The following is a 57,671-nucleotide window of genomic DNA, read 5'->3' as shown; positions in this document are numbered from 1 at the left end:
CTCCAACCGTTACAAAGAAAAAGTGAAAAGTTTACAATTAGGCAGTACAACATTTATTAACTTTTATTCGCAATTTTCTAAAATTAGCGCACCACGAATTGGAGCACGCATTTTAAAATATGGTGCTGTAACTCTCGATTATAAAAACGGGTGGTTTTATTTTAAACCTTACAAACCAAACCAAAATATTGAACCATTTAAAACATTTGGATTTGATGTTGCCATACAAAATAGGTGTTACAAAGTAAAGTGGGTGCTGGATAACTCAGAAGCATATCATTTAGGAATGCGCTCTGGCGATAAAATTTTATCAATTAATAATGTTTCTACCAACAACATTAACGAAGACTGTTTTGGCTATTTGAATGGGTACAGTTTTAAAAACAAACAGAGAATAACGGTTGTATTTTTAAACAATCAAAGTGTTAAAAAGTCTATTGAATTAGAGAAGATAGTTTTCGAATAGCTAAAAAAACCAAACACATCATCATTGTGAGGGGTGAGCGATATGGTAATCTGTTAATGCTTACTTCAGAGCAATATTAATAGCTCTTCAATTTTTAAAAAGGATGAGTTTACCCTGAACTTGTCGAAGGGCATCAATCCTTAACACGGAAAAATAATATCCAAATTTTCTTTTTGAAATTCTTTAACATATCTTAGTTGCGAAATAACTAATATAAATTTGGAATCAGAAAACGAAGAAAAAAAAGAGCTATCTACATCATTAGTTGACACTATTTCAAAAACTGAATTAAAAGAAATTGGAGCGGATGTATTAGAAATGGGAATTGATAAAATCTTATCAGATGGAATCTTAAAAGAAATCCCAATTATAAATGTTGCAACAGGATTTTGGAAAGCGGGCATAGCTATCAGAGATTATAGATTTCTTAATTAATTATTGCATTTCTTAAATGAATCTGCAAAATTATCTGCTAAACAAAGAGAGAATTTAATTAAGAATCTTCAAGATGATGAGTATCAAAAAGATGCTGGTGAAAAGTTAATTTCCATAATTGACAACTTAGAAACAAAATCCAAAGCACAATTAGTTGGTAAGGCAATCTATCTATTTGGAAATGATTTAATTTCAAAAGACGAATTTTGGAGAACTACATTTATTATTGAAAAATTGCCAATGAGCGATATCAATGCAATTATATATTGGAGAGAAACTGACTTAAACAAAATTGAGCACATAAGAAAGCAGTTATATTTATCTGTTGGGTTAGGCTGGTTTGGTCTTGATGCTTCGTCTACAGGCTTTGTATGGTCAGAAAGACTTTGTGAAATCATCTCTGACTACCTACTTGTTATTTAAAAAAGCACAACTTAATTACTATAATTTTTCAAACCTAAAAACCCGTCCATTTTGCTCCACATTGAAAAACTTACAATTGGAATAATGCACAAATTGGTACGCTGAGTTGCAATCAAAAGCCCTGTCTTCAACTTTAAAAACGGCGTCGCAGTCGATATGCCCATAAGGTGAAATACGCCTAAAACGATATTCGGTTTTACTTCCCAAATCATGCAGCTCAAACCACGCCCCGGCAGCAATTCCGGAAAGCCATTGCGCTTTTTCATGTAAACCATCAACAGGTTTTGGTATTTGGGTGCCAACTAAATTGACTTTATGGTCTTTCAATTTGTCTAAAAAGCAGCGTACATTTTCGCTTTGTTGCGAGCCTTTAAATTTTGAGATATTACCAGTTTCCGATACCTCAAAAACCTGATTTTCAGTATCAGCTAACAACACATTGCCCACCGTACTTGGTGTAAACCACTTCGAGTTTTTTAGTGTCTTTTTAATTTTAGAATCCGTTATCGAAGCAATCAAGGTGTCGGTTACAAAACGTGCGCAATTACAACCATTTTTAATAAATGCCGCATATTTAATAAAATGTTGGTTTTGCATTTCGGTAATATGGGTTCGTGCCTTTTGGTAATCGATGGCATTACAAACCGAAGCGATCATTTTACCATCACCATGTGTTAATTTGGGGTGTGTGCCCAAAAACTCCAATATTGCATCTAAATTTGTAATGCTATCCTCACCAATCTCGGCTTTTAATGGAAAATGCAATTCGTTATCGGTATCGTTTCCGCGCACGCGTCCGTTGGGTTCGGGCGTAATATAGCGTCCGAAATCGTGGTATTCCAAAACACCCGTTTCTTTGTTAATCAACACCAAAGCGGCATGTCCTGCGCGCAAATAATTCTTTTTACCAACCCCAATAAAGCGTAGATATGGCGAGAACCACTCTTCAGAAATCATAACAACGGTTTCTGGATAAGCGAGGGTTAAAATAATACCGGAATTACTCATTAACGGTTTGTGGGATATGAAATGTTTTTGATGAAACGCTATGGTTTAAAAGATTTACGTAGTGCATTTTTACAGTGTTGTTCAGCTTTTCAATTTGTGTGATGCTGGTAGTTTTTACAAATCCACGATCCATAATAACACCATAATCATCATTATTTTTTCCAGCTGTTGTATGAAAGATTAACAATGATTCTTTATCCAAATCATGCTCCGCCTTAAAACCTTCAAACCACTGTACACGTTCGGTTTTCATAGCTTCGGAATACAACGATGACGACGACCAAATTTGAGGCTCTAAAGGCAATGTTTTAAAATGTTTATCGGTGCCATCCCAAACCAACTCGTAAAATTTCAAACCCTTACTCCAATCTACAATTATCATGGTAAACGGTTCAATGGCTACAAAACTATAGGTATTAACGGTATCATATAAATCGTCGGCTACCATAATGTGGTTAGCAACTACGCCTCTGCTCAACCTGTACGGTGCTTTTCGTTCGTGGTAAGTAAATCCGCCATTAAGCACACAAACCACCCTGTTTTTTTCGCTCGCACCAATCCATGTGCCTCCAGATAATTCATCTTTTGGAAACAACAGCTTGGTATTGCTAACAGTATAAAAATCAGGTTTTAAGGACACTCTATTCGGTGCTTCATCTCGATTTGAAGTGAGCACAAAATTATTTTCACCTTTAGGAATTAAAGTTACTGTACACATAAAAGCTGTAGTCTTAAAACGGTTTGGCAACTTACAAAAAATAAATAAATATTAACTTCAATTTAATACCGATGCTATTTAAAAATGCCTATAAAATTCGTAAATTTGCAGCTCAATTTTTTGACAATCCAATAAAAACACACAATAATGGGAAAAGGATTTTTTAACGTACCAGTTGCTATAAATGAACCAGTTAAAAGCTATGCACCGGGAACGCCCGAGCGCGACGCTGTTTTAAAAGCATACAAAGACATGTTTAACAGTCAAGTTGATGTACCTATGTACATTAACGGAAAAGATGTAACCACGGGCAACACCAGGACCATGTCGCCTCCGCACGACCATAAACACATCGTTGGAACTTATCATTTAGCAGAAAAGAAACACGTTGACGAAGCCATTGCAACCGCGCTTGAAGCCAGAAAAAGCTGGAGCCAAATGCCATGGGAACAACGTGCTGGTATATTTTTAAAAGCAGCCGAATTGATTGCTGGCCCTTACCGTGCCAAAATAAATGCGGCGACCATGATTGGGCAATCTAAAAATATTTATCAAGCGGAAATTGATGCGGCGTGCGAGCTCATTGACTTTTTACGTTTTAACGTGCAATTTATGACCGATATTTACCTCGATCAGCCAGAAAGCACAAGCGATGCTTGGAACCGTATTGAATACCGTCCACTTGAAGGATTTACCTATGCGGTTACGCCTTTTAACTTTACGGCCATTGCTGGAAACTTACCGGCGTGTATGGCGCTAATGGGGAATGTTGTGGTGTGGAAACCAAGTAACAATCAAATATATTCGGCTAAAGTGATTATGGATGTTTTTAAAGAAGCTGGCGTTCCTGCCGGTGTTATCAATGTGGTTTTTGGTAACCCAGGTATGATTACCGATACGGTTATGGCGAGTCCACATTTTTCTGGATTGCACTACACGGGCTCCACCCCTGTTTTTCAAAACTTATGGAAACAAATAGGAAATAACATTGAAAACTATAAAACCTACCCAAGAATAGTGGGCGAAACTGGTGGAAAGGATTTTATTATCGCACATAAATCTGCCGTTGCAAAACAAGTAGCTACGGCTATTTCCAGAGGTGCTTTCGAGTTTCAAGGTCAAAAATGTAGTGCCGCTTCAAGAGCTTATATTCCTTCTAATTTATGGGACGATGTTAAAAAATTCGTGCTTGAAGATGTGAAGTCTTTCAAAATGGGATCGCCAGAAGATATGGGCAACTTTATCACAGCCGTTATTAACGAAGGGTCTTTTGATAAATTAGCCTCTTATATCGACGCTGCCAAAAATGATGCGGATGCCGAAATTATTGCAGGTGGAAACTACGATAAGAGCAAAGGCTACTTTATTGAGCCAACCGTTATTGTTACCACAAACCCCAAGTACGAAACCATGTGTACTGAGTTATTTGGCCCGATTATAACTATTTATGTGTATGATGAAAACAAATATTCTGAAACCTTAAAATTAGTTGACGAAACTAGCGAATACGCTTTAACGGGCGCTGTTCTTTCAACCGACAGATATGCGATTATCGAGGCTACGGAAGCGTTGCAAAACGCCGCCGGAAATTTTTATATTAACGACAAACCAACGGGTGCCGTAGTTGGGCAACAACCGTTTGGTGGGGCACGTGCATCTGGGACAAACGATAAAGCAGGTAGCGCCCAAAACTTATTGCGTTGGGTATCGCCTAGAATGATTAAAGAAACCTTTGTTACGCCTGTGGATTATCGCTATCCGTTTTTGGGTGAGTAACAAATTCCTGCGGACGCAGGAATCTCATAATAGAGAAACCTAAATTATTTAAAAAAAGAGGTTGTCTAAACTTATTAGACAATCTCTTTTTTGTTATATGAGGTTTTGTATTTAGGGTATTTAAATTTGTCAGAAATATTAGCTAAATTCGTTTAGTAACCCATATTATTCACTTGTGTTGTCTCAAAAGCTGTCAGGTTTATTTCATTAATGAAACAGAATTTTATCTTTGCATTGTATGCCTTATAAAACGAAAAAGTGAAATTAAAACGAAGAAGAAAATTAGTAACGTATTTAAATATTTTAGACCAACCGGTTCGATTTAATCCTTTCGTTTTCAGTCGGACTTTTTTATTATGGGCTCTACTTGGATTAGTAGGTGGGATAACAGCAGGCGCTTATTGGGTTGGGCTTGAATTTTTGACTCACCAACTAACCTTTTTTAGTGGTTGGCAAGTAATTCCTGTAATGGCAATTTGTGGTTTTTTAGCAGGCTTAATAATTCACTTTATTGGTGACCCAGGAGAAATAAATTTAATTGTAAACAACATTAGATTTAACAAGGGCAAACTTGACCCCAAAAACAATCCTTCAATGGTACTTTCATCCTTATTGTGTGTTACGTCGGGTGGAAGTCTCGGGCCAGAAGCACCCTTGGTACAAGTAACAGGTTCGATAGGCACCTGGTTAGGTAAATTATTCCGACTTAAAGGTGAAGAGTTAAGGTCTTTAAGTATAGCAGGAATGGCTTCAGGGTTTACTGCATTATTTGGAGCTCCTTTGGGCGGTAGTTTATTTTCTTTAGAAATACTACACCACAAACACGCGGTTGAATACTACAAAGCCATAATTCCTGCATTTGTTGCTAGTTGCTTTAGTTATTTGGTATTCGCTTTGATTATTCATTTGGGTCTTGGCCCAATATGGGATTTATCTGCTTATGAATATTCCGGGATATTCGATTTTGGCTACGCCGTTCTTTTTGCAATAATAGGAGCAACCTTTGGATGGGCTTTTATTTTTTGTGCAAAATTTTTCAAATCTATTTTTGAAATAAATCCAATACCTATTTATATCAAAACACTAATTGGTGGTATTTTGCTTGGTATCATAGCATTTTATATCCCAATAACCCGATACTTCGGACATCACGAAATTAACGACCTGCTTTTAGGAAATTACTCTTTAACTTTGCTGTTTGTAATATTGGTTTTTAAAATAGTGGCTATTTCAATAACCGTGACATCAGGTTGGAGGGGTGGATTTATTATTCCACTTTTTTTTGTTGGAGCAACTTTAGGACTAATAATCCATCAATTATTTCCAACTATTAACCTGACGTTAGCAATTGTTAGTTGTATGGCGGCAATTAATGCTTGCGTTACTCGAACTCCAATGAGTACTACAATTTTACTCGCTACTTTAACAGGATTTGGACATTTCATCCCTATATTATTTGCGAGTTTGACAGGATACTTTTTAGCCCCTAGAATACCTTTTATAAGTTCACAAATGGAAAAAGAACAAGAAAGCACGCCTAACCCAAGAAACTGAGTTAAAAAAAAAGATAATTTTCAATCCGTTTTTTTCCGCGTTAAGGATTGCAGCGGCATCCTTTTTAAAATGTGGAAGGTATTGATTTTGCTTGGGAACTAATATTTAATAGATTGCCACGTCGTTACCTCCTCGCGATGACGGTTTAAAAAGACATAGCCTTTCGAATTCGCTCAAGATAAACTTCAAGCCTGACGCACTTTTGCCATTAAAAGCAAAAGTGGGTAACGCCCAACTTCTTGAAATAATCGTCAAGCCCGATAACACTATCTTTATAAAAGGAGATTCCTTTTTTCAAAGGAATTTTAATAAATTTGAAAATGCTGTCCCCTTTTCCAATCTAGCAAACGTCTTAACTATATAAACTTTAAAATATATAATTATGAAAGAATTTATGATGATTTTTATTGGGGCAGATTACACCGAATTGGGGCTTTCGCCAGAAGATTTACAAAGCAGAATGGGCCAATGGTTTGCATGGCACGATAAAATGACGCAGGCTGGAATTGTGAGCCATGGCAACGCATTAACGCCGCAAATACGTCGTGTGGTTGGTAAAAACAGGACGGTTACCGATTTAACTTCGGCCGAGGTTAAGGAGATTGTTGGCGGCTATTACATTGTTAAGGCTAAAGATTTTGATGCGGTTGAAAAAATTGCCGAGGATTATCCGGATTACGATTTGGGCGGCACGGTTGAAATTCGTGAAATTATGGTTTTTGACCAATAATGGAACCCAAACTTATAGACCATCTTTTTCGCCACCACAGCGGAAAGATGGTTTCTGTTTTAACACGAATTTTTGGTATTAAACATCTGGAAATTATTGAAGATGCCGTGCAAGACACCTTTATAAAAGCCAGCATTAGTTGGCGGAACAAACAGCCGGAGTACCCCGAAGCGTGGTTAACCCAAGCGGCCAAAAACAGGGTATTGGATATTTTTAGAAAACTAAAAACGGAGCGCAAACACCTGCCGAACATCAATCTTGGAACAGACGCTATTGCCATAAACGAGCTCTTTTTAGATTCGGAAATTGAAGATGCACAACTGCGCATGATTTTTACGGCTTGCCACCCCAAATTGGATGCGAGAGACCGCATATCGTTCGCCTTAAAAACCGTTTCCGGGTTTAGCATCAAGGAAATTTCATCGGCATTGCTCACCAAAGAAGACACTATTAAAAAACGCTTGTTGCGAGCACGGAAAGCGATTGAGCAATCGCAATTAAAATTTCAAATTCCGCAAGGCAAAGCCTTACCGCAGCGTTTAGAAAGTGTTATGGAAGTATTGTATCTTATATTTAACGAAGGGTTTCACTCCAACAATCGCAACATACTTATCCGCAAAGAATTGTGCGGTGAAGCCATGCGTTTAACCCAAATGCTTTTAAAAAATGAATTGACCCGAACGCCTGAAGTTTACGCTTTGTGCGCGTTGATGTGTTTTCATTCGGCACGTTTGGAAACCAAAACCAATGCCGGAAACGAACTTTTGGATTTAAAAAACCAGGACAGAGCAGAATGGTATATTCCACTTATAAAAATGGGCAATTCCATGATGAATAAAGCGGTGGTTGATCAAACGGGGTTTTCGTGTTACCATTACGAAGCCGCCATTGCTGCCGAACATTTGCGCGCCAAAACCTTTGAGACTACCGATTGGGGAAAAATCCACTATTGGTATCAATGCCTAAATGCTTTACAACCTATGCCAATTCATGTGCTAAACATGGCTGTGGTGTGCATACAAAATCAAGATTTAGAAATTGCAAAAGCCTATTTAGACGATATTAAACCTGAAGATTTTGAACAACGCGCTTATCTGTTTTATGGTGCTAAAGCAGAATATTTTTTGGCCGTTAATAAATGTAACGATGCCATTAAGTATCTCGATTTGGCTTTAAATACGGTAAATAACCAGTTGGAAAAGGACTATTTACAGAAAAAGAAATTAAAACTACCCAACCATAAATAAAACGCTATTCAATAATAATTTTTTTATTGATTGTTCCTTTATCAGTGTTTAACTGCACAATATAAGCACCGGTATTTACATGTACTTGTTTTGATGTTTTATTGGATGTATAATCTATAAACTTTATTTCTTGACCAATAATATTAAATAATGTAATGCTTAAAAGCTCGCTATCATTCAATCCTCTTACTTTTAATTCCGATATTGATTTATCAAAGTAAACAGACACATTATCGGCTATTTCAACATCTTCAGTTGTTAAGGATTGCGACTGAAACACTAATGAAAACCTATCTTGATAAGTTCCGGCGTCTAAAAACATTTCAAACGGTTTGTTGTTTATTAATACCGTTTCATTGGTTACATTGTCTTTTATATACAGTGTTTTGGCTGTCTCTAAATTTTCAACAGCTTCCAATTTAATCTTAACTATTCCAGAATTTTTAACGATTAACCCCAGTGGAAATTCATTGGTATAATCAAAATTATCAACTCCTTGAATTACAAATTTGCGTTGTGCAATATCCCAATACACATCCTCCTCATTGACATCAATCATAAAAGCATCGTATCCTAAATCAAACCCTTTTGACGCATTGGTATTTGTACCTAACAATAATTGCCTATGATAGCCTTTTGGGGAACTATACATTAATCTAATTGAAGACGATTTTGTAAGATTACTTGTTTTATTTTGTGGGTCGCCTGTCGTTTTACTTTTATTAGAATCTCGCAAAAAGATAGATGAGGCTGCCTGTTCGGTAGCAAAAACGCGCTGGCTGTTTTTAAACACAATATCGCCGCCATCTACTACTGAGATTACGGCGCCATTATCGTCTGTAAAACCATCTATGGCCGTCGATACAAAAAACCCTTGGTTTACTGGGATGTATTGCCCTGGTATTTTTGAACCCGAAGACATATCATTATTAATCCTAACATCATTGGAAATTGCCGCGGCTCCTCCTGTTAAATTATAGGTTGCATAACCACCAACGTAGCCTTTTAAGACGTGGGTGTTTTGTTCACCAAAATGATCCCAAAAATATAAGGCGCCATTAAATATGGTTCCGCTTGCATTGTTTCCGCCATTAGCAATGCTCATGTTGTCTAAAATAAACTCTGTGGCATCAATGGCCGAGGGATATGGGTTACCTATCAATCGGTCTACATCACCAGAACTTTTATCAAGAGGCAATGTAATATCGCCATTATTTGGCAATCCTGTAAACACATAGTTTTGCTGATCTGTAATCGCAACAGCTCCTAAAGTCCCTTTCATGGTAAAGCCTTCTCCGGCTTGTAGACTTGTGTTTTGATCTATGCTTTCCCAAGAAAAATAATTATCTTCTGGACCATAGAACTTATACAACCAATACGAGCTTATTTCCTTTGCTGAACCCGGTGGCGGCGGTGGGCCACTTCCGGTATTTTGGTTCGTGATAAAATCTATGCCTAGGTAAAGATCTGTGTCTGTTCCGTCATTTAAAACACCATCTATAGTATGGTTATTGTTTAAATAAGAAACCCCTGTGCCTCTCGTGACTGTACTACCTGTTATTGGGCCTACCGAAGATGACCAATAATTATAATTAAATCCATTGGCGGTACCTTGTTGGTCGCGTTCTATAAAACCTCCACTATCGGCATCTAAAACACTGCCTTCTGTTTGAATGAATTGCGATTCGCCAACCAAATCGATTATCCCGTCTATTTCCAAATAATTGGTTACGGTTAACGCTTGGCCAGAATTAGTTTCATCCTGAGGGTCTACGGGGTCTGCTATGGTAAGTTTTCCTGCGGTTTGCTTTAATCCCAACAGGGCAATATCTCTATCTCCGGAAGTAATGTCGTGTCCTATTTCTACAATATTCCAATTAACCATTGTAACCCCATCTAAACTTAAAGAATTTGGCAAAACTTGATCAGCATTATTTCTCCAAGTTGCAGGCATATCCCAAGCACCATTTGCTACAGAAACATAAGGCACTGGTATTGTTTGTGCATCAACCAACTCCTTATCTTTATCTAAATATTTTAGTCGCAAAAAATACCTTACATCTGCTCTACCTTCAACTGTCGAGCCATAAAATGAATTAAAATCGTAATACGTCCTTAAGTCACCCCAAGGAATAGTCGTAACCTCATTGCTTGATGAGGCTTGAGGTAATACTTCTCCGTTAACATAATCTGTACCGCTAATATCAAATCGTTCAACTTCTTGATTCATAAGGTAACGCACTTGGTCTTGTGTAAGCCCTTGATCCCATATATACACTTCGTCAATCTCGCCTAAAAACGGATTGATAATATTGTTTTTATCTATATATACAGCACCTACGGAAAATCTATTAAAGTTAGGTGTTGGTGGTTCAACGTCCTGTTCCGATTTATCTAAAACACCATCGACATATAAAAAGATAGAACCACTTTTATACACAAAGGTTACTTGATGCCATTTTCCATCATTTAAAACCATTGTGGATGTAAACCTTGGTGTTACATCATCATCAAGCATCACTTCAATTTGATCAGAAGGGTTTAACCTTAATTGCAATTTGCTTCCTTTAGCCATAATTGTTCTGGTGTTGGCACTAGAAGCACTTTTAACCCATGCCGAAATTGTAAAGGCATCAATATTTAAATTAATTGCATATTCTCCTATCAAATAGCCATCTGCATCAATACTTACCGAGTGATTTCCAGAAAATTTAGACACTTTTGCGAACGTAAAATATTTTGTTCCATCAAAATCGTACCATGTTTGTAAATTCCCAGCACCATCGGACACTAAAGGAACAACATCAATAATATCTCCATTTGCAAAATTATCATTATCAGCTACAACAAGTGCATATTCTTCATCGGCTCCAAGAGTAAAACTACTAAATACCGCAGAAGGTATAGAAACAAACACGTTTTCTACATCGCCACCTGCATCTTCAATGGATTCAACAATTTTCCATTGTCTTAAAATTCTTGTCAAAGAGGTTGTTATTCCAGTGGCAACAGTTACTGTATTCGAGCCACTAGCTGTATACGCTGCATCATTACTACCCCAAACCAAGAAATCGCCATCTTTTTTAAATTCATTTGTATTAGCACTATTCGTAGCGAAAATTCCGTTTAAACCAATAGTTACTTCATTTGCTATATTTAATGTTTTTGATTGCTTTTGGTTTAAATCCGATATAGAATCTCTACCAATTCCAGCCACATGGTAATTATAGCCGGTGTTTGCAGAAATATCCCAAATGGAAGTATTAAATGAATTGATATAGTCTTTTTCAACCTGGGTTGAAGTTCCCAAAGTAATGCCGTATTTGATGGCTAAATAAGATTCTATTTTTTGTCTATCAGCATCCGCTACGCGCTCAGCAAATGTAAAAATCTCAGCCACACGACCATTTAAACTACCAACGACATCAAAATTTCTACCAATCCAATACTCTGTACCTAAAACAGTTGGCGGCCCCGGGTCTCCAACATTTGCATATGGAATATCATCAACAGATGTTGCTGTTAATACAGATGAATTATATAAAATTTCTTGCCCACCCAGTACTATATCGGAATCATTTCTTACATTAATAATTCCAGCATTAGAGTAAGATGTACCACTTTCTGCAACACCATTATAGCTTCCTCCTCCAGGTATATTTTGGTTATATGATAAGGTTTCATTAGGAAATGCAGATGAATAATCACCAAATCCTACACCAGTTATATCTCCTGCATTACCTGAAGACACCCCAGAAAAAATAGTGTTTCTAGGAGACGCACTTGTCATAGTAGCATCAGGAATCATAACAATAAACATATCCTGACTATAAAAGCCATTTGTAGCATTATACATGTATTGCTCTATACCTGCGCCATCATTTTCAAATTTAATCACCGGATTAAAATTGATATTCTCTGCTGCGGTATCCATATATGTTGGCTCTTTTCCTGGGTCTGTTGTGGCATCTTTCCCATTTGTTCCTAAATCTATCCAATCCGTTATATTAGATCCCGATTTAACTATCCCTCTAGTTGATTTTAACCAAAGTCGAAAATCCGCTGTAATACCTCCAGGTCCAGGAATATTAAAATTGAACATTTCGGCGCTAACATTAAATGTATAAGTAGTGTTATCAGTGTTTGAAATACTTATAGTTGAGGTAAGTGTTCCAGAACCCCCAACTGGTCCAATAAATGAAACCCTAAAAATGGCATAGTCTCCAGGATCAATGCTAGCTGTATATGGCAAAGGTGTTAGAGTTGGAGAGAACAGAAACCCATCTAATACAAAATCCGATAATGAAGATGTTATAGAAGAAATTTCAAGTGGACAACTTCCCGTATTAGTAATGAAAAAATTTCTAATCACAACAGCACCTTCTTCTACCACTCCAAAATACGTTCCATTTACATCCGATGTTGTAGTATCTCCGTGCATTACATCGGCAGGAGGGCTACCCCCAACTATAGACATAATAGGTGAGGAATTTACTTCTAAAAAAAACTAAAATCTGGTTGATTTCTAATTTCTATAACAACCTCCGTAATCGCAGTTGTACAAGTTGGGCTTAGGTTTTCAACCTCAAAATAAAGATCGTGATCCCCTCTACAGCCGGCTGGTTTTATCCTATCCCTTGGATTATTTGGCGATATATCAAAATCGGTAGTATTGGTAATATCTATATCCTGAATTCTCAAATTACCACAATTGCCAGTTTCAATATTTGTAATTCTGAAATCCAAACTATTACCAGCATTAATCGTTATAGTAGAACCTTGGGTAACCACAGCTCCTCCTACGATTTCAACTTGAATTATCTGGGCGTTACCAACAAAATTTATTAGTAAAAACAAAATTAAATATAGGGCAGGTTTAATGCCAAATGAAGGTAGGTTTCTTTTCATATTTTTGGGGCTATAGTTTTATAAACTAAACATACAAAGCTAGTTATAATTCGTATGAAATGCAAAAAAACTTCGACAAAATACATTATATTCGATTTTTTTCTTCTAAAAGAAAAACCTATTTATACACAAAATATTACTAACTTTATTGATTGTAATGAACTGTAATTTCACATTTTTCAACTGTTTTATAAAATGAAAAAAATCGCCATACTACTACTAGCAATCTTCCCCCTATTAAGCTCTGGACAAGCAAAAAAGCTATATAGACAAGCCTATAGAGCAACAGACGACAAACAGAAAATAGAGTTGCTTACCCAAGTAATTGCCTTAGAACCAAAGCATTTTGACGCCTATTTTTATAGAGGTATCGCCAAAAATAATTTGGGTGACTATTATGGCGCCATATTGGACTACACGAAAATAATTATTTATAAACCAGATGCCGATTCTTATTACAACAGAGGCAATTCAAAATACAATTTACAGGATTATTTAGGCGCAAAAAACGATTACGAAAATGCATTAAAACTCGATCCGCAATTTATTGATGCACAATACAATTTGGCAAATACCAAATACTACTTAGAAGATTATATTGGCGCTATTACAGATTTAAGTGAAATTATTGAAGTTGCACCTACGGAATATAAATTTTATACCCAACGCGCCAATGCGCTTTTAATGCTTGAAAAACACAAACTCGCCCTAAAGGATTTTTCGTTAGCTGTTTTAATCGCCCCAAACACAGAGACCTATTACAACCGAGGTGTAGCACATTTAAACATAAATTACTACAAACAAGCAAAAATAGATTTTGATAAATCCTTAGATTTTGACAAGAACAATGCGTCGTCTTATTTTTTTAGAGGGGCATCGCATTTACTTTTGGGAGAATATATTGAAGCGATTTCCGATTTTAAAACTACCCTAAAATACAACCCTTCTGATTACGAGGCTCTTTTGGGATTGGCTTTAACCTATTACAAAGTAAACGACTTAAAAAACGCGAAATTAAACCTTAAAAAGGCTGAAAACCTTTTGTATGTGGACACAGACAAACCCCTTACATTTGAATCCTTTGCCAATACATATTGGTATAAAAATCAGTTTTATTTCTTTAAGCAAAATTTTAACGAACTTAATGAAATTTGATATTAGCCTCTAAACTTCAAAGGCAAATGCACCAGTTTTTTAGTTTCGAAAAAATCCTCGGTATAATAATCACTTAAATTATAAACGGTTGCCGTTTTGTAGGTTTTAAGTTCTTCGGTTAAATCGCCTCCTTTTAAATATAAAATGCCATTTTTTAAATCGTTATTCTGCTGCTTTGCAATCTTGCCTTTTACCCAATGCACAAAGGTTGGCATTGCAGCAACGGCACGACTTATTATAAAATCGTAAGTATCGTTAATCGCTTCAACCCTTGAGTGCGTTGTTTTTACATTGGTTAATTCCAATCCTGCAACAACCTCATCGACTACTTTTAACTTTTTGGCGATGCTATCCACCAAATGAAAAGAGCATTCCGGAAATAAAATTGCCAACGGAATTCCAGGGAAACCACCACCTGTGCCCACATCTAAAAGCTTAGAGCCATCTTTAAACTGTATCAATTTAGCAATGGCCAAAGCGTGCAGTACATGGCGCAAATAAAGCTCATCGATATCTTTTCGAGATACCACATTAATCTTTAAATTCCAGTCTTTATAAAGCGATTCTAACCTTGAAAACTTTTCAATTTGGTCGTCGCTAAGGTTTGGGAAATATTTTAAAATCAGATCCATTTATGTTAAATTTTCAACAAAAATATACTTTTTATGTGCATATTTTTATAAAAAAACGTTATTACTTAAGTTGGTTTATACCTATCTTTGCCGCAGGTATGATCGAGAATTTTTATTATTAATCATATTAAAATTAATAGCATGACAAAACAAACCCTTTCTTTTTCAAGAAAAGACTCAACGAAATTTTTTAAAACGCTAAACAAACGTGTTAACGATTATTTTAAGGAGAACAACATAAAACGCACAGGAAACTGGAAATTATATTTAAAAGCAATTGTAATGTTTGCTTTATTGATTGTTCCCGTAGTTTTAATATTAACCATAGATTTACCTGGTTGGGTACAGATTATTTTAATGATGATAGTTGGCGTTGGTATGGCTGGTGTTGGCATGAACGTTATGCACGATGCCAATCACGGTTCTTTTTCTAGCAAAAAATGGGTTAACAAATTAATGGGAAGCAGTATTTATATTTTAGCCGGAAACGACTACAATTGGAAAGTACAGCACAACGTACTGCACCATACATATACCAATATACAAGGGCACGATGAAGATATTGATGCCGGACGAATCATCCGTTTTTCAAAACATGCGAAATGGTTTAGAATTCATAAATATCAAAAATATTACGCTTTCTTCTTATATGGATTGCTAACGGTAAATTGGGCCATTACTACCGATTTTATTCAAACTTATCAATATTTAAAAAGAAAATTGGCATACGGTAAAATGCCTCATCCGGCAACCCAATGGACAAAGCTCATTATCGGTAAAATAATTTATTATGCAATTTGGATCGTTTTACCCATATCGTTAGGCTTTGCATGGTGGCAAGTTTTAATTGGCTTTTTGGTGATGCATTACACGGCCGGAGTTATTTTAAGTGTTATTTTTCAATTGGCACACGTTATGCCCAATACAGAAATGCCTTTACCGGACGACGATGGCAACATGAAAAACACTTGGGCCATTCACCAATTGTTTACAACATCTAATTTCTCACCTAAAAGTTGGTTGGTTGGATTTTATACCGGTGGATTAAACAGACAAGTCGAGCATCATTTATTTGCCAACATAAGTCATATTCACTACGGAAAAATAGCCAAAATTGTTAAAGAAACTGCTAAGGAATTTAGCTTACCGTACAACGAATACAATACGTTTTGGAAAGCCATAGCCGAACATTACAACCAATTAAAAGTACTGGGACAAAAACCCAATTTAGCCTAAATTTATACTTACCAATTATATGCAATTATTATCCGACAGAATTTTAAACATGGCTACGTCTGCAACCTTGGAAATGGCTGCAAAAGCAAGGGAATTAAGAGGTGAAGGAAAAGATATTATTGGCTTAAGCCTTGGTGAACCCGATTTTAACACACCCGATTATATTAAAGAGGCCGCCATACAAGCCATAAACGATAATTACAATTCGTATACCCCGGTTGACGGTTATGTTGAGCTTAAAGAGGCCATCATCACTAAATTTAAACGCGACAACAACCTTACGTATACCCTACCACAAATTGTAGTATCTACAGGTGCAAAACAATGTTTGGCAAATGTAGCGGCGGTTATGCTAAATGCTGGCGACGAAGTTATTTTACCATGCCCATATTGGGTAAGTTATGCTGATATTGTTAAGTTAAATGATGGTATTCCGGTGGAAGTTAAAACCACTATCAATACCGATTTTAAAATGACACCGGCGCAACTTGAAGCGGCTATTACCCCAAAAACAAAAATGATTTGGTTTAGTTCGCCTTGTAACCCAAGCGGCTCTATTTACAGTAAAGACGAATTAAGGGCTTTAGCCGATGTGTTGGTTAAACACCCAAATATTTATGTGGTTTCAGATGAAATTTACGAACATATAAACTACGTTGGTGGCCATGCGAGTATGGCGCAGTTTGAAGATATGTACGACCGCACGATTACCGTAAACGGTGTTTCAAAAGCATTTGCGATGACGGGTTGGCGTATAGGTTATATTGGTGCGCCTCAAAAAATTGCGCGTGCCTGCAACAAAATGCAAGGGCAAATTACAAGCGGTACCAACTGTATTGCACAACGTGCCGTAATTACGGCTTTAAACGAGCCGCCTTCGCGTGTGCAATTTATGATTGACGAGTTTAAAGTGCGTCGCGATTTAATATTAAATTTAATAAATGATATTGAAGGCTTTAAAACCAATACACCAGAAGGCGCATTTTATGTATTCCCTAATGTATCGTATTACTTCGGAAAAACACTTCGAGGCAAAACCATAAACAACGCTACCGATTTTTCATTGTATTTATTGGAAGAAGCACTTGTGGCAACCGTAACCGGTGAAGCATTTGGAAATCCTGATTGTATCCGTATTTCGTATGCAGCGTCACAAGAGCAAATTATTGAGGCTATAAAACGTATAAAGGAAGTGGTTAGTTAAAACCTTTGCTTTAAGATAATTCAAAAAAAAAAGTCACTATAATTTAGTGACTTTTTTAGTTTATTAAATAATAAATAAAGGACAGGAATACCAGCATGAATATTGCAAATATTATTAACTGCTTTATTCTAGCTTGCTTATTTTCATTTCTAATTTTTTTCTCAATTTCTAGTAATTGTTGCGGAGTTGCTTCTGGAAACTCAGCCATTTCCAAATTACCATAGCTTCCCGCTAAAGAACTTTTCCTTTTCTTTTTTAAAAGATTTCTGTTATTCTTTAAAGAATTATTAGCTGCTGCCATAGACCCTTCTCCACCCATGATTTCTAAAATTGAAAAGTGAAACAATAGTTTAAAGTCTGGCAAATATATTGCCACCGAACAAACCAATCGTATTAAATTTTCAAGAACCAATGTGCCGCAAAATTAAATCTCGACCTTTTTAAACACCTCACTGCTATTTGAATGTTTTAAAAACAAAAAAGATTCACCTTAATCCAATTTCTCTTTTCTTTTGTATTCATAAACCGATAGAAGACCGGCTATTATAAAAAGAATGGTGGCTTTAATATAATCATCAATAATGATTACGCGGTCTATATTAACAAGTAATATAACCACAACAACCGACGTAAATGCAACTAGTTTTTTCAAAGCATTAATTTTTTAGGTTAAGTATTTTTTTGATTCTTATATGTATCAATATTTATACCAAAATTAACCCACCATAAAGAATGATGCATTTGGCCATTACACCGATAGGGGTAATAAAATCACTACAATAATAGTAATAATTATCTAATACATAAACGTAATCCTACAAAATAAATTGTTAAAAATTCAAAAAAAACTTACCTGTTTCGCCAAAAGAAAGGCGTAAATAAGATAAGCACCGTAAAGAGTTCCAAACGCCCAATAAGCATTAAAAAACTACACCACCATTTACCTATACTTGGTAAATTGGCAAAATTGTTTACAGGCCCGAAATCGCCTAAGGCGGGACCTACGTTCCCTAAACTTGAGGCTGCCAAACCAACGGAAGATTTAAAATCTATTTCCATCATCGAAAACCCTAAGGCACCAACTATAAACGATAACATATATAGAATAAAAAAAGCGAGTATATTAAAAACAATATCGCCAGAAATAGATTTTGTGTTGTAGCGCACCGGTATTATGGCATTTGGGTGTAATGTGCGCTTAAATTCCAAAAAACCGTTTTTTATCAATATCAAGTGCCGCACCACTTTTACCCCACCAGAGGTACTACCCGAGGATCCGCCCAAAAACATGAGCCCGAAAAAGAACACGACCAAAAACGGCGTCCACATGGTGAAATCTGCAGTAACAAACCCCGTAGTTGTTATCACCGATATAACCTGAAACAATCCGTGCCTAAAGGCACTTTCGGCTTCGCCCCAAACCATGGGATGCGCAATAGACGATGCCGATATATCTGCCCTGAAATATATAATAAGTGATGCAATAATCGTAAAAACAGCTATAAATTTAAAATAGAGTTTAAACTCTTCGTCGTTAATTATTTTCTGGACTTTTCCTTTAAATGCAAAATAGCTCAGCACAAAATTTGTACCGGCCAAAAACATAAAAACAATGATGATGTATTGAATAACAGGTTGATCGTTCCAATAAGCTACACTGGCGTTTTTAGTTGAAAACCCACCCGTGGACAAGGTACACAACGCATGATTAATGGCATCAAAAAAAGACATGCCCGCAACTTGTAATAATATGGTTTCGGCGGCGGTATATCCAAAATAAATAAGCCACAAACGTTTGGCGGTATCGGTAATTCTTGGGTGTAGTTTATCGGTACTGGGTCCTGGAGCTTCGGCAGCAAACAGCTGCATACCGCCAATTCCCAGTAGTGGTAAAATGGCAATGGCCAACACAATTATACCCATGCCACCAATCCAATGTGTTAAACTGCGCCAAAATAAAACGCCTTTGGGAACCGCTTCAATGTCGTTTAAAATACTGGCTCCCGTAGTTGTAAAACCAGACATCGTCTCGAAAAAAGCATTGGTAAAACTGGGAATACTTCCCGTAAAAATATAAGGCAATGTGCCTACAAGCGCCATAATAATCCAGCCAAAGGTTACTACAATATAACCTTCGCGTTTGTTCATTTCTTTTTTATGGTGCCTGGTAAAAAGCATACCCAACACACCGACAATCAATGTTAAAACACCGGCTAAAAACAGCTGCCATGTAACGCCGTCTTTATAAATTAAACTAATAAGCGCTGCCAGTAAAACAAAACCACCATTGAACAATAATAGGAGCCCGAAAAAATGAAAGATGATTTTGTAATTAAGTTTCATGTTTTAAAGGAATAACTTTTCAACGCCTTTTATAGATTTAAGCAAGCTGCAAACCACTACACGGTCGCCTTTTTGTATTTTAAAATCGCCTAGGGCAATTAAGCCCACGCCATCTCTAATAACTCCGGCTATAATGGCCGACCGTGGAAAGTCTATTTGTTTGATAACCTTATTACAAATTGCCGATGTTGCCTTAACTTCAAACTCCAACAATTCGGCATTCATGTTGTTCAATTTAGTCATGGCCACCACTTCGCCCTTGCGTATGTATCTAAAAATATTATTGGCCGCCAATAGTTTTTTGTTAATAAGGGTGTCGATGCCTATGGATTGGGACAACTCGAAATAATCCATATTTTCAACCAAGGCAATAGACTTTTTTACACCTTTTGATTTGGCGACCAAGCACGACATGATATTGGTTTCAGAATTATCGCCAACGGCAATAAAGGCATCCATATCGCTTAGGTTTTCTTCATCTAAAACATCAACATTTCTACCGTCACTATTAATCACCAATACATTGGGCAATGCATCTGCAATATCAAAAGCACGTTCTTTATTTTTTTCCAAAAGTTTAACTTTATACCCTTTTTCAGACAAATCCCTTGCCGATTTATATCCTATTTGGGTTCCTCCCAGAATCATCACATTTTTTATCTCGGTATTTTCTTTTCCGGTTAGTTTACACAGTTCTTCAGCGCCACCTTCAGAGGTTACAAACACCACGTTATCGCCTTCTTTAAATAAGGTGTCTCCGCGCGGAATGATAGTAAACTGGGTGCCTGCACGCTGAATGGCAATAGGCACAAAGTGGATTTCCGGAAATATTTTAGCCGCTTGTTTTACTTTTTTCCCAACAAAGGACGCTTCTTTAGACAAAGTTAAACCCGCCATGGTAAGTGCGCCTTCTTCAAACTCGTAATTATCGTTAAATGAAGATTGCTTCAGTGAAAGCTCAATTTCCGAAGCCGCCAAAGCTTCAGGGGAAATAAGTTCATCGATTCCAAATCGTATAAAGCCAACTTCATCTTTATGGTTTATAAATTCGGTATTGGAAATTCTGGCAATAGTACGTTTTGAGCCCAATTGTTTGGCCAAAACACAAATGGTAATATTTGTGGTTTCAGAGGCTGTTACACCAATTAACAGGTCGCTCGATTCAACTCGTGCTTCCTTTAAAATAGCAATTGATGTGGCATCGCCTTTAAGAACTTTTATATCTAAATGGGTATCGGCGTAGGCAAGACATTCTTTATTGGTGTCTATTAAGGTAATCTCTTGAGATTCGTAAGACAATAATTTTGCTAAATGAAATCCAACTTCACCAGCTCCAGCAATAATTATTTTCATTATTTATTTATCATAAAAAGTACTACAAATATACTATAAAATAAATATTGCTACCTCACTTATAGTCAATATAATATTTGTAAACCTATTGCATATTGACTTTGTAAAAGTTTATATTTTCCCAAGTTGTATTTATTTTAATAATTTTGACTGGGATAACCTACATAATTTATTTTGACTTTATCCGAATATATTAAAGTTAAAATAAATTATGTACGTTTGTCCAAAATTTACAGATTTGTCAAAAATAAAGCCATACAAAAACAGCGAATTAGGTAAAAAGGAACAGGTTACCAAAATGTTTGATACCATTTCTGGTGATTACGACGGGTTAAATCGTGTCATTTCTTTTGGAATTGATATTAAATGGCGCAAAAAAGTGGTTAAATTGGTCAAAGAAAAACAACCTGAAACCATATTGGATATTGCCACCGGAACCGGCGATTTAGCCATAAATCTTGCAGAAACCAATGCCACAAAAATTGTTGGTTTAGATATAAGCAGTGGCATGCTGGATATTGGTAAAGAAAAAATTAAAAAGAAAGGCTTAGAGCAAAAAATAGAAATGGTTTTGGGCGATTCTGAAAACATGCCTTTTAAAGACAATACCTTTGATGCCATTACCGTTGCCTTTGGTGTACGTAATTTTGAAACCTTGGAAAATGGGTTAAAGGAAATACTGCGCGTATTAAAACCCAATGGTATTTTTGTGATTTTAGAAACTTCAATGCCCGATAAGACACCCTACAAACAAGGCTATAATTTTTATACCAAAAATATTTTACCGCTAATTGGTAGAGTTTTTTCTAAAGATAGAAGCGCCTATAAATACTTGTGCGAATCGGCATCGGTTTTTCCTTATGGTGAAGCTTTAAACAATATTTTACGGGAAATTGGGTTTATTAATGTTGAAGATTTCCCGCAAACCTTTGGGGTAGCGACAATCTATACAGCATCAAAACAATAAAAATGAAACACCTTTTTCTGTTATTAGCATTCCTTTTAGTAGCTCAAACTTCTAATGCACAGCTGTTTAAAAAAGAAAAGGTGACTTATGATGCTAATCAAGGAAGAGGTTCAACAGATAACAATTTATTGCGTTGGGGCTATTTTTTAGGCATCAACAATTACGATTTTAATTTTGATTACAACGAAGATTTACGTGATATCTATGTAAAAAGAAGCCCAGGTTTTAGTGTGGGTTTAATAGGAAACTTACGTATAAACAAGTTTATCGATTTACGATTGGAACCCGGTTTATTAATTACAACCCGAGAGCTGTATTACAGTCAAACCTATTTTGAAGGTGTTCCAGATTTGAATAACTCCGATTTAACCAGAGAAGTAAAATCCACATACATCCATATTCCGTTATTGGTAAAATTTTCAACCAAGCGCATTAATAATTTTAAACCGTTTATTGTTGGCGGGTTTTCAACGGCTTTAAATCTTTCGAGCAACGAAACCAACCCGAACGACAATAGCAACGGGCAATTTAGAACCAAGAAAAACATGCTGTTTTACGAACTTGGTTTTGGCATCGATTTGTATTTGTACAATTTTAAATTCACCCCTTCAATTCGTGGGCTTTTTGCCATAAACGATGAGCTTATTAGGGATTCTGACCCCAATAGCCCATGGACCGGTAATATTGCCAGCATGAAAACACGTGGGGTTTTTATTAATTTTACGTTTCAATAAAATCAGTTTCCCCCTCTTCTAAATTCACTCAATAAAATAGCGGTTGCGGTGGCAACGTTTAAACTTTCGGTAGCTTGTAAATCGCCAAATCTTGGGATAGAAATTTTTTCGGTTATTATTGCCTCAACTTCTTTTGAAACACCGTTGGCTTCATTGCCCATTACAAGAATTGCAGAATCTGGCAATTGCTTAGTGTAAACGCTTTTGCCTTCCATAAAAGCACCAAAAACAGGTAAATTTGTTTCGTTTAAAAACGCAGCCAAATCCACATAATTTATATTTACCCTGCTTATTGAGCCCATGGTTGCTTGTATCACTTTGGGATTAAAACAATCAACCGTTTCGTTGCTACAAACCAAATCGGTAATGCCAAACCAATCGCAAAGTCTTATAATAGTGCCCAAATTTCCGGGGTCCCTTATAGCGTCAAGTGCCACAATTAATCCGTTTGTATTTATAGGTTTTGGTGTTGGTATTTTAAAAACGGCCAGGGCTTTATTGGGCGTGGTTAAAAAACTAATACGCTTTAATTCCGTTTCGGTAATTAAAACTTCGCCTTTGGCATCAATATTGAAGGTTTCAGTCGTAAATAAGGCGTAAAGCCCGAATTCAGACTGCAATAGTTCTTGGATTGTTTTTATACCCTCAACAACAAAAAAACCATGTTGCAATCTATATTTTTTTTGCTTTAAACGCGTTATTAATTTTATCTGGTTTTTTGAGAGCATATCAATCATTAGTTTTATAAACCTATTTATCGTTTTTCAATGGGCAAAAAAACGCTTAAATAAGCTGGATTCATTTTAATTTTATAAAGAAATGAAAAATATTATAAAGGTTACATCTCACTTAAATTATTTAGGTGTTTTTCTAAGGAAATAATGTATTTTTGAGCTTACAATAAGCATTTATTATTTCTTTTAATTGAAACAAACTTTTAAACTATAATTTGAATTAAATATAATTTCGTTTGCAACAACAATTCTTAAAAATACTACTATTATTTTTTATTGCAGGATATATCACCTCTTGTAATACGGTTAAAAGAGTTGCAGATGACGAGCACCTACTTGTAGAAAACACCGTTTACGTAAACGACAAAAAAAACAATACCGAAACAATAACCAATTTACTGCACCAAAAACCAAACAGCAGGCTTCCGTTAATTGGTAATTTAAGACTGAACATTTACAATCTAGCCCGCCCAAACCGAGATTCTATTTTTGAAGCTTGGTTAGACAAAAAACCAAAAAGACGAGAGCGTTTAAAAAAAGCATACTCACAAAAACAAGTTGACAAAATTAAGGCCTCGGCTTTAGGATTTAATAATTGGCTAAAAAACACAGGAGAGCCACCAGTAATTGTCAACGAGGAAAAAACCCTAAAAAGCACAAAGCGATTAGAGTCTTATTATAAGTTTAACGGTTGGAGCAATGTGGAAGTAGATTACGAAATAAGCAAAAAAGACAACCAACGCGCAAGTATTGATTATTTTGTTAAACACGGCAAACCCTATATTATTGATTCCATTACAAAAAACATTAAATCGCCTATTATAGATTCGTTGTACAAACATGGTAAGCAACGTGCTATTATTAAACAAAACGATCAATTGGTTTATGCTAATTTAGGACTTGAGCGCAACCGCATTGCCACCCAAATGCGCAATTCTGGTGTATTTCATTTCAATCAAGATTATATTATGTTTAATGTTGATACGATTAATACCAATAAAAAAGCCAACATCGATGTTATCATTCAAAATCGAGCCATTAGAACACAAGATTCCGTTATACGCAGGCCTTTTAAGGTTTATAAAATAAAAGACGTTAATATTTTTACCGACTACACGTTTGAAAACAGAAACGAACCATTTCAGGATTCCATATCCTATAATAGTTACAAACTATACAGTTTCAACAAAATGCGGTACCGGCCAAAAGCATTAACAGATGCTGTATTTATTAATCCGGGAACTATTTTTAAAGATTTGGACCGCACCCGCTCGTACAGGCACATTAGCGAATTGCGCACCTTTAAATATCCGGATATAAATTATATTGAAAACCTCGACTCTACCCTAACCGCAAACATTCATTTAACGCCTTTAAAAAAATTCGGTTTGGGCTTTAGCGCCGAAGTTTCTAAAAGCAACATTCAAGCCATCGGGTTTTCGTTAAACCCTAGTTTGCTTATAAGAAATATTTTTAGAGGTGCGGAAACTTTTGAAATTTCGGCCATTGGTGCCATTGGTGCCTCAGATGATGCAAGCAACAATAGCAAACAGTTTTTTGACATTAATGAAATTGGTGTCGATTTAAAACTGACTATCCCACGGTTATTTTCACCGTTTTATACCGAAAATATCATCCCGAAATACATGTTGCCAAAAACCAGGATTAGTTTATCGGCAACCAGTCAAACCAACATAGGTTTAGACAAACAAACCTTTACGGGAACATTTAATTACAAATGGAATCCTACCAGTATCGGCACCAACAGGCTCGATTTATTTAATGTGCAGTATGTTAGAAACCTCAATGTTGGGAATTATTTTGGCATCTATCAAAACGCGTATAGAACTTTAGAAAATATCGCTTTAGACTCGTATAATACCCCACCCGAATTTATCACTTTAGACGATAACGGTAACGAAATTTTAATTCAGGAAAGCGCCGATGATTTTATCGATTTGGTTATTAACGACAACAGTTTTGAAACCAGTAATCCAACCGATTACAAAACCGTAAACAGTATTGACGAACGCAAAAAGCGACTCACCGAAAACAACCTGATTTTTTCATCGAGTTTTAGTTTTATACAAGATAAACGCCAAAACCTATTTGACGAAGATTTTTCAATTTTCCGTTTTAAGGTAGAAGCCGCAGGAAATTTGCTTGCCAACGCTTCAAAGCTTTTGGGACTAAATAAAAATGCCAACAATCGCTATGAGCTTTTTAACGTGGCCTATTCGCAATACATTAAAACGGAATTTGACTATGTTAAACACTGGGATTTAGGCAGAAAAAACGTGTTGGCATTGCGCGGTTTTTTTGGTATTGCCATACCTTACGGCAACTCGTCCAGCATTCCTTTTTCCAAAAGTTTCTTTGCCGGTGGTGCCAACGATAATCGGGCTTGGACCGCTTATGGCTTAGGTCCGGGAAGCTCAGAAACCTCAGATGAGTTTAACGAGGCCAACCTAAAATTGGCTTTTAGTGTAGAGCAGCGTTTTAATATATTCGAAAAATTAAACGGGGCTGTTTTTATTGATACAGGAAACATTTGGAATGCCCTCGACGATGTAAATGACGACAACGCAACCTTTACCGGTTTCAGTTCCCTAAAGGATATCGCCATTGGTTCTGGTTTTGGTTTTCGTTACGACTTTAGTTTTTTTGTGTTCCGTTTCGATATCGGCTTTAAAACTTACGACCCTTCTTACAGAGCCCAAAACCGTTGGTTTAACGATTACAACTTTGCCAATGCCGTGTATAATATTGGTATCAACTATCCGTTTTAATTCTCAAAATCACGCCCCAAAATCCTGTGTTAAAGTTGCGAATCAAACTGTTGTTCTCGCTAAAGCGGAAACCAGATTCATCAAATAAACTATAACGTTTTAGTGTTATAATAGCCGTTTAACTCATCAAAAACAAAGCAAATTATTTAAAAATTGATTACTTTTGAAAATACTAATTATTAATCAATTAAATAAAAAAATATGGGACACAATATAAAACCAGGTGTTGCAACAGGCTTAGAAGTACAAGCTATTTTTAACCACGCAAAAGCTAATAATTATGCACTTCCTGCTGTTAACGTTATTGGTTCGGATACTATAAATGGTGTTTTGGAAACTGCTAGGGACTTAAACGCTCCGGTAATCATTCAATTTTCAAATGGTGGCGCACAATTTAATGCAGGCAAAGGACTAAGTAACGATGGGCAAAAAGCGGCCATCGCCGGTGCCGTTGCCGGTGCAAAACATGTACATACATTGGCAGAGGCTTATGGTGTTCCTGTAATTTTACATACCGATCACTGTGCAAAAAAACTATTGCCTTGGATTGATGGTTTATTGGATGCCAGCGAGGTACATTTTAAGGAAACCGGGAAATCATTGTTCAGTTCGCACATGATCGACCTTTCCGAAGAACCTTTAGAAGAAAACATTGAAATTTGTAAAACCTATTTAAAGCGCATGTCTAAAATGGGCATGACCTTGGAAATTGAATTAGGTATTACAGGTGGTGAAGAAGACGGTGTAGACAACACCGATGTAGACGATTCTAAACTATACACACAGCCCGAAGAAGTGGCTTACGCTTACGAGGAGTTGAGCAAAGTAAGCGACCAGTTTACCATTGCTGCGGCATTTGGTAACGTGCACGGGGTTTACAAACCAGGAAACGTTAAGCTAACACCAAAAATATTAAAGAATTCGCAAGAATATGTTTCTAAAAAATACGGTGTAGAGCATAATCATATCGATTTTGTCTTCCACGGCGGCTCCGGTTCAACGGTGGAAGAAATTCGCGAAGGCATCAGCTACGGTGTAATAAAAATGAATATCGATACCGATTTACAATACGCATTTATGAGTGGTATCCGCGACTATATGGGCGAAAAATCCGAATATTTAAAATCGCAAATAGGCAATCCGGATGGCGATGATGTACCAAACAAAAAATATTACGACCCAAGAGTTTGGCTGCGCGAAGGCGAAAAAACATTTGTAGCACGCTTAAAAAAGGCATTCGAAGATTTAAATAACGTAAACACCTTATAACCCAGGTCAATTGTTACACAACACACAAAAGGTCTTGTATTGCTACAAGATCTTTTTTTATTTATATCACACAAAAACATTATATTACAAACCTATTATTGGAATTTAGTTAATAAAATTACCATGGCGTTACCACAAAATTAAAATAAAGGTTTAATTTTGTGGTCGGGCTTTCGGCAGTCGCTTCCCAATAAAAATTGGGAGAGCTTCAACAAATGCCTCAATCCCTAACGCAGTTTGCAAATACATCAAAATTTGCAATCATAAATCTAAAATCGTAAGTCATTATGTCTTGGTTTAAAAGAAAAGATAAAGGAATACATACCAGTACTCAAGAAAAAAAAGACACCCCAAAAGGACTTTGGTACAAATCGCCAACGGGCAAAATTGTCGATACCAAAGAATTAGAACAGAATTTTTACGTAAGTCCAGAAGATGGTTACCATGTTAGAATTGGCAGTAAAGAATACTTCGAAATTCTTTTCGACGACAATAAGTTTAAAGAATTAGATGCCAATTTAGAATCTAAAGACCCCCTTAAATTCGTCGACACCAAAAAATACCCCGACCGTTTAAAAGCAGCACAGAATAAAACCAAATTAAAGGATGCCGTACGAAGTGCGGTAGGTAAATCAAAAGGAAAAGATTTAGTGGTTTCCTGTATGGATTTTGCTTTTATTGGAGGCTCAATGGGTAGCGTTGTTGGCGAAAAAATTGCACGTGCAGCAGACTATGCCTTAAAAAACAAACTGCCTTTTATGATTATCTCTAAATCTGGAGGCGCACGTATGATGGAAGCTGCTTTATCATTAATGCAGTTGGCAAAAACATCGGTAAAACTGGCTCAATTAGCCGATGCCGGCATACCCTATATTTCGCTTTGTACCGACCCCACAACGGGAGGCACAACAGCCTCATTTGCCATGTTGGGCGATATCAACATTGCCGAACCCGGTGCTTTAATAGGTTTTGCAGGACCGCGTATTGTAAGAGACACCACAGGAAAAGAATTGCCTGAAGGTTTCCAAACCTCCGAATTTTTATTGGAACACGGATTTTTAGATTTTATTACCCACAGAAAAGAACTTAAAAACAAGGTTAATCAATATATCGATTTGATTACCAATCAACCTTTAAGAGCTTAGAAAAAAGCACTTATTGTAAGGTTCTTATAAACGACGCAAATAAAAAATCCCAGATTACATATGTAATCTGGGATTTTTTATTTTTTGATGTAATTGGCAACTAAAACCATGCACCTCCCTTTCGTAAAAAACGAAAAGTGGTTCTCTGCTTACATATTTCGTCTGTACTGCCCACCCACTTCAAATAGCGCTGAAGTAATTTCACCTAAAGAGCACACTTTACAAACATCCATTAAAGCTTCAAAAATATTTTCATTATTTACGGCCTTGTTTTGAAGGTCTTTTAATAACGCTTTTGTATCATTGGCCTTATGTAAATTCTCTAAGGTTTTAATTTGAAATTGCTTTTCATCTTCAGTGGCACGAATCACTTCTTTGGGAATAATGGTTGGGGAGCCTTTTGAACTTAAAAACGTATTTACCCCAATAATCGGAAAATCGCCATTGTGCTTCAAGGTTTCATAATACAAGCTTTCTTCCTGTATTTTACTGCGTTGGTACATGGTTTCCATAGCTCCTAAAACGCCACCGCGTTCCGTAATTCTATCAAATTCCAAAAGCACTGCTTCTTCAACCAAATCGGTTAATTCTTCAATAATAAAAGAGCCTTGTATGGGGTTTTCGTTTTTAGCCAGTCCTAATTCTTTATTAATAATCAACTGAATGGCCATAGCACGACGAACCGATTCTTCGGTTGGTGTGGTTATCGCCTCATCGTAGGCATTGGTATGCAACGAATTACAGTTGTCGTAAATCGCATAAAGCGCTTGAAGTGTGGTACGGATATCGTTAAAATCAATTTCCTGGGCGTGCAAACTTCGTCCGGAGGTTTGAATGTGGTATTTTAACATTTGTGCCCTGGCATTGGCGCCATATTTATGTTTCATGGCTTTGGCCCAAATTTTACGGGCAACACGACCAATTACCGCGTATTCTGGGTCGATACCGTTTGAAAAGAAAAACGATAGGTTCGGACCAAACTTGTTAATGTCCATGCCTCGGCTTAAATAATATTCCACGTAAGTGAACCCGTTGGATAAGGTTAATGCCAATTGGGTAATGGGGTTTGCACCCGCTTCGGCAATATGGTACCCGGAAATAGAAACCGAATAAAAATTACGAACGTTATTCTCAATAAAATATTCTTGTACATCACCCATTAATCGCAGCGCGAATTCCGTAGAAAAAATACAGGTGTTTTGTGCTTGGTCTTCTTTTAAAATATCGGCTTGAACGGTACCACGAACTTGAGCAATCGTGTTCTTTTTAATTTCTGCATAAACATCTGCTGCTAACACTTGATCTCCGGTAACACCTAAAAGCATTAAACCTAAACCATTGTTTCCTTCAGGTAATTGGCCATTGTATTTAGGTCTTTCTTTGCCTTTATAAATTTTAGCTATTTTAGCTTCAACCTCGGTTTCCAAACCATGCTCTTTAATGTAAAGTTCACATTGTTGGTCGATGGCAGCATTCATAAAAAAGCCCAACAACATAGGTGCGGGACCATTAATGGTCATACTTACGGATGTCATCACATGTGCTAAATCAAAACCAGAATAGAGTTTTTTAGCATCGTCTAAACAGCAAATAGAAACGCCTGCATTTCCAATTTTACCATAAATATCCGGACGCAAATCCGGGTCGTTGCCATAAAGCGTTACACTATCAAAAGCGGTAGACAAACGTTTGGCTGGCAATCCTGCACTTACATAATGAAAACGCCTGTTGGTACGTTCCGGACCACCTTCGCCAGCAAACATTCTTGCAGGATCTTCTCCTGTTCTTTTAAACGGATACAGACCTGAGGTATACGGAAATTCGCCCGGAACATTTTCTTGTAAACACCATTGTAAAATATCGCCCCAAGCCTGGTATTTTGGCAAAGCTACTTTAGGGATTTGCACATGCGAAAGCGACTCGGTATGTGTTTCAATTTTAATTTCCTTATCTCTTACCTTGAACGAATAGATGGGATTCTTGTATTTGTTTACTTTTTCATCCCAGCCCGTAATCACTTCCCAATTGTATGGATCTAAATTTAATTTTACGCTATCGAATTCTGCGAAAAGCAGTTTAATAAAATCTTTTTTATCATCTTGAACAGCTTGAAGAATCTCATCCTGATTGATTCCAAATTTATTCAAATGAGATTTCTCACTTTCGTTCGAAATAAGAGCAACGCTACAAATTGTTTTATAAATGCCGTAGAGTTTTTGGGCTACCTCAACTTGCTCTTTTGCTTTATTATCATAGGCACGATTACTCTCTGCAATTTCAGATAAATAACGTGTTCGTGAAGGAGGAATCACAAAAATCTTTTCGCTCATTTCTTGAGAAATCTCAAACGTCGACTTTAAATCGGCATCCGTCTTTTCAACCAATTTATCCATAACAGCTTTATAAAGCGTGTTCATTCCCGGGTCGTTAAACTGAGATGCGATGGTTCCAAAAACAGGTAAATCGTCTTTATTGACTTCCCAAAGTTGATGGTTACGCATGTATTGCTTTTTCACATCGCGCAAGGCATCAAGCGAGCCTCGTTTATCAAATTTGTTGATAGCAACTAAATCCGCAAAATCCAACATATCGATTTTCTCCAATTGCGTGGCAGCACCAAATTCTGGCGTCATCACATACAACGACACATCGGAATGATCTGTAATTTCGGTATCAGATTGACCGATTCCCGAGGTTTCCAGAATAATCAAATCATACTCGGCCGCTTTTAAAACCTCAACGGCTTCATTGACGTGTTTTGATATGGATAAGTTAGATTGACGCGTTGCCAAACTGCGCATATAAACGCGTGGTGAGTTAATCGCATTCATTCTAATTCTATCGCCTAAAAGCGCGCCTCCAGTTTTGCGTTTTGAAGGGTCGACAGAAATCAGTCCCACGGTTTTCTCTGGAAAATCGATTAAAAAACGACGTACCAATTCATCAACCAAAGAGGATTTTCCTGCACCACCGGTTCCTGTAATTCCCAGAATGGGAGAAGCCCCACCTAACCTCCCCGTAAGGGAGGAATTTACCGAGCTAAAAACTTCCTCAAACTCCGAATGTCTATTTTCTGCTAAAGAAATCAAACGAGCAATTGTATTGACTTTTTTGTTTTTAAGAGATTCTTTAACCCTCTCCCCTTTGGGGAGAGCTGGAGTGGGGCTATCTGACTCCTTTACCAAATCGTTAATCATACCTTGCAAGCCCATTTCGCGACCATCATCGGGCGAATAAATGCGCGTAATGCCATAGTCCATCAAATCCTTGATTTCGCTAGGAAGAATAACACCGCCGCCGCCGCCAAAAATTTTAATATGTCCTGCACCTCGTTCTTTAAGCAAATCGAACATATACTTAAAATACTCGTTATGCCCACCTTGGTACGAGGTTAAACAAATGGCATTGGCATCTTCTTGAATGGCCGTATTTACAACTTCATCAACGCTGCGATCGTGCCCCAAATGAATCACTTCAACACCAGTTGCTTGAATAATGCGCCGCATGATATTTATAGAGGCATCGTGCCCATCAAAAAGCGATGCTGCGGTTACTATTCTTACTTTATATTTTGGTTTATAAGGTGCTGTTTGTATCATTCTTAAAGAATCTTGAATTTAGTGTGTCAAATTTACGGAATATTCAAAAAATTAGCCCATTTAAATTGAATTTTCTAAAGCTAAAAAATCTAAATATTTTGCAATTCGCATATAAAATGTGACTTTTATATTTTGGCGGTGTCTAAACATAAAACATCAATAAAACCTAAGCAACTAATTAGGCCATTGAAGTTTTACCCAAAGGCATCTGCTCCCTAGATGCCTTTTTTTATATCAGTTTTATTTAAAGCTACAATCCATAAATAACACCTTCTTTAGCAAAATTAAAGCCTAAATTTTGAATGCTATCCTTTAATCTGTGATTATCTTTTAAAGTAGGATTGGTATGGTTAAAATGAATAAACTGTATTTTGTTTTTCGTTTCTTTTGATTCGTTTTCAAACAGGGTTGTGGTTTCGGTGGTAAACGGATGCGGTATTTTGCTCATATCCCTTTCCAATTCGCCATCTCTAAAAAAGGAAGCATCTAAAAATGCATAATCTACTTTCTTAACTTCTTCAATAATATGACGTTTCCATTGTTCCCACTTATTAATATCGGGAATAAATAATACCGATTTATTTTGTCCTTCAATTTTATAGCCTACCGTTTCGGAATATTCATCGCGATGCGGCACCAAAAAGGGCGTTACTTTTAATTTTGAATGCAATACAACTGTAGAATCATGCTGAAGCGGTTTTAATTCAATATTATTCAAACTTACCAATTGGCTCCACGGACCGTTATTTTCCAAATATGTTTTCATTTTTGGCATCGCATAAACCGGAATGTGATTTCCGCCCAAAGCCTCTCTTCCAAAATGCATCAATCCCGTGTAATGCCCAATATGCGCATGGGTTAAAAACACGCCATCAATCACCTTATCATTATTTAAATGTGCTTTAAGTAACTGTGTTTGCGCTGCAATATCCGGTGTGGCATCAAACAGCCATTTTTTGTTGGCATCTAAATCCACCAAACCTAAGCACGAAATTAATTTCTTTGGCTCTTCGCCATCATAAAAGGCTTTACAACAGGCTTTATCGCAATTAATTTGAGGAAACCCAGCATCTTGTGCAATGCCCAAAACCGTAATAAATTGTGTTGGTTTTTCGATTGGTTTCTCGACGTCTTTCTTTTTATTGGCTTCACAATTAAACAGTGCAACACAAAATATTAGGCATTGTATTTGGAATAACTTCATCTGTAAAAATATATCTTTGTTAAATATATAAAACAATAATTATGATTCGTAAATTATTAGCAGTCTTATTAATTATCAACCTAACGGCTTGTGCAGAATTACAAGAAATAGCCAAACAATTGCCGCAAAACGGAAGCCTTGGAAATGCCGAAATAGCGTCTGGATTACGACAAGCCCTGGATTTTGGAATAGACAAACAAGTTACCAAATTAACCCAAACCGATGGTTTTTATAAAAATGAATTGGTTAAGATTTTGTTGCCCGAAGAATTACAAAAGGTCGATAAAGCACTTCGCGATATTGGTTTGAGCAAGTTAGCTGACGAAGGTTTAAAAGTACTTAACAGAGCTGCCGAAGACGCCGTTAAAGAAGCCACGCCTATTTTTGTAAGTGCGGTGAAAGACATTACGTTTGCCGATGCCAAAACCATTTTATTGGGAAACGACGATGCCGCAACCCAATATTTAACCAATAAAACGCAAACCGCTTTATACGATAAGTTCAACCCGGTGATAAAAAATTCGTTTAGTAAAGTTGGTGCCGATGAGATTTGGAACAACCTGATAAACAAATACAACAACATCCCGTTTACCAATAATGTAAACCCCGATTTAACCGATTATGTTACCGGCGAAGCTTTAAAAGGCGTTTACACCATGATTGCGGTTGAAGAAAAAGACATACGCACCAAACTATCGTCGAGAACGACTGATTTATTAAAAAAGGTTTTTGCTTTGCAGGATTAAAAACATTCTATTGGTTATTGAATATTGAATATTGAATATTGAATATTGAATATTGAATAAATCTACGCAACTCGTTTATACACCATCAAAAGCCACGAAAATATTTTTATTGTTTTTAATGGTTCAATCAGTTTATAAATAATTCGAAATGAACAAGGGGAAATCTTATATTTATAAGATTCCTCCTCGTTTGTTTATCTGTGTACCCTCAACCAAATTATATTTTGATTTAAGTAACGTATTGAACGACAAATCGTGTACTAAAATTACTAAACATGAATAATCTGTATTGACAAATCATTGCAATATGTGTATTATTTTCATTTCACTTAAAAAATAACAGCTAGCTTCTTCGTAGTTCAAAATAAAAAATGTATATTTAATAGCTTGATTTTCAGAACAGTAAAAAATGAACAGAATCGATATCATAAAAAGCAATCAAACAAAGCTCAATAAACGCTATAAGGAACTTGTTGAGCAAGCTTATAATTTTCGTCAAACAGATTGTGCTTTAAGCGATATTTCAGAATACAGAGCCATTAAACTTCTAAACAAACTTAACAGGTTAAAATATCTGTCCAGGGATTTAACCCGAAATTCCTCTTAATTTAAGACCAAAAATTTTACAATTTTTTAACTTTTAGATGACATCTAAAAAACTGATTTTCACGTACTTTATATATAAACAAAGAACGTTATGAAACCACAGTTTTGTCGAGTTGGAAAAATTAAACCCAACCTCAGTAAATTAATTAGTTTAAAGGAATTGGAAACTAAAATTGCAAATTTTGTAGAGGATACTACAAAGCTTGAAACGCCTCAAGATTTAAGCGCAAGTTTTTAAAATATGCAAATGCTTTTGTAAGTCTTGAGCCGTACCATGAAAACATTTCTCCGTCTGCTATAACAACTTTAGCATTGGGATAGAATGCTTGCACCTCTTTTTTATGCGAATGGTTAAACGGAAAGGGTTCGGTGGATAATAAAACCACATCTACTTCTTTGTTTATTGCTGTGTTGTTAAGTTCTATTTCCGGGTAACGATTTTGGGTTTCGTAAACGTTTTTTAAATGATTTAACGCCAGCAAATAATTAATAAACGTATTGTTTGCAGCCACCATCCACGGATTTTTCCAAATAAAATAAGCCACTTTTAAAGTGGGTTTTTTTTGAATGAAGGTTTTAAAATTGTCCGTTTCTTTTTTAATGTGGTTTACAATTTTTAGAGCATCTTCATTTTTGTTGAAAAGCATTCCGTATTGATGAATCAACTCCAAACTATCTTCAATCGTAAAAATATCAGACACATGTGTATTGCATATTCGGGCGCAAGCCTCAACAATTTCTTTTGTGTTTTCTTCTTTGTTACAAAGAATAACATCTGGGTTTAAACTTCTTATTTTATCAATATGTATCTGCTTTGTACCACCAACTATGGCTTTCGTTTTTTTTAAGTGAACGGGGTGAACGCAGAATTTAGTTACCCCAACAATATTGGCTTCTAAACCCAAATCGACCAGCAATTCGGTTTGACTTGGCACTAAAGATACGATGCGCCTTGGTGTTGTTTTTAATTGAAGTTTACGTTGGAGTTGGTCTTGAATTTGTTTCGTCATTGCGAAGAAAATTTATAATTTTCTGTGGCAATCTTTCTATTATTTATAGAGACTCCCACATTTCGACTGCGCTCAATGCAGGCTTTTATCATGCCTCGGAATAACGGTTCAATTCAACAGCCATTTCCTTTTGAAGTTCCAAGGCTTTTAAAGCAGCGGCTTCGGCAAAATCGCTTTCATTTGAAGCATAGATAATCCCACGGGAAGAATTAATAAGCAATCCCACTTGCGCATTCATGCCGTATTTACAAACGGCTTGAAGACTGCCTCCTTGCGCCCCAACACCGGGAACCAACAAAAAACTATCTGGAATAATTTGTCTAATATCTGCTAAATATTCAGCTTTAGTAGCGCCAACAACGTACATTAAATTCTGAGAATTCTCCCAAGTTTTCGAGGTTTCCAAAACCTGTTTGTACAACTCCTTTCCATCAATTGATTTGGTTTGAAAATCGAACGCCCCTTGATTTGAGGTTAAAGCTAAAAGAATAGTATGTTTATCCTTAAAAGCTAAAAAGGGTTCCACAGAATCTTTACCCATATAAGGCGCAACCGTAACAGAATCGAAGGCTAAATCCTCTAAAAAAGCTTTGGCGTACATGGTGCTTGTGTTTCCGATATCGCCGCGTTTGGCATCGGCAATGGTAAAAATTTCGGGGTGTTTTTCGTTTAAATAACGAATGGTCTTCTCTAAAGATTTCCAACCTTTCAATCCGTAAGCCTCATAAAACGCCGTATTGGGTTTGTAGGCTACGCATAAATGATGCGTCGCATCGATAATGGCTTTATTGAATGCAAAAATGGGGTCGTCTACTTTTAAAAGATGCGGTGGGATTTTATTCAAATCGACATCCAATCCTATGCAAAGAAAGGATTGCTTTTTTTTGATTTGGTTAGTTAGCTGTAGTGTAGTCATGTTTTTCTTGCCACGAATTCACAAATAGTTTGCATTTACTTACTCAAACGAAAAGCAATAGAACTTATTAGTGTATTAGTTGTTAAATTAGTTTTAAATAACATCATCATTGGCCTTTAACTTCTCTGTGTTTTCAGCCAACATCAATTCGTCTATTATTTTTTGAATATCACCATTCATAATATTGCTTAAATCGTAAAGTGTTAAACCAATTCTGTGGTCTGTTACACGCCCCTGTGAATAATTATAGGTTCTAATTTTAGCAGATCTATCGCCCGAAGACACCATGCTACCTCGCTTTTCGGCATCTTCAGCATTCTTTTTTGCCAACTCCATTTCGTATAAACGCGAACGCAACACTTTAAATGCTTTCTCCTTGTTTTTATGCTGCGATTTTTGGTCTTGACATTGGGCCACCAATCCTGTGGGTTCGTGCGTTAAACGTACCGCAGAATAGGTTGTGTTTACCGATTGCCCACCTGGACCGGACGAACAGAAAAAATCGATGCGCACATCTTTTGGGTCAATCTCTACATCAAACTCCTCGGCCTCCGGAAATACCATTACGGTAGCGGCACTGGTATGCACGCGCCCTTGGGTTTCGGTTTGCGGTACACGTTGTACGCGGTGCACACCGGCTTCAAATTTAAGCGTACCGTAAACATCATCGCCAGAAACCTCAAATTGGATTTCCTTAAAACCACCGTTGGTGCCTTCGCTAAAATCAACGGTATCAACCTTCCATCCTTTACTTTCGCAATATTTGGTGTACATTCTAAACAAATCGCCCGCAAAAATACTGGCTTCGTCACCGCCCGTACCCGCACGTAATTCTACTACGGCATTTTTAGCATCTTCAGGGTCTTTAGGTATTAAAAGAACTTTAATTTCTTCCTCTAACCTCGCGATGCCTTCCTTGGCTTCATCATATTGCATTTTGGCCATATCAACCATTTCTACATCACTTCCATCAGAAATAATCTCTTCAGCTTCAGCTAAATTATTGGTAAATTCTATATACTGCTCGCGCTTATCCATAAGAATTCGCAAGTCTTTGTACTCTCTATTTAGCTCGACATAACGCTTTTGGTCGGTAATAATATCGGGTTGGATAATTAAATCGCTAACCTCATCAAAACGTTGTTTTACTATTTGTAATTTCTCTAACATCTGCCTATTTTATTGGTAGCCAAAAATACGATAATTTATGAATTTTTAGTACTATCCTACAGTTCATATAATTGAATTATTAGAATATTTTTTTACCAAGTGCGTTATTTAAGTACTTGTGCAGCAATTATTTTCCATATTCGTTTTTTACAGACCACTCATTTTATGGTCTTTTGGCATAAATACATTTTTATCTTTTTTACAATATGAAATCGTACCTATTGCCATCGTAAAATTGTTTTTGGTTGCCTTTTTATGGTATCTTTTAAATGAAACCCGTGCCAAACGAAAACTTATTTTTTATAAGAATTTGGGCATTTCAACCTTAAAACTGTTCTCTTTTTTATATCTTATTGACTTGTTTTTTAGTATCCCGTTTCTTTTAATTTTGAAAGAATTTGCATAACAAAAAGGAAGCCAAAATAGGCTTCCTTTTTTACAAGTAAAAACTCTATTCTATCCGCATTTAGAAGATCCGCAATCTTTACAGGTTAAGCAGCCCTCTTGATAAATTAGGTTTTGCGATTTACAGTTATCGCACTTTTGCCCTTTGGCCTGTGTACCATCTTCAACATAGCGCTTTAACGCACGTACCACACCGTTTTTCCAGGTGTTAATAGACTCGCTATCTAATTGTAAACTATTAATTAAATCGACAATTTTATCGATGGGCATACCGTGGCGCAGTGTGCTGGAAATCAATTTTGCATAGTTCCAAAATTCCGGATTGAATTTATGCGACAAGCCTTCAATAGTGGTTTTATAGCCTCTTTTGTTTTTATACTGAAAATCGTATCGCGATGTGCCATCGTCGTTTCTGTTTTTAATGATCAATCCTTGGTTAACCCAACGCGGAATTAAAATACCATCTTCATCATCAACAAGGCCCGTAAACACTTCATAGGGCTTATCTTCTATCAAACCAATAAAGGCAATCCACTTTTCTTTATTATTTTGAAAACGAACCACATCGGCTTCCAAAATTTCAGGGCGTTTTACAGGAAATGCCGTTAACTTATCATCGGCTTCATCTTTCTTTTCTTCATTCGAAATCAAAACACCCGAGCGCGACCCGTCTCTATAAACGGTAACGCCCTTACAGCCCACTTCCCATGCTTTTAGATATAATTCGCCCACCAATTCTTCGCTTACATCACTTGGCAAATTGATGGTAACACTAATGGAGTGGTCCACCCATTTTTGAATGGCACCTTGCATGCTCACTTTACTCAACCAATCCACATCGTTTGATGTCGCTTGATAATATGGCGATTTTTTAACCAACTCATCCAATTCGCTTTGCGAAAAGTTTTTTGATATATCAATGCCATTAACCTCCATCCATTGCTTAAAACGATGGTGGAATACCACGTATTCTTCCCAAGAATCACCAACCTCATCAACAAAATCCACGCGCACGTCTTTATCGTTGGGGTTCACTTTTCTTCTGCGTTTATAAACCGGCATAAATACCGGCTCGATGCCCGAGGTGGTTTGCGTCATTAAACTGGTTGTTCCCGTTGGGGCAATGGTTAATAAGGCAATATTGCGTCTGCCGTATTCCAGCATTTCGTAATACAATTTGCTGTCGACCTCTTTTAAACGCTGTATAAACGGATTGTTTTTTTCGCGTTCGGCATCAAAAATCGTAAATGGGCCGCGGTCTTTTGCCAAATGCACCGATGCTCGGTAAGCCTCAATAGCAATGGTTTTATGCACTTCTAAAGAAAATGCGTTACCTTCTTCGCTGCCGTATTTTATTCCTAAAGCCGCCAACATATCGCCCTCGGCGGTAATGCCAACTCCGGTTCTTCTGCCTTCTTCTGCTTTTCTTTTTATGTTAATCCACAAATTACGCTCGGTACCTTTCACCTCATCCAATTCTGGGTCGGCATCAATCTTCCTTAAGATATTATCGATTTTTTCAAGTTCCAAATCAATTATATCATCCATAATTCGCTGTGCAAAAGCGACGTGTTTTTTAAATAAATCGAAATTGAATGAAGCCTTATCTGTAAACGGATTTTCCACATAAGAAAACAGGTTGATGGCCAACAATCGGCAAGAATCATAAGGGCATAACGGGATTTCGCCACAAGGATTGGTTGAAACCGTTTTATAGCCTAAATCGGCATAACAATCCGGCACAGACTCATTGATTATCGTGTCCCAAAACAAAATTCCGGGCTCGGCAGATTTCCATGCATTATGTACTATTTTTTTCCAAAGGGAATTTGCTTCAATTATTTTTGACACTTTAGGGTCCTCAGAAAATATAGGATATTTTTGGGTGTATTGCGCTCCATTTTTAACGGCTTTCATAAATTGGTCGTCAATTCTAACCGATACATTGGCGCCGGTAACCTTGCCTTGCTCTAGTTTTGCATTTATAAAATCTTCGGAATCCGGATGATTGATAGATACCGACAACATAAGCGCACCGCGCCTACCATCTTGCGCCACCTCTCTTGTAGAGTTTGAATAGCGTTCCATAAATGGCACAATTCCCGTTGAGGTTAAAGCCGAATTTTTAACCCCAGAGCCTTTGGGGCGAATATGTGATAAATCGTGACCCACACCTCCACGACGTTTCATGAGCTGCACTTGCTCTTGATCAATTTTCATGATGCCACCGTACGAATCCGAATCGCCAGAATTCCCTATCACAAAACAATTTGAAAGTGATGCAATTTGAAACGGGTTACCAATACCTGCCATCGGGCTGCCTTGTGGTACGATATACTTAAAATCTTTAATTAGGTTAAAGATGTCGTCTTCATTTAAAGGGTTGGCATATTTAGTTTCTACCCGAGCTATTTCTTTAGCTATTCTGCGATGCATGTCGTTTGGTGTCAACTCATAAATATTACCTTCAGAATCTTTTAAGGCATATTTATTTAGCCAAACGCGGGCAGCTAAATCATCATTTTTAAAGTATTTTAAAGCGGCATTGAACGCTTCGTCTTGGGTGTAAGTTTTAGGTAGGTTTTTGGTAAGGTTTGCTTTCATGAGTCGGTTTAAGTTTTTAGTTCAGTATGGATTAATTTTCAAACCATAAATTAACTAAAAATTTTCAACTTGGAACATGATAAAAATCATAAGGTTTACAAGTAAAAACACCTAAATAATTGATTATCAGTCTTCTAAAAATTTATCAACAATAAAAAGTTAACAAGTTTTTAAAATAAAAGCAAAGCCTATTTTTTAAAAATCTATTGCGAAACCAATGCCTAAGAACTGTTTCCATTGTATTTTCGCACCGGCCTCATCAAACTCGCCTTCAATATCTGATGGTACAGAAGTTTTTATGTCGTCATCGTACTTTAAATGCGAGCCTAAAGTAGCCCTCATAAAACTATTTACTTTAAAATCGAAGTCCACTCTCCAATCCAGGTCAACGTTACCAAAATTATTGATATAATCGGTATATAAATTAACCTGATGTACCATGGCTACATTTTCAACCACTTGCATTTTATAGCTATTTGTCAATAAAATACCAACTTCTTGTCTTGTGCGCTCGCCTTCAATAATTACGTTTCCGTCTACATCCAAAACCGCTGGAGTAACACCAAAGGATCCGGCATTGGCAAGGTCTTCATCAAAAACAAAAGTGGCTTTCAGCGTTAAGGGTGAGAAATAAAAAGACAACTCCTCGATATCTTTCCCGTATTCCATTCCGCCACCAAAAAACAAATATCCCGGTGCCATAAACCTGGAAATGGGGTCGTCTGTGTTTGGATACTTATATCCATTGGTCAATTGTGTTTTAAAGTTTAGTCGCGCTGAATAAAACCAGTTAGATGATTCGTCGGGCTTGTAGCCTATATTGGAATTCATCTCGAACAAATCATCGGTTTTTCTAACTTCCCTGCTTTCTTGCTTGTTTATACCGTACCGCGCAGATATGTTATTGTTCCAAAAGAAATATTTATCCTTATAATTAGCTTCAGACCGTATTCCAACCAGGCCAGATATAGAATTACTACCACCAGCATTCCAGTTAACAAACGCCACTTCGCTTAAATCGAAAGTAGCTTTGTTTATTTGTTTCCATTCCGGCCTTAACTCCTTAAGTTCGTCTTTAGGCTTAGGGGTTTTTATGAATAACGAATCGGGTTGGGAAAATGCAAACTGAACACACAAAAAAATTATAGCTAAAAGCGTATTTTTCATAATTAGGGTTGGATATAATTAAATACGGTTTTAATCAAAAACCATTCCAATTTAATATAAATAATTAAAATCAATACTTAAACTCGCCATACTCGGATTTTATTGTAAGTTTTTTATAATTAGAGGCTTCTACCCTACCAATTATTTGCGCATCAACATTAAAGGTTTTTGAAATCGCTATAATATCTTCAGCAATTTCGGGCGTTACAAAAAGCTCCATTCTGTGTCCGCAATTAAACACTTGATACATTTCCTTCCAATCGGTTTTACTCTGCTCTTGTATGAGTTTAAACAGTGGCGGAATAGGAAACATGTTATCTTTTATAATATGGAATTCATCAACAAAATGAAGAATTTTGGTCTGCGCACCTCCAGAACAATGCACCATTCCGTGCACTGTTTCGGCATTAAATTTAGATAAAATCTCTTTGATAATGGGCGCATAGGTTCGCGTTGGAGACAGCACCAATTTCCCGGCATCTAATGGCGCATCTTTAACAGCATCGGTTAGTTTAACGCTTCCTGAATACACCAAATCTTTTGGTACCGAAGGATCAAAACTTTCTGGATATTTTTCGGCTAAATATTTACTGAACACATCGTGTCGTGCCGAGGTTAAACCATTGCTTCCCATACCGCCATTATAGGCTTTCTCGTAGGTGGCTTGCCCGAAGCTTTCCAAACCTACAATAACATCGCCCGCTTTTATGTTGGCATTATCAATAACATCGCTTCGTTTCATTCTAGCCGTTACCGTAGAATCTACAATAATGGTACGCACCAAATCACCAACATCTGCAGTTTCGCCACCGGTGGAATGAATGGTAACGCCAAAGGATTTTAAATCTTCGAGCAACTCTTCGGTGCCGTTAATAATTGCCGAAAGCACTTCTCCCGGAATTAAATTTTTATTTCTTCCAATGGTGGACGACAACATGATGTTATCGGTCGCACCAACACATAACAAATCGTCGATATTCATTATTAAAGCATCTTGAGCAATGCCCTTCCATACTGAAATATCGCCTGTTTCTTTCCAATACATATAGGCTAACGACGATTTTGTTCCGGCGCCATCGGCATGCATAATCAAGCAATAATCGTCGTCGTTGGTTAAATAATCCGGCACAATTTTACAGAATGCCTTTGGGAACAATCCTTTATCGATGTTTTTTATAGCGTTGTGCACATCTTCTTTTGACGCCGACACACCTCGCTGTGCATATCGTTTTGAAACTTCTTGACTCATAATATATGGTTGAAATGCAAAAGTAAAGTAATATTTTAAAACTGAAACGGTTTCATTAAAATATGAAACAGGATTTATTAACGCAGTTTTTAAAAAACCATACGTTTTATTATCGATTTAGTTTTAATGAGGCATGACCATTAACACTTATTAGATTTCCAAACCTAATCAATCAAATTGGTAACCTCTCCAAAATCCAACCCGCCATAATCACCCGAACTCATTAAAAGCAACGCTTTGTCATCAAAATTTTGCGAGAACAAAAATTTCTTGAAATCAACTGGATTGGTATAGATAATTAAATCGTCCCGTTGAAAAGCATTGGCAATTTGCTCGTGGGTTACGGCGTCTAATTTTTTAATTTCAACGGCATGTGGCGAATAAAACACCACGGCAACATCGGCGGCATTTAAAGCGCCTTTGTATTCCTTTAAAAATTCGGCATTTAAACTGCTGTAGGTATGCAGCTCCAAACAAGCGATTAACGTACGATTTGCATATTGCTCTTTTACGGCGTTGGTTGTTGCTTCTACTTTACTTGGTGAATGCGCAAAGTCTTTAAAAGCAACACTGGTTTTGCTTTCGGCTATTTTCTCAAGGCGTTTGCTGGCGCCTTTAAATGTAGAAATGGCTTCGTAAAAATCGTCTTCATCAACACCCATGTGCTGGCATATCCATTTGGCACCCGCCAAATTATTAAGGTTGTGTTTGCCAAAAATAGCGATAGGCAAATCGCCTTCTGGGGTTTCTAAAAGTGTTTGTCCGTTTTCTACGGTATATTTTGGTGTTTGATAAGCTATTTTACGAATGGTGTTTTCGCTGGCTTCCACTATTCGTTTTACTTCGGCATCTTCTTCGTTGTAATTAATACTTCCGCCGCTAACGATTGAATCGACAAAAACACGGAACTGCTCTACATAGTTTTCGTAAGTTGGAAATACGTTGATATGATCCCAAGCAATACCACTTAACAGCGCAATATTGGGTTTGTAAAGATGAAATTTTGGTCGTCTGTCTATGGGCGAGCTCAAATACTCATCGCCTTCTAAAACCATAAAATCGTTGTCTTCGGTAAGTTTTACCATTACATCGAAACCTTCCAACTGCGCGCCCACCATGTAATCGACATCTTTATCGTGATAATGCATCACGTGAAGAATCATGGAAGTAATGGTTGTTTTTCCGTGGCTTCCGCCAATAACAACCCGTGTTTTCTGTTTGGATTGCTCGTACAAAAATTCGGGATAGCTGTATATTTTCAACCCTAATTCCTGAGCTTTTAACAACTCTGGATTATCGGCTTTGGCGTGCATGCCCAAAACAATGGCATCTAAATTTGTTGTTATTTTTTCAGGAAACCAACCAAAGGTTTTTGGCAACAATCCGTGGGCATCCAATCTTGATTTTGACGGTTCGTAAATAACATCGTCGCTTCCTGTTACTTTGTAGTCTTTATGTTGTAATGCTATGGCTAGGTTGTGCATGGCAGAACCACCTATAGCAATAAAATGTACATTCATTTTTATGGTTTTGAAGAAGCTCCAAAGATACTTTTTTTGCCACGAATACACGAATGTTTTTTAAATTAGAAACCAGGTTTTTGATGGCGAAAAAAGACTAACCTTTTTGCTAAAACCAAATTTTGCAAACGTGCCCGCGTTAGGGATTGCAGTGGAAAGCCCACAGCACCTTTTTTGGTGCGAGGACTTGTAACGTAAAGCCCGACCCGACGGTCGCTGAGGTACTCGAAGCGCAGGGTAACGCCCAAACTTTAAAGTTTTAAAATTTCTTCTTTTTGCTTTTTAAACGATGGGATGTTTGGCAGTTCCGCAATGGCCAAATTGATATACTTTAAGGCTTCGGGCTTGTTGTTTTTATGCACGTTAATCTGCGCTAAACGGTAGTGTGCCCAGGCTTTTGGAACGCCATCGCTGGCGGTATAATTTGTTATGTAAGTGAGCAGACATTGCTCGCCTTTTTTAAGTTGTGTGTTGTATTCGGCAACCACTTTGCCTATTTGATAATGCAGGGCGTTGCGTTGGTGTTTTTGTTGGGCAGCCTCAATATTTTGAATGGCTTTTTGGGGCTGATTTTGGTTTTCGTAAAGGGTGGTCAACTTGTTATAACAGGTTAAGGAACCGCCCTCGGCAATGGCCATTTTATAATATTTTTCGGCTAATTCCGGGGCGTTATCATACTCGTAAACATAGCCTTTGGCTAAGTAACCATCTACTTCCGAGAGGTTTTCCAGTTGCTGCGCATACTTTAGTGATTTGCTTTTACTGCCACCTAAAATCCCTGGCAATTGCATGTACAATTCTACCAATGCCCAACGCGCGTTGATGTGGTTTTTATCCAATTCGGCCGCTTTTAAAAAGGCTGTTTTTACATCGCCAATAATGCCCAACGCCTTTAATTTACTTACCGATAAGGCTTTCATGCCCAAGGCGCCACCGTATTTATAATGGTAATTGGCGTTGTTTTTATTACTATTTACAAGTTTTTGATATTGGTTTATGGCATCGTCCCATTTTTTTTGATGCCCGTACGCATCGCCTAAAAACTCAATGGCTTTTAAGTTGTTGGGATTGTTTTGTAAATAATCTGAAACGATTTTTTCGGCTTTTTCAAATTGTTTTTTTTGGAAAAGGGCATCCACATCTGCTAATTCGGGTTGACCAAATATGAGTGTTGGGAAAAAAAGTAGAAGCAAAAACTTGTTCATAGCATTTGGGTCGAAAATACAAAGTTAAACATTACACTTTACTTGAAAAATGGTTAACTTCACTCAACCAACAAAAGTAATTACTAATTTATTGTTTTTTGGAATAACTTTTGAAAGTACATTTAGAGACAATTTAAAACACCTACTGAAATGAATTCAGCACCAATGAAACATACACTATCTATATTAATGATTATTCTTTTTTCAAATTTTTCACAAGCCCAAAATCCGGATTACCAAGAATTATGGACCAAAGTTGAAAAGCTAGAGGTTGAAGGCTTGCCAAAATCGGCATTAAAAATTGTTGAAGACATTTCGGTGAAAGCCAAAAAAGATAAAAACCATCCACAACTTATTAAAACCATGCTTTTTAAAAGCAAGTTCGCTTTGGTTTTAGAGGAAGATGCGCAGTTAAAAATCATCAATGATTTTAAAAATGAAATTGAACAGAGCTCGTTTCCTACTAAAAACATCCTTGAAAATATTTTGGGCAATTTGTACTGGCAATACTTTAACGAACACCGATGGCAATTTTACAACCGGACAAAAACCTCTGAAAAAGTAGACCCCATTGATTTTAGAACTTGGGACCTGCAAACCCTTTTTAACGAGATCCATGTGCATTATCAAAAATCTTTAGAAAACGGATTGATGCTCCAGTTGGAGCCGCTAAGTAATTACAGCGTGCTTTTAAACGAACAAAAAGGCTCTAAAATTTACCGACCGACCTTGTTCGATTTTTTAAGCCATAACGCTTTGCTTTTTTATAAAACCGACGAAACACAAATTACCAAACCTGCTTATAAATTTGAGATTGACAATCCTGATTTTTTAGGTGACACGAGTACGTTTTCAAACCTAAAATTAGCATCAAAAGATTCTACGTCGTTACAATTGAACGCATTAAAAATCTATCAAGATTTAATTCGATTTCATTTAAAAGACAAGTCGCCTTTGGCATTGGCCGATGTTAATATCAACCGGTTAAAGTTTGTACTTCAGCATGCTACTTTTAGCGATAAACAAACCATTTTATTAAACGCCTTAAAAACAGAAAGCGAGCGATTAAAATCACATGAGGTTTCTGCACTTTATGATTACGAAATTGCGACTATTTACTATCAACAAGGTTTAGAATATCAACCTAAAAACAAAGAAGAAAACCGTTGGAAAACTAAAGACGCCATTGACCTCTGTAACAACGTTATTGCTAAATTCCCAAAAAGCAATGGCGCCGAAAAATGTGCGGTTTTAAAGCAACTCATTGAGCAGCAATCGCTTCAGATTACCACAGAAAACTTCTTGCCCATTCTTAAAGATGCCCGCTTGTTGATTCGCTACAAAAACCTAAATCAGCTTCAATTTAAAATTTATAAAATTTCTAGAAGTCAGTTAGAAAAATTCAATAAAACCTATAGAAAAGACGAGCAATTAGCCTTTATTAAATCCTTAAAAGCCACAACCCAATGGAACACTGGTTTGCGCGATGAAAACGATTTTCAAACACATACCACCGAGATCCTTTTACCAAAACTTAACAACGGCAGTTATTTGATTTTTGCTTCACCCGAAAATGACGAAAACACGTTTGCGTTTAGCACCATTCAAGTTACCGATTTGGCTTTGGTTGAAACCGACAAAACGGATTATAAAACCTTTCAAATTATTGAAAGAAACAACGGCAAACCCGTTGTTGACGCTCAGGTTGAGCTCAGTTATATAAAAAACAATAACAGAGATGAACAAACCGAGAACTACACCACGGATTTGCATGGACAGATTAAAATCAACAAATCGAAAAATCGTTATCGGGATATCAATTTAAAAGTTAAATACGGTAACGACGTGGCTTATTTTGGAGATTATTATATCTATCAATATTATAAAAACGAGCAAGAAAAAGTAACCTACAAATCTTTTTTATTTACCGACAGAAGCATTTACCGGCCCGGGCAAACCGTTTATATTAAAGGCATTGCCATGAAAACCGAAGCCAACAAATCTGAGGTTTTAGAGAATGAAAAGGTTTATGCCATATTATACAACGCAAATGGCGAAGAATTAAAAGTATTGAACTTAAAAACGAATGATTTTGGGTCCGTTTCAGGCGAGTTTATCTTACCAAATTCGGGTATAAACGGACAGTATTATATTGAATTTGATACCGAATCTGGACCAGATGCAGAAAGCATCACCTATTTTTCGGTTGAAGAATACAAACGCCCAAAGTTCGAAACCAAATTCAACCCGGTAACCGAAACCTATAAAGTTAACGATTCAGTAACCATAAAAGGCAACGCTTTGGCTTACGCAGGCAGCAATATTACCGATGCCAAAGTGGTGTATCGCGTACATCGCAAAGTGGAATATCCGCATTGGTATTTTTGGTACCGCCCATGGTTTAACAGCGAGCCACAGGAAATTACACATGGCGAAAGCACAACAAACGACAAGGGTGAATTTGAAATTACCTTTAAAGCACAACCCGACCAAAGTGTCGACAAAAGCAGCCTGCCCATTTTTAAATACGAAGTGACTGCCGATGTTACCGATTTAAACGGCGAGACCCAAAGTGCAACCACCACAGTAAATGTGGGCTATCATGCGTTAACAGCAAACATGTCTATCGCCAATCTATTGGATAAATCAAAAAAAGACCACGCGATTAACATCGATACCAAAAACCTAAATGGCGAGTTTGTGCCCGCCAAAGGCACGGTTAAAATTTACAAATTGAAAGCACCAAATACGGTGTTACGCGTGCGTCCATGGCCTGCGCCAGATTATCAGGATTTTACCCAAGAGGCTTTTAAAAATTTATTTCCGCACGATGCTTATAACAATGAGCAAAACCCAAATAATTGGGAGAAAGGCAAGCTTGTTTTTATCGCGTCTTTTAATACCGAAAACACGAAAAAACTCAATCTTGGGAAAACTAAAAAATGGACATCTGGTCAATATATCATCACTTTAGAAAGTAAAGATAAGTTTGGACAAATTGTAAAAGACGAAATTAAAACCACATTGTATAGCGATGCCGATAAAACGTTGGCAGACCACCAACTGTTTAGTATAACAAGTGACAAATCTAGTTATAAAGCTGGCGATACAGCTATGATAACTTTAGCCTCGGCAGCGAATAATTTAAACGTAACCGTTACCATTGAAAAACAAAATGGGTTAATAAAAACGCAAATCATTACACTGAACAACAACAAAAAAACCATTAGTATTCCTATAACAAGCAACGATATTGGTGGGTTTTCGGTTAACTATAGTTATGCAGCGTTTAACAGTTTTCAATCGGGTAGTTTACATATTGCCGTGCCTTACCCTAAAACCGATTTAGAGATTGAAACCACAACTTTTAGGGATAAATTACAACCTGGAACCGATGAAACCTGGAGCTTTAAAATTAAAGGGCCACAAGGCGATAAAGTTTCTGCCGAATTATTGGCAAGCATGTACGATGCCAGTTTAGACCAATTTAAACCACATGCTTGGAATTTTAACCCCATCAACAATCCAACCTATTATTCGTATAATAACAGCAATGCGCGACAAAGTTTTGGCACCCGAAATTTTAGAGTATATAATGATAGATCTCGTACCTATTATCAATACCAAAGTTATGACCAGTTGGATTGGTTTGGGTTTAGTTTTGGGAACAACCGTTGGATTTATAACAAATATATTAATCAATTAAGAAGTAAACATTTAGCAAAACATGAGGACAAATATGATAGTTCAATAAAAGAAGGTTTTGTTTCTGGCACTGTGAATGATGAAAACGGAAATCCACTAGCAGGTGCAAATGTTTTAATTAAAGGAACTTCACAAGGTGTTGTAACAGATTTTGATGGAAACTTTACAATTCAAGCTAGTAAAAACAATATTCTTGAGATAAGTTTTATAGGCTATTCAACTTTTGAATTAAAACTAGAAAAAAACAATCGTTTAAAAATTTCATTGGCAAGCGATAGCGCTAGTTTAGATGAAGTAGTTGTTATGGGCTTCGGAACACAAAAGAAAAGTAGGGTTGTTGGTGCTGTAGCTGAGATGAGGTCTGAGCAATTAAGTGCAGGTGGAGAATTAGATGAAGAAGCCGAATTAGCATACGATTCTATAACTGAACAGACTGGTGGAACTGTAATAGCAGAAATAACTAAGAAACCAAACTTCGACAACATCAAAATCCGTAAAAACCTCAACGAAACCGCGTTTTTCTTTCCGCAGTTAAAAACAGATGAAGACGGCAACGTAAGTTTCAGTTTTACCACACCAGAAGCTTTAACCCAATGGAAATTACAACTTTTGGCACACACCAAAACTTTGGAAAGTGCTACTAAAACATTAACAACCATCACGCAAAAAGAACTGATGGTGATACCAAACGCACCCCGTTTTTTACGCGAAGGCGACAACATTACCATTAGCACTAAAATTGCAAATTTAACCGACAAGCCACTTTCGGGACAAGCCGTTTTAATATTAACCGATGCTATTTCTGGGAAAGACATCACGAACATCTTGGTGTCTGAAGCACTCAAAAACACCAATAACAAAGACGCTTCGAGTGCCCTCAGCGTCCAAACCTTTTCAGTAGAAAAAGAAAACAACACCCAAGTATCATGGCATTTATCCATTCCTGATGATGTGCAAGCGGTTCAATATAAAATCATTGCTAAAGCTGGAGATTTTAGCGATGGCGAACAAAATGCGTTGCCCGTTTTAAGTAACCGCATGTTGGTTACCGAAACACTTCCGATGTGGATAAGAAGTAACCAAACCAAAACATTCACGTTGGATAAGCTGAAAACCAACACGTCTTCAACTTTAAAAAACCACAAATTAACTTTGGAAATGACCTCCAATCCGGCGTGGTATGCGGTACAAGCTTTACCGTATTTAATGGAATACCCGTACGATTGTAACGAGCAAACTTTTAGTAGGTATTATGCCAATGCTTTGGCGAGCCATATTGCGAATTCAAACCCAAGAATTCAAGAGGTCTTCAACCAATGGGCGTATCAAGACGCTCTTATCTCAAATCTTGAAAAAAATGAAGAACTCAAATCCATTTTAATTCAAGAAACCCCTTGGTTGCGTGATGCACAAAGTGAAACCGAACAAAAAAAACGCATCGCTTTATTATTCGATTTAAACAAAATGAATAACGAATTGCAATCCGCCAAACGCAAACTGGAACACAACCAAATGCATTCTGGCGGATGGGCTTGGTTTAAAGGCGGACGCGAAAATCGATACATCACACAACATATTATTACCGGTTTTGGGCATCTTAAAAAACTGAATGTTACGCAAATTGACGGTGAAGATTCGATGATTCAAAAAGCCATCAATTATCTCGATACCGAATTTGTAAAAGAATACAATGACATTAGAAAATACGATTCAAAAGTCGATTTAAATAAAGATCATTTAAGCTATACACAATTGCATTATTTGTACATGCGAAGCTTTTTTCCGGAAATTAAAAAATCTGATGACGTTGAAGAAATTACCAAATACTATCACACGCAAATTCAGAAATATTGGTTAAAACGCTCGCTGTACGCCAAAGGTTTAATGGCTTTGGTTGTTGATAGAATGGGCGATAAAAAGACGTCGGTTAAAATTTTAAAGTCCTTAAAAGAAAACAGTATTACGAGTGAAGAATTGGGCATGTATTGGAAATCCAACACCAACTCATGGTACTGGTATCAAGCGCCCATTGAAACACAAGCCTTGTTAATTGAGGCTTTCGCCGAAATTGAAAACGACACCGAAACCATTGACAATCTTAAAATTTGGTTACTTAAAAACAAGCAAACAAACCGCTGGAAAACTACCAAAGCAACCACCGAGGCTGTTTACGCTTTATTGTTGCAAGGTAGCGATTGGTTAAGTGTAACCGATATGGTTGATGTGGTTTTAGGCGGACAAAAAATAGAGCCTTCAAAGTTGGAAGCAGTAAAAGTTGAAGCTGGAACCGGTTACTTTAAAACCTCTTGGAATGCTTCAGAAATTAAACTAGAAATGGCAGATGTGCAAATTACCAAAAAAGGAAATGGCATAGCTTGGGGCGCTTTATATTGGCAGTATTTTGAAGATTTGGACAACATCACATCCGCAGAAACACCTTTAAAATTGAATAAAAAACTATTCCTTAAAAAGAATACGGATACCGGAGAGGACATTTCTGAAATCACGAATGACACCAAAGTCAACGTCGGCGATTTGGTTCGTGTGCGCATAGAATTACGCAGCGACAGAGCCATGGAATTTGTACACATGAAAGATATGCGCGCCGCAGGTTTAGAGCCTGTAAACGTACTCTCAAAATACAAATGGCAAGATGGTTTGGGCTATTATGAAAGCACCAAAGACGCCTCGACCAACTTCTTTTTTGATTATCTGCCAAAAGGCGTTTATGTGTTTGAATACGATTTAAGGGTAAACCATGCAGGCAACATGAGCAACGGCATTACAACCATACAAAGCATGTATGCGCCGGAATTTAGCAGCCATAGTGAAGGCGTGAGAATAAAGGTTGATTAAATAAAAAAAGAGATTTATTAGTCTCCTTTTTGGTTTTTACATATGTCCGAAATCAATCCGTTTTTCAAAATATTTTAAATGATTAACTTTACGCTCTAGTTTAGAGATTTAACCTTTTTTTATTTTGAAAAAAGCAACACCCCAAAATATTGCTTTACTTATTATGGTATTTGTTTGTACAACAATAAATTCCTGCGCTCCAAAAAAAGAAGTTATTCAAAATTCCGCTGTTGAAGAGAGCAACCCCAAACTCATTTTTTTGAATTACTCGATTTCTGAAGATTCAAAAGGCAAAAAGATCATCAAGTTTTTAAACAAAATAATTACCGACGGAAAACTAAAAGTAAGCACACCTTTAATCGAAGGGGTTTCTGGCGATTTAGTATGCCATCAACTTGATAAAAAGTCGAATGTATTGCAAAGCACTACTATTAAAAACCCACTTATAAAAACTTTTGAATATATTGGCGATTCTAAACAATTCCAAAGAAAACAAGTAGTATTAAAAGAGGTGGAATTTTCATTAAAACTAAAGTTGGACCCAAACACAAAATACGTTAGCATTAACGAAATTACAACGCCTTCATCAGAAACAAAGCCGCTTATTAAAACAAAAATCAACTCATTATGAAGCATCGATTACTTTATGTTTTTTGCCTGCTAAACATAGGATTTGTTAATGCTCAAATTTTTGATGTTGACACGATTAAACAATCGGGCGACAAGGATAAAAGAATAAATCTAGTCCTTTTAAGTGAAGGTTATCAAGCGAGTGAGTTTTCAAAATTCATTACCGATGCCACGAGCTTTTCAAACGCCATGTTCGCACAATCACCGTTTAAAGAATATGCCGATTATTTTAATGTGTATGCCATAAAAGTCCCGTCAAACGAAAGTGGGACAGATCACCCCGCAACCGCAACCGATGTAACGGAACCTGTTTTTCCGGCGGCTACAGCCGACACTTATTTTAATACTTCCTTTGACACTTCCGGCTATCACAGATTACTTTACACCTATAATTCAGGCATAGTTTATAATGTTTTGGCCAATAATTTCCCTGAATACGACCAGCCCATAATTCTGGTAAACTCTCCCGAATACGGAGGTGCCGGTGGCCCCTATGCGGTTTCGTCAACCGGAACAAGTGCCAATGAAATTGTAATACACGAATTAGGGCATTCGCTTTTTAATTTAAAAGACGAATACTATCCGGGAGATGGCAACCTTTTTGAAGCTATAAATGCCACACAGGAAAGCAATCCTGCTTTAATAAAATGGAAAAACTGGATAGGTATCGATGCCGTAAACATTTATCCTTATGGCAATTCCGGTCAGTCCGCCACTTGGTATAGGCCACACCAAAGTTGTAAAATGCGCTATTTGGGCGTGCCTTTTTGTTCGGTTTGTAAAGAAGGCATTATTGAAAAAATACACAGTTTAGTTGGGCCAATTGACTCGTATTTACCAGCTTCAAATACCGTAAACCCCACGGCATATCCTATAGATTTTCAATTGAATTTAATAAAACCCATTCCGAATACTTTAAAAAATACGTGGACTTTAAACGCTTCGAATTTCGCCAATGATGTGGACGATATTTCTATTGCTGAAACCGATTTGAATACCGGCACCAACGATTTAACCGTTGTGGTACACGATGATTCTCCCATGCTAAAAATCGACAACCACGAAACCACCCATGTTTATATGGTAACTTGGACGATTACAAAATCGGCTTTAGGAATTGACGACATTAGTTCCAAACAAAATGATTTTAATATTTCATTATTTCCAAATCCATCACATAGCATTTTAAATTTAAAAGTGGAAAGTAAAAATACCACAAGTTTAAAAGTGGACATTATTAGTTTGGATGGAAAAAGGCTGACATCAACCAAAATATCCAATTACGAAAACAATCAAATAGATATTAGCCGCTTGAGCCAAGGCGTGTATTTAGCCCAAATTTATTCGAATAACACACTATTAACAAGCAAGCGTTTTGTAAAAAATTGAGTTATTGTTTTGGCGGATAATTTGCCAATACTTTATCCAAAATAGCATTTAAACGCGCTGTTCTGTTTTCAGGTGAGGCATTGGGGTTATAACTAGATTCGCTAACGGCTTGCCAAAAAAGACCTTTACCGTTTTCGTCTACAAAATCAATCGTTATTTTTTGGTTAACATTCGATTGCCCAACGGGAATACCAATTGATACGCCACCGCCAACGTTTCGTCCACCGCCACCTAAACCAACACCAACGGTATTGCGTCGAGCGGCCTGAAATGCGCTACTTTTAATATCGATAAAAAAATCTGGTTTTTCGGCCAAACTAATCCCTTTAACTTGCATTTTTTCATCTAATGCGTCCAAAAAACGTTTGGTATCCAAATCGCTTAAACCGGTTTTCATATCGGCGTAATAATTGTAGGTTTTATATTTTGTGAAATCCGTTGTTCTGTCAAAATCGTAATTAACACGGATAGGTGCGCAAGATACCATGACTAACGCCAAAACAAATACTTTAAGATATTTCATAACATTGATTTTTTATTAAAGTTAATCAAAAAATATTCTACACGATTTAACCGGAAAACTTTTAACAAATCGAATGCTTTTTATTGTTCTTCTTTATGATCAACCGATTTTGTTAAAGCAGAAGATATGATTCCCGTTGGAATTGCCACAATGCCCAAACCAATCATTAATATAAAAAAAGTAAACACTTTACCGCCAACCGTAATGGGATACACATCGCCATAACCAACTGTGGTAAGCGTGATAATGGCCCACCACAAGCTATCGAAAATTGATGAAAAATGCTGCGGTTGTGCTTCGTTTTCGAAATAATAAATCCCAACGGCAGAAAAATATATTAAAATAAGTGTGACAAATATAAAAAGTAGAATTTCTTCTTTAGCCGATTTTATGGCATCTGTAAAATGATTCATGGCTCGATTGTAGCGCACCAGTTTTAAAATTCTGAATAACCGTAAAAAACGCAATGCCCTTAGTGAGCGTAAATCGACTCCGAAGGATAAATAGAACGGAAGAATAGCCAACAAATCTATAATACCAAAAAAACTAAATATAAACCTAGGTTTGCTATCGGTTACATAAATTCTTAAAATATATTCTACCGTAAATACAATAACGCTAAACCATTCGATGGATTGAAGAATAATTCTTGTTTCAGGTTTTAAATTGGGGATGGTTTCAACTGAAAATGTAACAACGGATAAAAGGATTATGGCTTGAATAAAAAAAGCAAAATACCGGCTTAGTTTATTGTCGTTTATTTCAACAATACTTTTAATTTGTTTTTTCATGTGCATGTATTTATGGTTTTATTATGGTCACATGTAGCTTCCGCATAACTTTTTTTTACCGGGAATTGAACTTTTTGGTTACGGAAGTTTCATCTTGATTTTTTAATCGTCTTTTGAAAAAGAAATAAATTTAAAAAAATTTGAAGCTTTTTTGAAATTAATCATTTAACATTTTCCAAAGCACATCTTTAAGCTGGGTAATGCCTTGTTGCGCCACAGATGATATAAATAAATAAGGAATGGGAAGTTCGTTATCTAACTCGGTTTTAAGTTCTGCCTTTAATTCATCATCGAGCAAATCACTTTTCGATATGGCAATTATGCGCTCTTTATCCAACATTTCGGGGTTGTACCTGCGCAATTCGTCCAACAGAATATCGTATTGTTTTTTAATATCATCGGCATCGGCCGGAATTAAAAACAACAAAATAGAGTTGCGTTCAATGTGGCGTAAAAAGTAATGTCCAAGCCCTTTGCCTTCGGCGGCACCCTCAATAATTCCGGGAATATCTGCCATGACAAAAGTTTGAAAATCGCGATATTCAACTATACCTAAATTGGGTTTTAAAGTAGTAAACTCGTAATCGGCAATTTTAGGTTTTGCCGAAGTTACAACCGATAATAAAGTAGATTTTCCAGCATTCGGGAAACCCACCAAACCAACATCGGCCAGTATTTTTAACTCTAAGGTAATGTGTTTTTCTTCTAAAGGAAGTCCGGGTTGTGCATATCGTGGTGTTTGATTTGTAGACGATTTAAAGTGCCAGTTTCCCAGTCCGCCTTTTCCGCCTTTTACGATAATCTTTTCTTCACCATGTTCGGTAATTTCAAAAATGATATCGTTCGTTTCGGTATCTCGAACAACAGTTCCTAAGGGCACATCAACATACATGTCTTCGCCATCGGCACCCGTGCTTCGGCTTTTGCTACCATGTGCGCCATGGCCTGCCCTAATGTGTCTTTTAAACTTTAATGGCAATAGGGTCCATAGGTTGGAATTGCCTCTAAGAATAACATGACCACCACGACCGCCATCGCCACCATCTGGACCACCTTTGGTGATGTATTTTTCGCGATGTAAGTGCGCAGAACCTTTGCCTCCGTTTCCAGAAGATACATACATTTTTACGTAGTCAACAAAATTTCCTTCAGTCATATTAGAAGTTAGAAGTTAGAAGTTAGAAGTTAGAAAATCGTACTAACTTTATCTTCAAAACTTCATTTATAAATTTAATTCTTTATTCGTTTAGGTCTGCCAATTATAAAATATAGCATAGAACCGAAAAATGGAAGAAGAAGAGCAACTAAAATCCAAATTAATTTATCATTACCCTTAAAATCATTTTTAAGAATACTTATTATTGCTAAAACTGGAAAGAGCAACATCGAAAGAGCTACTAATATCAATAACAATGGCCAAAAACCTAAAAACGTGCTAGTTTCTACTATTTCAGTTTCCATAAATTAAATTACAAATTATCTATTACAGAAGATAACCTCACTGTAATCTCCCCAATACTTCCTACACCATCAACACCAAAATATTTATT

Annotated in this window: 45 protein-coding genes (2 of these 45 running past the window's edge); 20 read left to right on the top strand and 25 right to left on the bottom strand. The window is 36.8% G+C overall.

The annotated features are described in order from the left end of the window. The 3 genes from ACN5J7_RS02995 to ACN5J7_RS02985 all read left to right on the top strand — a co-directional run. Nucleotides 1-466 carry the 3' portion of an aspartyl protease family protein gene (locus ACN5J7_RS02995; RefSeq protein WP_311939475.1) on the top strand. The gene continues 710 nt to the left of window position 1, outside the view, so 466 of the gene's 1,176 nt are visible here — the last part of the coding sequence; its start codon lies off the left edge, out of view; the stop codon is at nt 464-466. Nucleotides 467-685: 219 nt separating this feature from the next. Beyond that, nucleotides 686-901, top strand: a complete 216-nt coding sequence (locus ACN5J7_RS02990; RefSeq protein ID WP_311939472.1) for a hypothetical protein — start codon at nt 686-688, stop codon at nt 899-901. 3 nt (nt 902-904) lie between these two features. After that, on the top strand, nt 905-1,324 hold the full coding sequence (locus tag ACN5J7_RS02985) for a hypothetical protein (RefSeq protein WP_311939469.1): 420 nt from the start codon (nt 905-907) through the stop codon (nt 1,322-1,324). 18 nt (nt 1,325-1,342) lie between these two features. On the opposite strand, the gene ACN5J7_RS02980 is transcribed toward ACN5J7_RS02985, so the two are convergent. Together ACN5J7_RS02980 and ACN5J7_RS02975 are read right to left on the bottom strand one after the other, a co-directional pair. Beyond that, nucleotides 1,343-2,332 carry a DUF6695 family protein gene (locus tag ACN5J7_RS02980; protein ID WP_418602624.1) on the bottom strand — a complete coding sequence of 330 codons (990 nt, stop codon included), beginning with the start codon at nt 2,330-2,332 and terminating at the stop codon, nt 1,343-1,345. Next, nucleotides 2,325-3,050 (bottom strand): NRDE family protein, encoded by a 726-nt coding sequence (locus ACN5J7_RS02975; RefSeq protein WP_418602622.1) that lies wholly within the window; start codon nt 3,048-3,050, stop codon nt 2,325-2,327. Before ACN5J7_RS02975 ends, ACN5J7_RS02980 begins: the two co-directional genes overlap by 8 nt. A gap of 147 nt (nt 3,051-3,197) precedes the next feature. Between ACN5J7_RS02975 and pruA the strand changes: the two genes are divergently transcribed. The 4 genes from pruA (at nt 3,198) to ACN5J7_RS02955 (ending at nt 8,357) form a co-directional block, all read left to right on the top strand. Beyond that, the gene (pruA, locus tag ACN5J7_RS02970; protein ID WP_418602620.1) at nt 3,198-4,826 is read left to right on the top strand and encodes an L-glutamate gamma-semialdehyde dehydrogenase; all 1,629 of its coding nucleotides are present in this window, start codon (nt 3,198-3,200) and stop codon (nt 4,824-4,826) included. A 258-nt stretch (nt 4,827-5,084) separates the two neighbouring features. Beyond that, on the top strand, nt 5,085-6,380 hold the full coding sequence (locus tag ACN5J7_RS02965) for a chloride channel protein (protein WP_311939459.1): 1,296 nt from the start codon (nt 5,085-5,087) through the stop codon (nt 6,378-6,380). Between the two features lie 382 nt (nt 6,381-6,762). Beyond that, entirely contained in the window at nt 6,763-7,110 is a 348-nt protein-coding gene (locus ACN5J7_RS02960) for a YciI family protein (protein ID WP_311939457.1), read from the top strand. Next, nucleotides 7,110-8,357, top strand: coding sequence for an RNA polymerase sigma factor (locus ACN5J7_RS02955; RefSeq protein WP_418602618.1), 1,248 nt, complete (start codon nt 7,110-7,112; stop codon nt 8,355-8,357). The genes ACN5J7_RS02960 and ACN5J7_RS02955 overlap by 1 nt, the downstream gene beginning before the upstream one ends. Nucleotides 8,358-8,361: 4 nt before the next feature. Here the strand turns inward: ACN5J7_RS02955 and ACN5J7_RS02950 are convergent, their stop codons facing one another. Then, a complete protein-coding gene (locus ACN5J7_RS02950) occupies nt 8,362-12,834 on the bottom strand; it encodes a LamG-like jellyroll fold domain-containing protein (RefSeq protein ID WP_418602616.1) in 4,473 nt (1,490 codons plus the stop codon). Between the two features lie 20 nt (nt 12,835-12,854). Continuing rightward, the gene (locus ACN5J7_RS02945) at nt 12,855-13,265 is read right to left on the bottom strand and encodes a hypothetical protein (RefSeq protein WP_418602614.1); all 411 of its coding nucleotides are present in this window, start codon (nt 13,263-13,265) and stop codon (nt 12,855-12,857) included. A 195-nt stretch (nt 13,266-13,460) separates the two neighbouring features. On the opposite strand from ACN5J7_RS02945, the gene ACN5J7_RS02940 reads away from it, so the two are divergent. Then, a complete protein-coding gene (locus ACN5J7_RS02940; protein ID WP_311939447.1) occupies nt 13,461-14,420 on the top strand; it encodes a tetratricopeptide repeat protein in 960 nt (319 codons plus the stop codon). A 2-nt stretch (nt 14,421-14,422) separates the two neighbouring features. Here the strand turns inward: ACN5J7_RS02940 and rsmG are convergent, their stop codons facing one another. Further along, the gene (gene rsmG, locus ACN5J7_RS02935; RefSeq protein ID WP_311939444.1) at nt 14,423-15,052 is read right to left on the bottom strand and encodes a 16S rRNA (guanine(527)-N(7))-methyltransferase RsmG; all 630 of its coding nucleotides are present in this window, start codon (nt 15,050-15,052) and stop codon (nt 14,423-14,425) included. 141 nt (nt 15,053-15,193) lie between these two features. Between rsmG and ACN5J7_RS02930 the strand changes: the two genes are divergently transcribed. Together ACN5J7_RS02930 and ACN5J7_RS02925 are read left to right on the top strand one after the other, a co-directional pair. After that, nucleotides 15,194-16,288 carry an acyl-CoA desaturase gene (locus ACN5J7_RS02930; RefSeq protein WP_311939442.1) on the top strand — a complete coding sequence of 365 codons (1,095 nt, stop codon included), beginning with the start codon at nt 15,194-15,196 and terminating at the stop codon, nt 16,286-16,288. Nucleotides 16,289-16,307: 19 nt separating this feature from the next. Continuing rightward, entirely contained in the window at nt 16,308-17,492 is a 1,185-nt protein-coding gene (locus ACN5J7_RS02925) for a pyridoxal phosphate-dependent aminotransferase (RefSeq protein WP_311939439.1), read from the top strand. A 55-nt stretch (nt 17,493-17,547) separates the two neighbouring features. Here the strand turns inward: ACN5J7_RS02925 and ACN5J7_RS02920 are convergent, their stop codons facing one another. The 4 genes from ACN5J7_RS02920 to trkA form a co-directional block, all read right to left on the bottom strand. Beyond that, complete coding sequence (locus ACN5J7_RS02920) at nt 17,548-17,811, bottom strand: hypothetical protein (RefSeq protein ID WP_418602611.1); 264 nt, start codon at nt 17,809-17,811, stop codon at nt 17,548-17,550. A gap of 171 nt (nt 17,812-17,982) precedes the next feature. Continuing rightward, entirely contained in the window at nt 17,983-18,144 is a 162-nt protein-coding gene (locus tag ACN5J7_RS02915) for a hypothetical protein (protein ID WP_418602609.1), read from the bottom strand. Nucleotides 18,145-18,341: 197 nt separating this feature from the next. Then, nucleotides 18,342-19,835 (bottom strand): TrkH family potassium uptake protein, encoded by a 1,494-nt coding sequence (locus tag ACN5J7_RS02910; protein WP_311939433.1) that lies wholly within the window; start codon nt 19,833-19,835, stop codon nt 18,342-18,344. A gap of 3 nt (nt 19,836-19,838) precedes the next feature. Continuing rightward, a complete protein-coding gene (gene trkA, locus ACN5J7_RS02905; protein ID WP_311939430.1) occupies nt 19,839-21,188 on the bottom strand; it encodes a Trk system potassium transporter TrkA in 1,350 nt (449 codons plus the stop codon). A gap of 238 nt (nt 21,189-21,426) precedes the next feature. Between trkA and ubiE the strand changes: the two genes are divergently transcribed. Together ubiE and ACN5J7_RS02895 are read left to right on the top strand one after the other, a co-directional pair. Then, nucleotides 21,427-22,155 carry a bifunctional demethylmenaquinone methyltransferase/2-methoxy-6-polyprenyl-1,4-benzoquinol methylase UbiE gene (ubiE, locus tag ACN5J7_RS02900; RefSeq protein ID WP_311939428.1) on the top strand — a complete coding sequence of 243 codons (729 nt, stop codon included), beginning with the start codon at nt 21,427-21,429 and terminating at the stop codon, nt 22,153-22,155. A 2-nt stretch (nt 22,156-22,157) separates the two neighbouring features. Further along, nucleotides 22,158-22,889 (top strand): porin family protein, encoded by a 732-nt coding sequence (locus tag ACN5J7_RS02895; RefSeq protein ID WP_311939425.1) that lies wholly within the window; start codon nt 22,158-22,160, stop codon nt 22,887-22,889. A 2-nt stretch (nt 22,890-22,891) separates the two neighbouring features. On the opposite strand, the gene ACN5J7_RS02890 is transcribed toward ACN5J7_RS02895, so the two are convergent. Next, nucleotides 22,892-23,617 carry a TrmH family RNA methyltransferase gene (locus tag ACN5J7_RS02890; RefSeq protein ID WP_418602606.1) on the bottom strand — a complete coding sequence of 242 codons (726 nt, stop codon included), beginning with the start codon at nt 23,615-23,617 and terminating at the stop codon, nt 22,892-22,894. Between the two features lie 242 nt (nt 23,618-23,859). Between ACN5J7_RS02890 and ACN5J7_RS02885 the strand changes: the two genes are divergently transcribed. The 3 genes from ACN5J7_RS02885 to accD all read left to right on the top strand — a co-directional run bounded on the left by ACN5J7_RS02885 (nt 23,860) and on the right by accD (nt 28,826). Further along, nucleotides 23,860-26,412 (top strand): outer membrane protein assembly factor, encoded by a 2,553-nt coding sequence (locus ACN5J7_RS02885; RefSeq protein ID WP_418602604.1) that lies wholly within the window; start codon nt 23,860-23,862, stop codon nt 26,410-26,412. Between the two features lie 201 nt (nt 26,413-26,613). Then, nucleotides 26,614-27,681 (top strand): class II fructose-bisphosphate aldolase, encoded by a 1,068-nt coding sequence (gene fbaA / locus ACN5J7_RS02880; RefSeq protein ID WP_311939416.1) that lies wholly within the window; start codon nt 26,614-26,616, stop codon nt 27,679-27,681. Nucleotides 27,682-27,968: 287 nt separating this feature from the next. Beyond that, nucleotides 27,969-28,826: an acetyl-CoA carboxylase, carboxyltransferase subunit beta gene (gene accD / locus ACN5J7_RS02875; protein ID WP_311939413.1), complete on the top strand. Its 858-nt coding sequence runs from the start codon at nt 27,969-27,971 to the stop codon at nt 28,824-28,826. Between the two features lie 149 nt (nt 28,827-28,975). Here accD and ACN5J7_RS02870 read toward each other — a convergent pair whose 3' ends face one another. Then, entirely contained in the window at nt 28,976-32,425 is a 3,450-nt protein-coding gene (locus tag ACN5J7_RS02870; RefSeq protein ID WP_418602602.1) for a methylmalonyl-CoA mutase family protein, read from the bottom strand. A gap of 250 nt (nt 32,426-32,675) precedes the next feature. Continuing rightward, the gene (locus tag ACN5J7_RS02865; RefSeq protein WP_418602600.1) at nt 32,676-33,629 is read right to left on the bottom strand and encodes an MBL fold metallo-hydrolase; all 954 of its coding nucleotides are present in this window, start codon (nt 33,627-33,629) and stop codon (nt 32,676-32,678) included. 41 nt (nt 33,630-33,670) lie between these two features. Between ACN5J7_RS02865 and ACN5J7_RS02860 the strand changes: the two genes are divergently transcribed. Both ACN5J7_RS02860 and ACN5J7_RS02855 read left to right on the top strand, forming a co-directional pair. Next, nucleotides 33,671-34,375, top strand: a complete 705-nt coding sequence (locus ACN5J7_RS02860; RefSeq protein ID WP_418602598.1) for a DUF4197 domain-containing protein — start codon at nt 33,671-33,673, stop codon at nt 34,373-34,375. 409 nt (nt 34,376-34,784) lie between these two features. Beyond that, a complete protein-coding gene (locus tag ACN5J7_RS02855) occupies nt 34,785-34,982 on the top strand; it encodes a Lacal_2735 family protein (protein WP_311939397.1) in 198 nt (65 codons plus the stop codon). Nucleotides 34,983-35,175: 193 nt separating this feature from the next. Here ACN5J7_RS02855 and ACN5J7_RS02850 read toward each other — a convergent pair whose 3' ends face one another. The 8 genes from ACN5J7_RS02850 to ACN5J7_RS02815 all read right to left on the bottom strand — a co-directional run bounded on the left by ACN5J7_RS02850 (nt 35,176) and on the right by ACN5J7_RS02815 (nt 46,227). Next, the gene (locus tag ACN5J7_RS02850) at nt 35,176-35,991 is read right to left on the bottom strand and encodes an ABC transporter substrate-binding protein (RefSeq protein ID WP_418602596.1); all 816 of its coding nucleotides are present in this window, start codon (nt 35,989-35,991) and stop codon (nt 35,176-35,178) included. Between the two features lie 88 nt (nt 35,992-36,079). Next, on the bottom strand, nt 36,080-36,907 hold the full coding sequence (gene pyrF, locus ACN5J7_RS02845) for an orotidine-5'-phosphate decarboxylase (protein WP_311939392.1): 828 nt from the start codon (nt 36,905-36,907) through the stop codon (nt 36,080-36,082). A gap of 93 nt (nt 36,908-37,000) precedes the next feature. Continuing rightward, nucleotides 37,001-38,077 carry a peptide chain release factor 1 gene (gene prfA / locus ACN5J7_RS02840; protein ID WP_311939390.1) on the bottom strand — a complete coding sequence of 359 codons (1,077 nt, stop codon included), beginning with the start codon at nt 38,075-38,077 and terminating at the stop codon, nt 37,001-37,003. A 456-nt stretch (nt 38,078-38,533) separates the two neighbouring features. Then, a complete protein-coding gene (locus tag ACN5J7_RS02835) occupies nt 38,534-41,086 on the bottom strand; it encodes an adenosylcobalamin-dependent ribonucleoside-diphosphate reductase (protein WP_418602594.1) in 2,553 nt (850 codons plus the stop codon). A 195-nt stretch (nt 41,087-41,281) separates the two neighbouring features. After that, entirely contained in the window at nt 41,282-42,253 is a 972-nt protein-coding gene (locus ACN5J7_RS02830) for a DUF3078 domain-containing protein (protein WP_418602592.1), read from the bottom strand. Between the two features lie 70 nt (nt 42,254-42,323). Further along, entirely contained in the window at nt 42,324-43,502 is a 1,179-nt protein-coding gene (locus ACN5J7_RS02825; protein ID WP_418602590.1) for an AIR synthase related protein, read from the bottom strand. A 164-nt stretch (nt 43,503-43,666) separates the two neighbouring features. Beyond that, a complete protein-coding gene (locus tag ACN5J7_RS02820; RefSeq protein ID WP_418602589.1) occupies nt 43,667-45,022 on the bottom strand; it encodes a UDP-N-acetylmuramate--L-alanine ligase in 1,356 nt (451 codons plus the stop codon). A 251-nt stretch (nt 45,023-45,273) separates the two neighbouring features. Next, nucleotides 45,274-46,227 carry a tetratricopeptide repeat protein gene (locus ACN5J7_RS02815; RefSeq protein ID WP_418602587.1) on the bottom strand — a complete coding sequence of 318 codons (954 nt, stop codon included), beginning with the start codon at nt 46,225-46,227 and terminating at the stop codon, nt 45,274-45,276. Between the two features lie 150 nt (nt 46,228-46,377). Here ACN5J7_RS02815 and ACN5J7_RS02810 point away from each other — a divergent pair, with 150 nt between their 5' ends. The 3 genes from ACN5J7_RS02810 to ACN5J7_RS02800 all read left to right on the top strand — a co-directional run bounded on the left by ACN5J7_RS02810 (nt 46,378) and on the right by ACN5J7_RS02800 (nt 54,807). Then, nucleotides 46,378-52,788, top strand: a complete 6,411-nt coding sequence (locus ACN5J7_RS02810) for a carboxypeptidase-like regulatory domain-containing protein (protein ID WP_418602585.1) — start codon at nt 46,378-46,380, stop codon at nt 52,786-52,788. A gap of 124 nt (nt 52,789-52,912) precedes the next feature. Then, nucleotides 52,913-53,419, top strand: a complete 507-nt coding sequence (locus ACN5J7_RS02805) for a hypothetical protein (RefSeq protein ID WP_418602584.1) — start codon at nt 52,913-52,915, stop codon at nt 53,417-53,419. Further along, on the top strand, nt 53,416-54,807 hold the full coding sequence (locus tag ACN5J7_RS02800; RefSeq protein WP_418602582.1) for a M64 family metallopeptidase: 1,392 nt from the start codon (nt 53,416-53,418) through the stop codon (nt 54,805-54,807). Before ACN5J7_RS02805 ends, ACN5J7_RS02800 begins: the two co-directional genes overlap by 4 nt. 1 nt (nt 54,808) lies before the next feature. Here ACN5J7_RS02800 and ACN5J7_RS02795 read toward each other — a convergent pair whose 3' ends face one another. The 5 genes from ACN5J7_RS02795 to ACN5J7_RS02775 form a co-directional block, all read right to left on the bottom strand. Then, entirely contained in the window at nt 54,809-55,330 is a 522-nt protein-coding gene (locus ACN5J7_RS02795) for a DUF4136 domain-containing protein (RefSeq protein WP_418602580.1), read from the bottom strand. Nucleotides 55,331-55,410: 80 nt separating this feature from the next. Next, nucleotides 55,411-56,121, bottom strand: a complete 711-nt coding sequence (locus tag ACN5J7_RS02790) for an ion transporter (protein ID WP_418602579.1) — start codon at nt 56,119-56,121, stop codon at nt 55,411-55,413. Between the two features lie 157 nt (nt 56,122-56,278). Then, a complete protein-coding gene (gene obgE, locus ACN5J7_RS02785) occupies nt 56,279-57,277 on the bottom strand; it encodes a GTPase ObgE (RefSeq protein WP_311939359.1) in 999 nt (332 codons plus the stop codon). A gap of 74 nt (nt 57,278-57,351) precedes the next feature. Continuing rightward, nucleotides 57,352-57,582, bottom strand: a complete 231-nt coding sequence (locus ACN5J7_RS02780; RefSeq protein ID WP_311939357.1) for a PLD nuclease N-terminal domain-containing protein — start codon at nt 57,580-57,582, stop codon at nt 57,352-57,354. Between the two features lie 8 nt (nt 57,583-57,590). Continuing rightward, nucleotides 57,591-57,671, bottom strand: the 3' end of a protein-coding gene (locus tag ACN5J7_RS02775; protein WP_418602578.1) for an adenylate kinase. 1,029 nt of this gene lie beyond the right edge of the window; only the last 81 of its 1,110 coding nucleotides appear in the window; the start codon falls outside the window, past its right edge; its stop codon occupies nt 57,591-57,593.

Origin of the sequence: Hwangdonia sp. (assembly GCF_048381975.1) — a bacterium.
Classification (GTDB): Bacteria; Bacteroidota; Bacteroidia; order Flavobacteriales; family Flavobacteriaceae; genus Hwangdonia; species Hwangdonia seohaensis.
This window is presented reverse-complemented; position numbering and strand designations above follow the sequence as displayed.

Excerpts from the sequence above, each read along its gene's own strand:
- ACN5J7_RS02980 (WP_418602624.1), bottom strand. The coding sequence starts at position 2,332 with ATGAGTAATTCCGGTATTATTTTAACCCTCGCTTATCCAGAAACCGTT.
- ACN5J7_RS02975 (WP_418602622.1), bottom strand. The coding sequence starts at position 3,050 with ATGTGTACAGTAACTTTAATTCCTAAAGGTGAAAATAATTTTGTGCTC.
- pruA (WP_418602620.1), top strand. The coding sequence starts at position 3,198 with ATGGGAAAAGGATTTTTTAACGTACCAGTTGCTATAAATGAACCAGTT.
- ACN5J7_RS02960 (WP_311939457.1), top strand. The coding sequence starts at position 6,763 with ATGAAAGAATTTATGATGATTTTTATTGGGGCAGATTACACCGAATTG.
- ACN5J7_RS02955 (WP_418602618.1), top strand. The coding sequence starts at position 7,110 with ATGGAACCCAAACTTATAGACCATCTTTTTCGCCACCACAGCGGAAAG.
- ACN5J7_RS02950 (WP_418602616.1), bottom strand. The coding sequence starts at position 12,834 with ATGTCTATAGTTGGGGGTAGCCCTCCTGCCGATGTAATGCACGGAGAT.
- ACN5J7_RS02945 (WP_418602614.1), bottom strand. The coding sequence starts at position 13,265 with ATGAAAAGAAACCTACCTTCATTTGGCATTAAACCTGCCCTATATTTA.
- ACN5J7_RS02940 (WP_311939447.1), top strand. The coding sequence starts at position 13,461 with ATGAAAAAAATCGCCATACTACTACTAGCAATCTTCCCCCTATTAAGC.
- rsmG (WP_311939444.1), bottom strand. The coding sequence starts at position 15,052 with ATGGATCTGATTTTAAAATATTTCCCAAACCTTAGCGACGACCAAATT.
- ACN5J7_RS02930 (WP_311939442.1), top strand. The coding sequence starts at position 15,194 with ATGACAAAACAAACCCTTTCTTTTTCAAGAAAAGACTCAACGAAATTT.
- ACN5J7_RS02925 (WP_311939439.1), top strand. The coding sequence starts at position 16,308 with ATGCAATTATTATCCGACAGAATTTTAAACATGGCTACGTCTGCAACC.
- ACN5J7_RS02920 (WP_418602611.1), bottom strand. The coding sequence starts at position 17,811 with ATGGGTGGAGAAGGGTCTATGGCAGCAGCTAATAATTCTTTAAAGAAT.
- ACN5J7_RS02910 (WP_311939433.1), bottom strand. The coding sequence starts at position 19,835 with ATGAAACTTAATTACAAAATCATCTTTCATTTTTTCGGGCTCCTATTA.
- trkA (WP_311939430.1), bottom strand. The coding sequence starts at position 21,188 with ATGAAAATAATTATTGCTGGAGCTGGTGAAGTTGGATTTCATTTAGCA.
- ACN5J7_RS02895 (WP_311939425.1), top strand. The coding sequence starts at position 22,158 with ATGAAACACCTTTTTCTGTTATTAGCATTCCTTTTAGTAGCTCAAACT.
- ACN5J7_RS02890 (WP_418602606.1), bottom strand. The coding sequence starts at position 23,617 with ATGCTCTCAAAAAACCAGATAAAATTAATAACGCGTTTAAAGCAAAAA.
- fbaA (WP_311939416.1), top strand. The coding sequence starts at position 26,614 with ATGGGACACAATATAAAACCAGGTGTTGCAACAGGCTTAGAAGTACAA.
- accD (WP_311939413.1), top strand. The coding sequence starts at position 27,969 with ATGTCTTGGTTTAAAAGAAAAGATAAAGGAATACATACCAGTACTCAA.
- ACN5J7_RS02870 (WP_418602602.1), bottom strand. The coding sequence starts at position 32,425 with ATGATACAAACAGCACCTTATAAACCAAAATATAAAGTAAGAATAGTA.
- ACN5J7_RS02865 (WP_418602600.1), bottom strand. The coding sequence starts at position 33,629 with ATGAAGTTATTCCAAATACAATGCCTAATATTTTGTGTTGCACTGTTT.
- ACN5J7_RS02860 (WP_418602598.1), top strand. The coding sequence starts at position 33,671 with ATGATTCGTAAATTATTAGCAGTCTTATTAATTATCAACCTAACGGCT.
- ACN5J7_RS02855 (WP_311939397.1), top strand. The coding sequence starts at position 34,785 with ATGAACAGAATCGATATCATAAAAAGCAATCAAACAAAGCTCAATAAA.
- ACN5J7_RS02850 (WP_418602596.1), bottom strand. The coding sequence starts at position 35,991 with ATGACGAAACAAATTCAAGACCAACTCCAACGTAAACTTCAATTAAAA.
- pyrF (WP_311939392.1), bottom strand. The coding sequence starts at position 36,907 with ATGACTACACTACAGCTAACTAACCAAATCAAAAAAAAGCAATCCTTT.
- prfA (WP_311939390.1), bottom strand. The coding sequence starts at position 38,077 with ATGTTAGAGAAATTACAAATAGTAAAACAACGTTTTGATGAGGTTAGC.
- ACN5J7_RS02835 (WP_418602594.1), bottom strand. The coding sequence starts at position 41,086 with ATGAAAGCAAACCTTACCAAAAACCTACCTAAAACTTACACCCAAGAC.
- ACN5J7_RS02830 (WP_418602592.1), bottom strand. The coding sequence starts at position 42,253 with ATGAAAAATACGCTTTTAGCTATAATTTTTTTGTGTGTTCAGTTTGCA.
- ACN5J7_RS02825 (WP_418602590.1), bottom strand. The coding sequence starts at position 43,502 with ATGAGTCAAGAAGTTTCAAAACGATATGCACAGCGAGGTGTGTCGGCG.
- ACN5J7_RS02820 (WP_418602589.1), bottom strand. The coding sequence starts at position 45,022 with ATGAATGTACATTTTATTGCTATAGGTGGTTCTGCCATGCACAACCTA.
- ACN5J7_RS02815 (WP_418602587.1), bottom strand. The coding sequence starts at position 46,227 with ATGAACAAGTTTTTGCTTCTACTTTTTTTCCCAACACTCATATTTGGT.
- ACN5J7_RS02810 (WP_418602585.1), top strand. The coding sequence starts at position 46,378 with ATGAATTCAGCACCAATGAAACATACACTATCTATATTAATGATTATT.
- ACN5J7_RS02800 (WP_418602582.1), top strand. The coding sequence starts at position 53,416 with ATGAAGCATCGATTACTTTATGTTTTTTGCCTGCTAAACATAGGATTT.
- ACN5J7_RS02795 (WP_418602580.1), bottom strand. The coding sequence starts at position 55,330 with ATGAAATATCTTAAAGTATTTGTTTTGGCGTTAGTCATGGTATCTTGC.
- ACN5J7_RS02790 (WP_418602579.1), bottom strand. The coding sequence starts at position 56,121 with ATGAAAAAACAAATTAAAAGTATTGTTGAAATAAACGACAATAAACTA.
- obgE (WP_311939359.1), bottom strand. The coding sequence starts at position 57,277 with ATGACTGAAGGAAATTTTGTTGACTACGTAAAAATGTATGTATCTTCT.
- ACN5J7_RS02780 (WP_311939357.1), bottom strand. The coding sequence starts at position 57,582 with ATGGAAACTGAAATAGTAGAAACTAGCACGTTTTTAGGTTTTTGGCCA.